The sequence below is a fragment of the Microbulbifer aggregans genome (assembly GCF_020524005.1).
In the GTDB taxonomy this organism is placed as follows: Bacteria; Pseudomonadota; Gammaproteobacteria; order Pseudomonadales; family Cellvibrionaceae; genus Microbulbifer; species Microbulbifer aggregans_A.
In genome coordinates this window covers 634,386-688,739 of the sequence record NZ_JAIVKK010000004.1, presented here as the reverse complement: position 1 = coordinate 688,739, position 54,354 = coordinate 634,386, and the positions used below count along the sequence as shown (strand labels likewise).

The following is a 54,354-nucleotide window of genomic DNA, read 5'->3' as shown; positions in this document are numbered from 1 at the left end:
AATATATGCGCTACTACAACACTCAGAGATCGCATTCTTCAATTGGGTACGTTTCGCCTCAAGAATTTGAGTGTAAAATCAATTGCTAACAACTAGGTGTGTGCAAAAGCGGGTTAAGTTCCAAGCAGCTACGCTACGCGGGTGTTTAGGGCGTTATGTATCTATATGAAGAAGTCGCCGAGTAAATGTAAGAAAAATAAGCGTAGAAAACGTACTAATTCCAGTGATGCTGTACCGCGTACAAGATTGAGTGGTTTCATTACGGATATCGCTTCAAATTATAAGCAGAATTGGCTTTGGCTATTTATTAGCATTTTCTTTTTCATCTGGCTTGGCAGCCACCTAGCAGAAGCATTCACGACTTTTTCTATACAAAATCTTAGGACTCCAGGCTTAGTGCCGTTCGACAAATATCCTATTTTGTTTTTATTTGTTACGTTTCTTAAATTGTTTTTTTGGTCCGGTTCAGGCATCTATATATGGTTTTTTATTAAAGACATAGTCGGTAAACAATAATGCATAACAAATTAATGCACCTGACACATACTGCTACGCTCGTTTTTGTATGTGTCGTTTGCGCTCCATTTTCATACAAAAACGCTCTCCGCAGCATGTGCAGGTGAGCAAGGCGTTAGTGTACGTTCATCAATGAAATATTTAGTTCCATTTTTCGCAGCTGTATTTCCCGTAGATTCGTGGGGATGCTCATTTCCTAGGACATACGAAATATTCCAGGCGGCACCACCAATAGGTTTGACTACGGTTAAGGTTCCAAAACCCGAAATAGCCATCGGTGAAATTTCGAGAGGCAGGGATGGAGTTGGTAGTATGTGCGCTGACGCCGGGACCATAGAGGTAGCAATCACCAATCATCGCAGGTTAACTGGTTATAAGTTTACCGTTGTAGATGGTGAAGGTCCCGAAGGGGTATTCCCTAAGGAACTCATCACTCCTATTCCCGGCAGGAAAAGTGTTCGTTTTGTTTGGCTTGATGGTGCATCAGACATTCAGGAGCCTATCAACCTCAAAGTAAAGGTGATCGCAGTTAATTCGTTTGGAGTTGAGAGCAAGCCTATAGAAGTACTGGTGACCCACAGTGGCACATCGCACTAGCATGGTGCGGCAGCCGACGTCTTACTTTGTGCGTTTTTTTCACAGTTGATCTTCCCCGGCTTTAACGGACACCAAAGTCAAACAGACGAGGTGTCTAATGCCGAAGTACAACAACCCTAGGAAGACCTGACAGTATTCAGATGAGCTCAAGCTAAAGGCAGTGATGCTGAGCTTAATTGAGGGGGGTCGAGTTAAAGAGGTTGCTGCTACGCTCGACATCCATCCCTTCATGCTGTCACGATGGCGAAAAGAGTATCGAGAAGGGAAGATTGTGGCTGACAAGAGAAAGAAGCTCACCGGGGTGGTTTCGAAGCAATAGAAAGAGCTTTCCAAGATAAAGCGTCTTGAGGCAGAAAATCGAAAGCTCAAGCAGGAGGTTGACCTGCTAAAAAAGTGGCAACGGTTTCTTACGGAGGAACATCAGCAAGATATCGATTCATCCAGAGATTCGGACAAGAACTAGGCGTCAGCCGAATCAGTGAACGGTTGGGAGTGTCACGTAGTGGGTATTATGACGGGCTAAAGAGACCACCATCAGATAGAGAATACCAGGACAAAGAACTGAAAGCACAGATTCAGAAGATTTCAGATGAATCAGCCGGACGCTATGGTAGTCCGAGAATCTGGAAATCCCTGCAGAATAGGGGGTATGAGGTCAGCCGCAAGCGTGTAGCCCGGTTGATGCAAGAGATGGGGCTTATCGGTAGGGTTGCCAGAGTGACGCGTAGGGCGCCAGGTTTAAAGCGTTTCCTAGCCTCCGGGGAGAACCTGAGAGCTGACGGAGCAGTGCCCAGTGGTAAGAACCAAGTTTGGGTTGCTGATGTGACTTATCTTAAGGTTCAGGGCCAATGGCAGTACCTTTCAGTGGTAATGGACTTGCATTCCCGTCGAATCATGAGTTGGAGCTTGGATGCGAAAAGAACAACAGACGTCACCAGAAGAACATTGGCAAATGCCGTAAGGAAAAGAAGTCCGCAACCTGGACAGATGCTGCATACGGATAGGGGTGTTGAGTACAGAGGATCTGAGTACCAAAAAGACCTGAATCGGTATCGTATTCAACATAGTTTGAGTCGGCCAGGGAAATGTACAGACAATGCTCACATGGAATCGTTCTTTCATAGTTTGAAAGCTGAGCTTATTCGAGGGACAAGCTTTCAGACAGTGAGCGATCTGAAGTATGCTCTGGCTCGATATATTAATGATATTTACAATCGTAAACGGCTGCATTCTGCGCTGAATTCTCAATCGCCAATGGAATACGAGAGAATGGCCGCATAAAAAGTGATGTGTCCGTTTTATCGGGGCAAGATCACCTTCGGGGCTGGGACGGCCTTTCCGCTGCTTCGTAACTCCAAGCCCGCCCCAAACCCGGGCGTTATATTTTTATCATACAAGGAGAAGTTATGAGTATTAAAGTTTTAAAGGATGTACTTATAGAAAAAGGAAGATTGGAACGATATTTTGAAGGATCCGTTCCAAAAGATTTATGGCGTGCTTTAAATAGGAAGCAAGGCGGGTCTCCATTCGACTTTGTTGAAAAGGCGTATAAATTATCCAATGGTCGACCACGTCCGGCAGATATTAAAATTGAGCATCAAAATGGAGAGCCGTGGGTATTTATCAAAGATAGACCACGTGGGTTAAGTACATTTGACAAGAAAGGTGTTCCAACAGGAAAAGATTGGGAGTATTTTAAAATTCCAGGAGGAACGGATCTTCCAGAGGGCTTGGCTATTGTAGAGGATGAGTATAACGAAAGGTTTAAAGCTACACATTTTACCATTGCTCCAGCCTATGATATGCCGCTGGCTCAATTTAAGAACAAGCTAAAACTACTTGCAAATAAGCTTATAAAAGAGGCTGTTTAATGGAAATTCCAAATGCTTGGGCTCCGCTTCTTGTATCCGCTGTTAGGGATGCGGTGCTATATCAAGAGAATCTATTAAAAAGTGAAACTTTAAAAAATAGAAGTGACTATGAAGAGCATCATCTGCAGCTAACTCAATTTTTAGAATTTTTAAAAGACGAATATAAAACTATTGAAGTAGAGGCAGGGATATCCCTCGACGAACTGTTGTAAAAAATACAACAAGGCTGTCATTGGGACATTTTTTTGCTACGTTCCGTTTTGGGGTGGCTTCGCCACTTTACCCCAAAACTACACTACACAAAAAATGCCCCATACAGCGGCGTTAGGACCTAAAAGTCAAAAATACGAATCTACAGGAAGAGATCCCATGTATGTAGTACTGCTCAAGTTTTCAGAAAATAAAAGCAAGGCACCAGAGTTTATGGATGGCCATAACCAATGGATAAAGCGTGGTTTTGATGACGGAGTATTTTTGTTAGTCGGTAGTTTGCAACCGGGGCTGGGTGGATCTGTTATTGCTCATAATGTATCTGCAACTGATCTTCAAAAAATAGTTAACGAAGATCCATTTGTAGTTGAAAACATCGTTAACGCAGAAATACTTGAAATTGATCCCAAAAAAGCCGATCCACGTTTACAGTTTCTTGTTTCACAATAATGAAGGGGGGAACAAAGTGAGTTCTACGGTAAATGGGCGCGATGGAAAATCTCGTTGCAGTTGGTGCTCTGCTGCCTCGGAGTTTTTTGATTACCATGATAAAGAATGGGGATACCCTGTAAGCAATGATATCCGGTTATTTGAAAAATTATGCCTTGAGAGTTTCCAGTCAGGACTGAGTTGGCGAACGATACTTGCTAAGAGAGATAATTTCCGTTCAGCATTCCACGGCTTTGATTTCAATAAAGTCGCCCTTTTTAAAGAAAAAGATATTGAGCGCTTATTAGCAGATGCAGGCATTGTCCGTCACCGAGGAAAAATAGAGGCGGTTATTAACAATGCTAAGTGTGCAAAAGAAATGGTTACCGAAACAGGGTCGCTTGCTGCATTTTTCTGGAGTTATGAGCCCGACGAAGAAGACTTAGCTAAACCTCAGACAGCTTCAACATCAGAAGCTTCAAAGACTCTGTCAAAAGATTTAAAGAAGAAAGGCTGGAAGTTTGTTGGCCCTACGACCGTATACGCTTTTATGCAGGCTATGGGGCTTATTAACGATCATGCAGAAGGGTGTGTATTTAGGACCGAGGCTAAAAAAGCACGCGAACGTTTCATTAAGCCAAAAATGCCCTAGCAAGGCCGCCAACACGGACGAACTTTTCGTTCGCTGCGCTCACTACAAATGCGCCGGTTACGGCAGGCGTTAAATTTCTGGAGAGTAATGATGCAAGAGTTTCAGTCTAAAGTAGATACATGGCTGGCCGTGATCATATGGGGGGCTGCCGTATTTAGCATGATCATTGCCATCTATTTATTGATAGCCCAACCAATCTCGAAAGTAAACATAGCGATAGTTGCAACTACCTCTACGCTTGGAGTAATTCTTCCGGTCTGGATAATGCTCGCCACAAACTATATCGTTTCAAATGGATTGCTAAAGATCCACTGTGGGCCTTTTTCATGGTCAGTTCCAATAGATGAAATATCTTCTGTAACCGCTACACGTGATACGTTGTCGAGCCCCGCTTTGTCATTAGACCGACTGCGAATCACTTACTCTAGCGGTAAGTCGATCATGATATCACCACAAGGAAAAAGCGAATTCCTAAGCGCAATAGGCAGGAAAATTTAACAAGCGCAGTATGATAAAGCCCAAATAGCGGACGAAAAGTGAAGCATAAAAATGGAGATCTATGTGAAAAAGTTAATTTATTTGGTATGCATATATTTTGTTTCCATCCATCTTAATGCGGAAGAATCAAAAGTTGATTTAGAAGAATTCGCTCAAACATACTTTGAAAAAATGATTGCTACACAAGCTCCAGATGCTACCAAAGAAGATCTGGAAAGCTATCTTGGGCTATTGACTGATGATATAGGGCACACTCATCTTCCCTGGGAAACGGACGATTCACGTACTCCTGAAGGAAAAGAGGCAATGCGTAAAGGCATGACTTTCTATCTAGGGGCGCATACTGAATACAATGCCGAGCTTATAGATGTATTCGTATTCAATAACTCTGCCGTTGCTATTAGATACAAGAACCATGCAAAGGGTATCCATCCAGAAAACAACCAAGAAATTGAATATAGTCAAACCATGATGGAAGTTTTAGAAATTGAGCATGGCAAAGTAGCAGTAATCCGAAAATATCACGAGTAGTACCCATACAATAATACCGATCAAGATACTCTGAGCCTTCGGACTTCCATGGGACGACAGCATTAAGCCCTATGAGCACACCATGAAAAAATTACTATTCTTCGCACTCTTCTTGCCTTCAATAGCGATTGCCTGCTTACCTTGTGACGAGCGAGACATTGAGATCATAAAACACCCGGTTTTTCTTTTTGAAGATACCAGTAAGTTTGACGTCAAAGAAGTAGACGGTATGGCTCGGCTTGAAATTGGAAAAGATGGAAGTGTTAAGTCAGCTGAAATTGTAAGTAAGAACTCAAAAACAGTTCCAGACTCTGTTCTTGTAAAAGTTATTTCCAAAGCAGAATTTTTACCAAAAATCGAAAATTGCGATTTCGTGGAGGTAAAGAACTATGAGTTCCAATTCTCAATCGAGGTCTAGCGGGATTAACAAGCGGCCATTATCAGCAGTGCGGGACCTAGGATAGCCTTCCGCTGCGTCGAAGATCTAAGTCCATCCCAAAGCCGGGCATTAACTATCGCGAGTATAGAAAGGCAATGTCGAATCAGTCCATTTTGATAAGTCTATTGGCAGAGATTGATGAGTTTGAGAAAATGTAGTCACTTACGATACATTCGCGCAGAAATTTCGCGAATCTATAGAAGCACTAGAGTGTATACCCTACTCCGTCGTCGAGGAATGTAGCGACTGGGCATATAGAATGGAGATAGGAGTTTACTATGAAAAAGAAGGTTTCGAATCTGAAATCTATCAAGTAATTCCTGCTATGAAGGAGTGGATAAACGCCCTTACACTGACACACAGTTAATAAGGCCACACACTTTTTCCCAGTCTGCAGCGTTGTTCCCCTCATTTAGCACCCATTAAGGAAATCAAATTGAGACTTTATAGATACATCTTTCCTTTGCTTACTGTATTTTTTTTAGCATCGTGCTCAAATATCGTTGAGTTACCCATGTACCCAGTAGAGAGTGAAGCTCTAACTCAGAAATCACCAGTTAAACTTTTCATATCAATGGATGATGATCTGAAATCACAGCATTATTCGACATCTCAGCTGACCTCTACCTGGATTTATCCCTTAGGGCGTGTAATTCCAGAAATGGCGCTACTCTCGTTATCTAATTTTTTTGAAATTGTTGACACACCCACTCATAAAAGCCAACAAAACTACGACTATTCAGTTTCAGTGAGATTGCTTAGCTTCACCGCCGAAGTTCCATCAACAATATTTTCACCAACTGCCACATCGATAGAGCTCGAATACACTTTGCGAAAAGTCTCTTCCGGCGAAACATATGTGTTAAAAACAGAATCAGATGAAAATGTGGCCTCAGCGGTCGACCAACTTGTATATGAGAGGCTCACAGAACAAGTTGAAGGGTTGAATGCGTATACATCAGGGGTTTTCATTACTGCGCCAAAATATGAGCATCTAGCCGCTAGAGATGGAATGCTGGCTATACATAAATGTACGTATGAATTGGCCGAGCAAGTAAACAATTTGGTTTCCGGAGCCAATATTACAAACAAAGAGGAAGAACCGTTAACGCCTCCGTCTCTTTAGAAGTTATATTCAATTATGAAAAAAGTACTATCTGTAATTTTTCCGGCGGTTGTCGCTCTAATATTGTTAGCTCAAATTGATGATAACTTGAGCGTTCATGCTACTGACCTTATTGACAGACTAGAAGATCGGGATGAAAGCGAATCATACCTTTACCTTCTAGGTTTTTTCGCGAAGGAAAGTGAAGACCCAAGACTTGTCGGCAAAAAACTACTGACGGAGTATCAGAAGTCCATATCTGACGATTCCTATGAGTTTATCCAATATCCAGACGCTGAGAAGTTACCGTTACCCACTGGTGAAGCATTCTGCAGTTCTTGGGAAGATGATTGCTTGGCGTATTTATTCTCGCCTGAAGTAAATACAGAATCCATATCAACTACACACAAGACATTGGTTTATCGCTCCAGAAAGTTTCTGGAATTCAACGAATATACGACGCTGTCAGAACCAACACTCAGAGAAACATACCCGCCCTACCAATACCTTGCTGCCGCCGAGCGTATTAAAGTACTCGAGGCAATATCGGCCTATCGTGCCGGAGATGCTAGATCGGCAATTGATTCACTCTCAGAGCAATTCTCAACATTGAGGAAGGCAATGGAATTACAGGATAACCTAATTGGGAAATTGGTTATTCTCATGAAGTTATCAGAAATCATTGATGTTACGAGTGTTATTTTATCGAATGAAAATCTAGAAGGGGAGATCATTCCCGGGTTGAGCCAATCAGAGAAGGGGTTTTCCATGATAGCTGCCCGAGAATTTGGAATGTCTTACCACACTTTCAAAAACCTGGATAAGAATCCGGAATTTTTTGAAATGGGTGGCAACTTTCCTGGATGGATAACGCGAATGGTGTATAAGCCAAACATGACAGTTAATGCAATAGCGCCAGTTTACTACCAGCTTGAAAATCTAGCACGAATGGCTCCGGATGATTTTGCGAAGCATATCGAAGAAGAACAAAGCTCGCCCCCTTCAACCTCCAAGCTAAGAAACTACATCGGTGATGTACTCATCTCCATTTCACCGGAATACGATCAATATGTCGCCAAGTTTTATGACATGGATGCAAAAATAGAACTTTTCAATCAGGTTCATTATTTCAAAAAGAACCTTGAGAATATGGACAATCCATATTATGGAAGTGAAATACCCCAAGAAACTGATGGTAGCTTATGCTTCACAGGCCCTCTGGAAGACAAAAGATCTCTCAGATGCCTGAGAGTAAAAATATAATAGATACGTCAATCACGGGGGGGCGCAGTTCGAGACTTTTAGACGGGTATACGGGCACCAGATGAATAGGATATTTCCCTGCCGTTAAGACTTTTAAGCATCATAGCGGCCGTTTTTACAATCTCCGTATGCACATCCGGAGAGCTGTATTTAACAGAAACATCCGGCAAGTCAACATTAGGCTACGAAGCGGAATTCGCTGGCTTACCAAGCGTAAAAAAATTTTCCGTCGATTACGTTTTGAGCTTTATGGCCGCGCCTTCCGGGACCTCGATGGATACATCTGGGAGATTATGTGGATGGATGCCTCCGCGGTGTGACCATTTAAAGACCTCTCAAGTTGGCGGCGACGGGGTCGCCGCCAGAGCAAATCAGGCGTTTTCCGCGATCGCATCATCCTTTGCCATCGCGGAGCGGTGCGCTTCGCGTGCGGTAACCCGATTTGCGTAATCGATAAATTCAATGCGTTTTTCAATGGTACCGAATTCCAGCCCCCAGGCAATCTGCGCCCCCACAAAGACATCGGCAGCGGTAAAGCGGTCGCCGGTTACATAGCGGTGTTCCCGAAACCAGCCCGAAAGGGTATCGAGCACGGCCCTGTAGCTGCCGTAACCCACCATCACCTGCTTTTCTGCATCAGGCTCTACACCAAACACTTTGAAGTCGGTAATGGCTGCCTCAAGAGGCCCGGCGGCAAACACTAGCCATCGGTAATAACTTCCCCGCTCTTCCGGCTGTGGCGCCAGCCCGGCTTGCGGGAAGGCGTCTGCCAGATAGGCACAGATCGCTGCGCTTTCGGTTACGACCTGATTACGGTGCACGATGGCGGGCACTTTGCCCATGGGGTTGATTTTGAGATAGGCCGGCGACTTGATACTGCCACCGTATTCGAGCACCTCAGTGCGGTAAGGCGCAGCCAATTCTTCCAACATCCAGCGCACGGTACGGCCGCGGGATTGGGGGTTGGTATACAGGATGACTTCATCGTTCATAGCAGCTCTCCGTTGCTGTTCTGTTTTGTTCGGCACCCTGCGGTTGCAGGGGGTCGAGATAGGAACGGGAGCACTCTAACTGTTATATAGGTTATATTCCGTCCTAATAAATTGAGCAGGATGCGAATTGATGTCGAATCCAACGACACGGGTACTGGCACTCCTGGAGCTTCTTCAGATCCACGGGAATGCCAGTGGCAGCAAACTGGCCGAGATGCTGGGCGTGGATAGGCGCACACTGCGCCGTTATATCGCCACACTTGAAGAGATTGGCATTCCATTGACGGCGGAGCGCGGGCGCCACGGCGGTTACCGGCTGGTCTCCGGCTACAAGCTGCCGCCAATGATGTTCACCAACGAGGAGACGCTGGCAATCTCTCTCGGTCTGCTGGCGGCGCGCAGTCTCAGCGTGGGTGAAGTATCCACCGCCGTCGCCAGTGCCCAGGCCAAGCTGGAGCGGGTGATGCCGCAGAAACTGAAAGAGCAACTGCGCGCGCTCGATGACAGCGTGACCCTGGAGCTGGTGCCGAATGCCGCAGCGGACAGCGTAACGCTGGCAGCGCTGGCGGCCGCCACCCAGCATCGGTACCGCACGGAATTCGACTACACCAGCGGCAACAATACCGGTGTAACGCGACGTGCGTTCGACCCATATGGGCTGGTATTCCGCTACGGCCGCTGGTACGCGGTGGGCCATTGCCACCTGCGCACAGAACTCCGCACCTTTCGCCTCGACCGCATGCAGCAGCTGCGGCGGCTTGATATCCCCTTCCAGCGGCCAATGGATTTTGATGCAGCAGCCTATCTCACCAGCAGTTTTTCCAGTATGGAAACCGGTATCGATGTGGAGCTACTGCTGCATACGGATCTTGCGAATGCCAGTGCGGTGCTCGGCGATGAACTGGGCCTGCTGACGCCCAAAGGAGATGCGGTGTTGTGGCGTGCACACACCGGCTGCCTGAACTGGTTTTCTTCACAGCTGGTGCGGTTGCCGTTTACTTTTGAGATTCTCGCACCATCGGACTTGCGGGTGGCGTTGCGTCAGCAGGCCGAGAGGCTTATGAGTTTGGCGACGATTTAATTTCAGGGTCGATTCTGTATATTTTTGACAAAATTGCCCATACAACACTGAAAGGATGTTTGACCCTCTACGGCCATCAATAGGTCCGCGTACTGACAGGGAACACGAATTGACCGCGCGCTTTCTCCAGGAAGGATTAAAATGCTATAAACGCACGTTCACGTCACAGTTTCCTCTGGCAGCAACATTCGACATGGAGTTCCAATGGCCAGTTACCATCTTGCACAAGTGAACATCGCATACGGCATTGAAACTCTGGACCATCCCGTGATGGCCGGGTTTGTTGCAGAGCTGGATCGCTTAAATGCTCTAGCGGATATCAGTGAAGGTTTTATCTGGAGACTTCAGTCCGATGAAGGAGATGCGACCGCATTTAAACTATATGACGATGAAAAGATAATTTTAAATATGTCGGTTTGGGAAAGTATTGAGACGCTTAAATCTTATGTGTATTCCGGGGAACACCTGGAAATCTTAAAGCAAAAAAAGCAATGGTTTGAAAAAACCAAGTCGGCGCACCTGGTGCTATGGTGGGTTCCCGCCGGAGAAATTCCAAGTATTGAGGATGTAAAGAGCAAACTAAGCTTGATCCAGAAGCTTGGACCGAGCGAGCAGGCATTCAACTTCGCCAGAGCCTACCCTGCTCCTGACTCGATATGCATCGAATCAGAACGCGCGTGACAGTACAGGCGAGTAATTTGTGTACACTAAAACACAAATCAGTTCGCGTCCCCTACTCTCTTAATCGGAACCTCACGCAATATCCACTTGTACCTTTCAGACCGGCTAACGTCGTTATGCTGGCGCTCCCAATTATTTTTTACACTCGGCAATGCAGCTGGAAAGAAGCTACACAATTCAAATACGGGCCCAGTACGTAAGGCCTCATATTGGAAATCAATACAATGGAAACTATCAGGCTTTGCCGGGAAGACGACCTTCTGGGATTGCTCAAACTCTATAGCGAGTTACGTCCTCACGACCCGCTCGTTGATCCGGACGAAGCAAGCAAATGCTGGGAAGCGCTATTGAGCAGCCCGAGCGCCAAGTTGTTCGTAGCAGAAATTGATGGCGAACTGGCGTCCACCTGCCAGCTGGGCATTGTGCCAACGATCACAAACGGCGCCCGTCCATTCGGGATCATTGAGCACGTTGTGACCGCGGAACAATTCAAGCGCAGGGGCCTGAGCCAGATGGTAATGGAAAAAGCGCTGGAAGAGGCCTGGGAGTCAGGTTGCTACAAAGTCATGCTACTGTCTGGCGAAAGCCGTGCAGCGGCACATAAACTGTATGAAAAATTGGGTTTCAAGTCAGGCGTCGAAAGAGGCTTTGTGATCAAGCCAGATAGCAATGAATAGTGATTCCGATTCCGCAAGTAAAGTTGTACTCGGACTGCAGCAAGCCTTAGAAACTTCCACGCCAAAACCACGGTACACATACGGCAACAACTCAATCAGGAATAGGTAGTCATTCGTTTGTATATATATCGGGAAGCACTACGGCCCCGGGGCTCAAAGACTGCCACTCATTCTGGACTTTACTGTTACCATGCCGCACTGAAACCTGCCGCCGATCCATTGTCGGCCAATACCCGATTAGAGACTCCAGATGACATTTCGCACCCTGGGATTGAGTGACCCGATCCTACAGGCCCTTGAAGACAAGGGCTATTCGACCCCAACCGACATCCAGCGCAAAGCGATTCCCGCCATTCTGGAGGGGCGGGATCTTATTGCGACCGCACAGACAGGTACCGGCAAAACCGCCGCTTTTGTGCTGCCGATGCTCGAAGCGCTTCGTGGTGAGCGCAAACGTCGCGCCAAGCGCTTCCGTGCACTGATTCTTGTACCTACCCGCGAGCTGGCGATACAGGTACAGGACAATATCCAGCTGTACAGCAAACATTTATCCGTTGTCTCTATGACGATGGTGGGCGGTGTTGATCTGGAGCCACAGAAGCAGCAGCTGATTGACGGCGTGGATATTGTGGTCGCCACGCCGGGGCGGCTGCTGGATCTGGCACACCAGCGCGCGCTCTATTTTGATGAACTGGAAATACTGGTGCTGGATGAAGCCGACCGAATGCTGGACATGGGTTTTATCGATGACCTCGACAAAATCATTGCGCGCCTGCCTTCACAACGCCAGAGCCTGCTGTTTTCCGCAACCTTGTCGAGCCAGGTAAAGTCCCTTGCCAAGAGTGTGGTCGACAATCCGCTTGAAATATCTATCGCCAGTAACCAGAAAACCACGCCGAAAATTTCCCAGTGGCTGATCGCGGTCGACAAACACAACAAGTCGGCGCTGCTCAGCCATCTTGTAAAAGAGCGCGACTGGAACCAGGCGTTGATTTTTATTCGCACCCAGCACGGTGCCGCGAAGCTGGTCAGTCAGCTGGAAAAGCGCGGCATCAAGGCGGAAGCGATTCACGGCGGTAAGAGCCAGGCGTCGCGCTCGAAGATCCTCGCCGATTTCAAATCCGGTGATCTTAATATTCTGATAGCCACCGGTGTGGCCGCCCGTGGCATTGATATCAATGAGCTTGAGCGGGTAGTCAACTACGACATGCCGGACGACGCGGATGAATATATCCACCGCATCGGGCGCACCGGCCGCGCCGGTTCCGCTGGCGAAGCTGTGTCGCTGGTATCCAAGGACGATTTCAAAAGGCTGTGTGCCGTTGAGCGGCGGCTTGGAAAAATTATCGACCGGGTAATCATTGATGAATTTCCGGTCGTCAAAGACCTACCGGCGTCAAATCTGAACTTTTCCGTTAAGATCGCCAAGAAAAACAAGCCGGTGAAAAAACCCGGACAACCGTCAAAATCCGCCCAGCCTGCGACCAAAAAGCCCGAAGCCAAAACCCCATGGGGATCGATAAAGAAATGACCGGGCTCAACCAGAGCCTGAATGGAACCCTGTGAACCGGCCATTTTTATTAACCGTCTACCGCCGCAATGCCCTCAGCAATCCGCATTGGTGCGGTGGGACGGGCGTACATGGATTTGAGGTATTCCTGCAATCGCGGTGTGCCCCCAAGTAATTCGTATTCATTGACCCAATCCAGTGTGTAAGCCGCATTAAAGTCGGCTACGGTGGGTCGGTCACCGACAATAAACTCACGCCCCTGCATATGCTGCTCCAACACCGCCAGCATCTGTTTGCAGTCGCTCTTCGCAAGCTCAATATCCTGCGACAATCGCTTATCTTTCGGGTAGATGAATGTATGTTTGGCGATGCGCCACAGGGGCTGCTCGATCTCGGTGACGAGGAAAAACATCCAGCGGTACATTTGCGCCCTTTCTTCGATAGAGCCCGGAATCAATCCCGCTTCGGGGTGCTTTTCGGCCAGGTAGAGTTGGATCGCGGCGGACTCCGACAATACGAGGTCACCATCCACCAGTACCGGGACTTTGGCGGCGGGATTTAGGGCAAGGAAGTCTTTGTGATAAGCCTCGCCCTTCATGAGGTCGACCGGGTGTAGTTCGTACTCCAACCCCAGCTCATTCAGCATCCACATTACGCGCAGTACCCGGGTTGGTGGTGTTCCGTAGAGTTTAATCATCGCCAGCTCCGCCTCTTTTCATGGAAAATTTTATGTGGCCGGACAAGGGCTTGCCCGGCCCCTGGGGTTACATCGTGGGGATCGGCATACACTCCATCACTTCCACGCCATCACCAGGAAAGATACTGAAGCTCGGGTGACCTTCAAAGAGTTTGGCCGCCGCTTCATGGGATTCGGCTTTGACAATGACGTAGCCGGTCAGGTTGTTACGGGTATCGGCAATGCCCTCCGAATCAATTCGCTTGGTCTTACCTAGCGGACCACCTTCAGCCACCAGAATATCCTGATGCTGTTCCATCCAGCCGTTCCAGGCGGCCATACCCTCTTGCATTCGCTGCTGCTGTTCGGCTTCGGACAGGTGTTCCCACTTCTGCATAGTTTCCGGGGAGCCAAGATAAATGGCGAGAAAGTTTTTCACGGTTTTTCCTTGTGTTGGTTACTTCAGTTGTTTTTCTACCGTCGGTAGTACTTGATTTCCGATTTTCTTATCCGGCATTGCCGCCGGCCTCATTGCCTGTTGCCATCAATTCCCGCGCTGGGCGAACTTCCACCGAGCCGTAGCGGGCCGGTGGGATTTTTCCGGCCAGCGAGATAGCCTGGTTGAGATCTTTCGCTTCCAGCATGTAAAAGCCGGCGAGCTGTTCTTTGGTCTCGGCAAACGGGCCATCGGTGACGGTCACCCGGCTGTCGCGCACCCGGACAGTTGTTGCCGAGCTGGTGGGCAGTAGCGGGCTGCCGGTGATGTAATGTCCGCTTCTGTTCAGGTCTTCGACACACGCGATGCATTCCTGATTGAGCGTATCCCACTCCTCCTGGGATTTTGTCTCCATGAGCTTCTCATCGTAATAGACCAGTGCGAGGTACTTCATACTGTGTTCCTTTTGCTTGTGTATCGAATGCGCTTGAACCGGTTTATTGCTCGCCGGGTGCATCGGTGTTCACCATCCATGCGATTCCGAAGCGATCTGTCACCATGCCAAAGCCTTTGGACCAGAATGTCTCGTCGAATGGCATGCTGATGGCACCCTGGTCCGCAAGGCCGCAAAACGCGGCGCGAGCACGCTCCACTTCCGGATAGCTGATCTGTACATCGATTCCCTGTGGCTTGTGATAGTGACCGGGAGGCACATCACACCCCATCAGCCTGAGTTTGCCGATGGCGATACAACCGTGAATGACTTTATCCTGCCATGCTTCGCCGAGGTCACTTGCCATCGGAGAATCGCGGTAGCTCATCATCATCTGAATTTCCCCACCCAGCACCTGGGCGTAGAACTCCAGCGCCTCTGCGCAATTGCCGTCGAAGTTGAGGTGCGGGCAAACGCTTGCGGGCTGGCGCTGCATACGGTCGTCCATATCTTTGTGCACATCGAGCCCTTCACCGGGTTCAAAATCAGCCATCTCGAATAGTTGCCGCAATTCCAGTGATACATTGCCGTTCCCATCCATCTGCGGCCACTGCTTGACCCGCTCGATGGCTTCGGCTTTTGAAGCGGCTTCGAACAGGGTAAATCCGGCAATCAGCTCTTTGGTTTCGGCAAATGGGCCATCGGTCACAACGGGTTTGCCGTCACGAAAATCGATACGGGCACCGTAGCTACTTGGCCTTAAACCCATACCATCAATAAACACACCGTCGTTAAGCATCTGCTCGTTGTAATGCCCCATGGCCTCCAACTCGGCCTGAGTGGGCATCACTTCCGCTTCGGTGTTGGCATCCGCTTTGCGAATAATCATGAATCTCACGGTAACGCACTCCTGGGTAAGTTGGCCTCGCGGGCAATGATTTGCTGGTGGTTTCAATAACTAGTCGAACGGGGGTGGAGAAAATCGACAGTGGGATGAATTTTTTTTAAAAAAATTCCCAGGAGCCTCAGCTGGCCCCCATTTCCGCCAGGCGACGGGCGAGAAAGCGCTGCTCCGGGCCCTGTTGCGCCAATTCCAGAGCGCGTCGATAGGCCGCCCGCGCGGCATCTTTTTGACCCAGGCGGCGGTACAGGTCTGCTCGGGCAGCATGGGCCAGGTGGTATTCGGTAAGTACGCCACGGTCGAGCAGGGCATCGATCAGTGGTAGACCCGCTTCAGGGCCATCCCGCATGGCCACGGCAACTGCACGGTTTAGCTCAATCACTGGTGATGGAGCCAGCGCCAGCAGGGCATCGTAAAGGCCGACGATCTGTGGCCAGTCAGTGGCCTCCATGGACGCGGCTTCAGCGTGCACCGCGGCGATCGCCGCTTGCAGGGTATAGACGCCAAAACGGCGGCTCGCCAGTGCACCAAGTACCAGATTACATCCCTCGTTGATTTGATGCCGGTCCCACAGCGACCGGTCCTGCTGCTCCAGCAGAATCAGATCACCATCGGCAGAGACCCGCGCAGCGCGGCGCGCATCCTGAAGGAGTAACAGGGCCAGCAGGCCAACGGCCTCGGGCTCCGGTAACAACTCGCACAGCAGGCGCCCGAGTCGAATGCCTTCCGCCGTGAGGTCCTGGCGTATCAGGCTGTCGCCGGCAGAGGCGGAGTAACCCTCATTGAAGATCAGGTAGATAACCTGCAGCACACTCTCGAGACGCTCGGGTAACTGGTTTAAATCCGGGATTTCATAGGGGATGTTGGCGTCACGAATTTTTGCCTTGGCGCGCACAATACGCTGCGCCAGCGTAGGTGTGGATGTCAGGAAGGCACGGGCAATTTCTTCGGTAGTAAGGCCACACACTTCGCGCAGAGTCAGTGCCAGTTGCGCCTCCCGGGCCAGACTCGGGTGGCAGCAGGTGAAAATCAAGCGCAGACGGTCATCCTCGATACCAAGCGCTTCCGGCTCCTCTGCTGTCAGCTCGGTTTGCAGCCGCTCGGCGACGTCCTCGTACGACACGTCAAAGCGCGCCTTGCGGCGCAGCTGATCGATTGCCTTAAAGCGCCCGGCGGAAACCAGCCAGGCACAAGGGTTATCCGGGATGCCGTCGACCGGCCATTGTGTGAGCGCGGCCGCAAAAGCCTCATGCATGGCTTCTTCGGCGAGGTCAAAATCTCCCAGCAGGCGAATCAACGTTGCGAGCACGCGGCGTGATTCGGTTTGGTAAAGCTGGTCGAGCCGGGCTTGGTGTGCGAGGTTCATAGGTGCAATCGCTTATGGCCAAATCCTGGTCTGGGTTGTGTTTTATAGCATTATTATGCAAATGTAATCTTCGGTAATATATTAGGGTCAGAGTGGAATTTATATTTCGCCTTACCAAAAAATTACGAACAACCAATACAAACGGCTAGGAATCCAATGATCGATTTTAATAATAAAAGCCTCTTCAAACTCAAACAAAACCCAGACTACGCACAAAAAGTTGCCCCGCTGCTACTCGACGGTGAGGAAATCCTGGACTCCTTCAAATCCATGCGCGATGGGGTGGTATTTACCAGCAAGCGCATAATTGCAGTCAATATTCAGGGAATTACCGGCAGCAAAAAGGATTTCACCTCGCTGCCCTACAAGAATATCGTCGCGTATTCGGTAGAGACCTCCGGAACCTTTGATATCGATAGCGAGCTGGAGCTCTATTTCTCAGCACTGGGCAAGGTACGCTTTGAGTTCAGCGGTAAATCGCGGCTTATGGATATCGCACACTATATTGCGCGTTACGCCCTATAAATCGAGCCGAGGAAAGTTGAGCACTACTGATACTGGATATCGAACATGTCGATGCCAGAAGAACCGAAATGGGCCTGGAGCCCATCGCGGACTACGCCAAGCGCTTTGGCATTCCAGGCCCGCTGAAACAGGAAAATGGGGATCCTAAGTAGCTCCAGTATACCGCTAGCCTCGGCGGGCCAACTCGACGATAAGCCCTAGCACACCATCAAGTCCCTATCGATGAATCTCAATTTGCATTCGAGATCCCCCATGAGTGCCGCATCTTTTATCAGGATGCGGCACTAACTCTCACTTAGTGCCACCAGGCATACCAGCTCGCGGGATTCGGGACTGGAAAAATCCGGATCACTATTCGCAAAGGTGGTGTTTTTCAGCCCCATTTTCTCCAGATCTTTTGAACCGTAAGTCCAACCTGCCGTTCCAGAGTTTTTCTGACAGTTATATTGCTCCTGCTGTCCGTAAATCGTTATTTTCTGGTCAACGTTAATGCGTTGGAAAAACTGGGTTTCCATCTTTAGCCATTCATCCAGATCGCGCTGAATTGCCTGATCTACTTTCTTCCAGCGCCACGGTGTCAGGTATGTTGTCCAGCCGTAACTGATCGCTGGCTTTTCCAGAGCGCCACCGTGCCAACCGACAATTCCGCCGGAGTCGATGTGGCGACTTTTCGCTGCCGTAAACAGGTAATTTGCACAGGAAGAAAAACAGAGCCTTTTTACCACCAGATCAATTTTGTTACGGTGTATCCAGTATCCGAAATCCATAGCCGCATATACATCTCCACCACCGCTGCTTACTGCAAGGGTATGGATTTCAGCCTTACTGCTCTCCACCAGCGCGATGGCTTCAGATACACTTGATTTGGTCAGTGCACCCTCAAAAATAAGACGGTTACCGCTTATCTGAATCTTTGCCAAATCGGCACGCGCTGAACTCTCTGACTCAATACCGGTACAGCCGGCAACAAAGATCACCGTCATAGCGCCGAAGGCAAGACCTATGGCTTTATTTTTGTTATTCAAACTATCCACGCACTTGGTACCCTCGCCCTAAATGCCCCCCCAAAGATGCCAGTATTGGCGATGCCCAGTTGCGATGCAACTGCGCGAAATTTACTCTTTCTCTCGAAAAAATTTCAGAAAGCCTTGAATCAATCAATGCCGCCGCCATAAAGCCTGGACGCTCATGCGTACTATTCCCAATGAGAGATCAAAATGGCAAACCAAGAAATTTCTGAGATCCTGCGCATCTTCAATTCGCGGCTGGATGTACTTGAGGGCATTCTTTCTATCGGCGAGGAGCATGTTTCCGATACACCTGCGCTGATGCAGGAACGTCTGGCGGAGGACATGCATCCGTTCGGCGCCCAAGTGGCACTGGTGTGCAACCAACCCCGCGGCTTCGCCCAGTGGTGTGCGAACCAGCCGATTGAAAACCTGAGCACCGAAGTGACTTCACTGGAGCAAGCGCGCACGATTATTGCCGATACCAGGAATCAGCTTGCGGGTATTAACGTGGACGACAGCAAGCTGGATGAAATAAAGCACCTAGGTCTCGGCCCGGGACGCTTTGCGGACCTGCCGGCACGCCAGTACGTCAACGACTTCGTCATGCCGAATTTGTATTTCCATATCTCCATGGCCTACGCGATTCTGCGCAAGCTCGGTGCGCCGGTCGGCAAGGCTAACTATATGACTTTCCTTCTGCCTCACGTTCAGGAAGAGGCCTAATAAGAAGGCCGGGTTCAACTGAGCATCGCGTTAAGTGCAGTGAACCCGGCCTTTCAGGTCCTCCCCTGGAATTTTGAGCGAGGCTGTGGCGGGTAGTTTTCGAGACATGACCGGTATCAGACTACCGCGTCCTGAACTGACGCCAAATCACTCTACTGACGTACTGCAAAACGTCATAAATTGGGCCAGACTTGCTGTAAACACTGGTTTTCAGCATGATTCTCACAGGCCCTTTCAACCAGCTTTCCCTGCCTCTGTTCGGCGCATTTTCCATTCTGCTGGTTCTCGTTTCCATGGCGCTGGGCAACCTCTTCGGTTTACACAGCGCACGTAAAGGCACGATAAGCGATGCTTCCATTGGCAGCGCGGTAGCGGCAATCCTGGGGTTGCTCGCGTTTCTACTGGCTTTTACCTTCAACTCAACCGCCGAGCGCTTTTTACAGCGCAAGGCATTGCTCCTGGACGAAGTAAATGCCATATCCACAACCTACCTGCGAGCAGACCTGCTCCCGCCAGAATATCAACGTCGGTCACGGGTACTTCTAGCGGAATATACATCGCTGCGCGATTTCGATCCGAAAGACATAGATGTAAAAGAGTTTGAGCAGCGTTTGCGGCGCAGTAAGGCCATCCAGGACGCGCTCTGGAAAATAGTCTCTGAGCTGAGCAATAAAAATTACGATGGGGTCCGGCTTGGTAAGTATCTCGACTCACTCAACCAGGTGATCGATTTCAATACTTCCCGAATCCACGTGGGTACTCGCTACCGAATCCCCCCCCCCATCTGGGCAGCACTGGCGCTTGTCACTGCACTGGCCATGTTTGGCATCGGTTTTCAGCTTGGCGCCGGGCGGCGTGGCTCGCCACAAATTACCGTCGCACTGGCGCTGTCTTTCTCGGTGGTCATCCTGCTTATTGCAGACCTTGATCGCTCGGGGGAGGGCTGGCTGGTCGTCGATCAGGAACCAATGTCTGAGTTGAACAAGGAGCTACAAGCTGCGGAAAGCAATGAATTGGATAACGGAATGCACTAGTCCGGGGCCGAAAGATCCAAACCTGGCGGCACTTTTTTCCAAGGGTCATCGTGTAAAGCCATTCGATAGCCGAGATCGAACAGGTGCCGCATATAGATTGGATCAAACCGCTCTGTGGGCGCCACACCAAAATTTGAGGGAATATACGCAAGATTGAAATCATTCCCATCCCGCATACAAAGGGTATAGATCTGGAAAAGATCACCGATACCCTGAGTTCGGATGAGAGAGCCTATCGAGCGTGAGGCGATGGGTAATATATGGCGCTTAACAGCGTTGTTTTCAGCCCGCAGCATCGAATTACGTATTACAAAGACTTGCGGCTGGCCCTGTACGTTTAGCTTGCTGTTAATCTGCCGCCAGTCCACTGCGGCAGGATAGACAAACACTTGCGAACCACTGCCTCCATCGACATGCATTTCTTCATACTCGGCGCCACCGGCAACGACGGGAATCATCACTGGCGGAAAGGCGGCTGGGATCGAAGCCGAGGCAAGTAGCACTTCTTGGATAAGCCGTTTTTTCCGGGGGTAATGGCTGTTGGCAATAGCACCGATATTCCAGATGACCGAGCGACCTGCATCCAGATTGAATGTACCAATAAAAAGACGCCGCCCCGTGCGATGCTCACGCGCTATCTCATCAATCAGTTTGGCATCGACGTTTTCGGCAATCAGTGCCTTCAGGGGGCTGGTATCAAAAGCCGATTCCCCTAGCACGGTGCTGATGATGCCACGTTTTTTTGCAATATCCTGGGTACTAATGCTGGTATACAGCATTTCCAACTGGCGGTCGTAAGCCGGACCGAGGAAGGCAAAGGGTGCCGTTAGCGCGCCGGTGCTGATCCCTGTGACCATGGTAAATTCTGGCCTTGTGCCAGACGCCGACCATCCCACCAGTAAACCAGCACCAAATGCGCCATTGGCACCACCACCGGATATTGCCAGGTAGTCGTGTGGCCTACCGTAGATTCCCGGGTTTTCTTCACGCAGTTGCTCGGCCGTGTGATTTGCATACATTGACATGGAAAACTTCGGCCACTCATCCCCCCAGAAACGGGCATTGGTAATACCAGCTACTTGCGCGATTTCGGTCAGGGTCGCAGGCACAGGATTGCGCTCAGCCAAGCCTGAGCAGCCCGCCATAATCACCAGGAAAATGCCTATGGATCTCTGAACTGCGCTTCGGGCTGGGGGGAATGTTTTCACGGTGGAAGGCATGGCTTAGCGGAACATCAACTCCGGGTTCACCATGGATTTCATTTCCAGGACATTGCCGTTCGGGTCCGTGATAAAGAAGGTTTCCTGCTCGTACTCATCACCAACAAAGCGGCGGTAGGGCTTGTCCAGGTATTCCAGCCCGGCAGCTTCGATACGCTTCTTTAAAGCCTGAAACTCATCATTGGGTAGATGCGCGCCGAAATGCGGTACCGCCACTGCGCCCATGTCTACATCGTGGCGGACATTGGGCAGCTGCTCCGTGCTCTGGTGCAGGGTGAGTTCATTACCCCAGAAGTCGATATCTACCCAATGCGCTTCTTCACTGTTTCCAGCCTTGCAACCCAGTACGTCGCAATAGAATATTTTGGCGACCTCCAAGTCTCCGGCGGGAATGGCGAGGTGCATACAGTTTGATTTCATACCTCCTCCAGGGGGCACGGGGAACCGGGCTTCCCATAGTTGAATTCCCTTAGGGGGCTATTTCGCAGTCTAGTAAAGGAGACTTATGTAAGGAGGAAATAAGTTGCAGAGCGTTGCCCGGAAGGTGCGCATGGCGTCTATTACTTCTGAACCGAAGCTTCAGTGACACCGCTTCAGCTGTTAAATTAGCGGGTGCCATAACCCAAAGAATGAGAAAAGGAATGAGAATATGAAAATAATAATGTCTCTCCTCTCCCTGATTTTGTCATTGTTATGTTTCCCATCACTTGCAGCCGAACCACCGGTTTACGGCCAGTCACGCGTTATTTCATCGCAGGAATTGGGCCAGGATAAGTGGCTCGATATCTATGTACCGACGGATGGCGGTCACCCTGATCAGGAGTTTCCCGTACTCTACCTGCTGCACAGCCAATGGGACATGCTGCCCGCGATCGCAACGCTGGACATGATTGCAAACACGGTGCCGGATTTCATCGTGGTGGGTATCGAAAGCCAGGGCCGGGAACTCGATGTACAGGAAGGCGAGGAACAGTTCACACAATTTCTGGAGAAGGAGTTGTTCCCCTTTATCGAACGCGAGTACCCAGCGGCCGACTTCCGAATCCTGTCCGGGCACTCTCACGCCGGGAAATACGTCATGCAGCAGTGGCTGTCGAACACCCTCCCCGTCTCACAATATTTCGCGTTCAGTCCCTCCCTGGATGACGGCGATATTCTTCACAAGGTGGAGTCGATGCCGAGGCAGGCCCTCGCCGAGCAGAAACCACTGGTACTGACCATGGCCGATGAGGGCGAACATATGCACACGCCCTATACCCGGATCAATGCTATCCTCAGTTCGACCAGCAAGTTTCCCTATGCATCACATCATTTTCCGAATGAAACCCATCGCAGTACCAAGCACCCATCCATGAAATTCGCGCTGCAGTCCGTGTTCCCTGAGTGGGCTCCGTCAGCCGATATAAAAATGGCGGGGGCTCCCAGCCTCAAACAGCACTACGATGACTTGTCCACACGCTATGGACTGGCCGCAATGCCTTCTGTGGAAATGCTCCAGCAGATCACTGCCCGGCATTCCGTCGGCAGCACCGCGGCGTCCTGGGCAAAACTGCAGCCGCTATTCGACTATGCAATCCACGACTTACATGTCCAGCCATCCCGCTTTATCGAGATAGTGGATTACTTGACGGACAGCGGCTACAACGAGGCAAGCCAGCGTTACCTGGAGGCCCTGTGTGGGACGGATGCAACCCCCATGCGATGCAGCACGATAGCCGTGGCCGGACAAAAATACTGACGACCGCGGTCTAATGCGGCGAATCGACTTGGGCGAACCTCTATACAGCGGTTCGCCTCAACAAAAATACTTTCCGCTGTTTAGCCGTCATTCCAACAGTTTCCGGGACTACCCCATCACGGGCATCGCGATACACCGTATACTGCTGCTCGATAGCGACTCCTGCATAAATGCCTAAAGTTGCATCCGCTTTGCACACATGCACCTTTTCACCCGCCTGCCAACTACATCAGAGCAAGTCAGCCATGTCCCTATTATTTGAAGAGATCGACAGCCAAGCCTCCCCCCTGGGAGAAATCTCTTTGCGCAGGCGGCGCATTCCCGCACTGGGCGACAGGGATATCTACGAAGTGAAGCTGGGCGATGAATTCTTGATGTCGAGCATGTTTGTGGAGGCAGAAGAGGCGCTGTCTACCCTGGGACTGGCTCAGGTACAGGGCGAGCAGCTCGATGTGGTCGTGGGAGGCCTGGGGCTCGGTTATACCGCGGTGGCCGCATTAAAAGACCAGCGTATTGCAGAACTGCTGGTGATTGATGCACTGGATACGGTGATCGGCTGGCACAAAGACGAACTGGTACCTCTTGGCAAGATACTGAATGCGGATACCAGAAGCCGTTATGTACATGGCAGTTTTTTTGATCTGGCCACAAGCCCGGAGACCGGCTTTGACCCGGATGCCGCGGGCAGGAAGTTCGATGCCATCCTGCTGGACATTGACCACTCGCCTACCGAGTATCTGAATGCAGCCAATGCAAGCTTTTACACCACCGAAAACCTGGCGCTTATGGCCGAACAGCTGAAGCCCAATGGGGTATTCGCCATGTGGTCACAGAACCTGCCGGAAGAGCACTTCGAGTCTTTATTGAAAACAGTATTTCCAGCGGTCAGGTCCCATGTGGTCTCTTTTTATAACCCGTTTATGAATGGCGATTCCACCAACTCCGTTTATGTGTGCGTGAAATGAGATAGCTGACCAGCCGGTTCAACCGGCTCTGGCCAGGCCCTGATTCACCCGGGCGACATCAGTCTGGTTTTCACCTCAACCTGTACACTTTTTGCACGCATCTCTCGACACTACGTCTGCCAGCCCTTATAGTGCGCGGCCCGCCGCATGCTTCCGTGTTGGCGAATTTCATCAATGATTCTTTCATAGTCGCCCACCTCAATGCCCTCGGGAATACGCTCTTGATCACCACCGCCAATATCACCATGCAGTTTGGTGCCCAGCCGCTGTTTGAAAATATCTCTGCCAAGTTCGGCAACGGTAACCGCTACGGCCTGATCGGGGCCAATGGCTGCGGCAAGTCCACCTTTATGAAGATCCTGAGCGGTGCACTCGCACCCTCCGCCGGTAATGTATCCATAGCTCCCGGCTGCACATTGGGTATCCTGAGCCAGGACCAGTTTGCATTCGAGGAGTACACCGTGGTGGACGCGGTGATCATGGGCGATACGCGCCTGTGGGAGATCAAGCAGGAGCGTGACCGCATCTACTCGCTGCCGGAAATGAGCGAGGAAGATGGCATGCGCGTGGCGGATCTGGAAGTCCAGTTCGCCGAGCTGGACGGCTACAGCGCCGAGAGCCGCGCAGGCGAGATCCTGCTGGAGGCGGGCATCGAGGAATCCCTGCACTTCGGCCTGATGAAGCAGGTAGCTCCAGGCTGGAAACTGCGGGTGCTGCTGGCGCAGGCCCTGTTTGCGGATCCGGACATCCTGCTGTTGGACGAACCGACCAACAACCTGGATATCCACACCATCCACTGGCTGGCGGAAGTGCTGAACCAGCGCCGCAGCACCATGATCATCATTTCGCATGACCGTCACTTCCTGAACCAGGTGTGCACCCATATGGCGGATATCGATTATGGCGAGCTGCGAATCTTCCCCGGTAATTACGAGGACTTTGTGGCCGCCTCCACCCTGATCCAGGAACAGCTGCACGCGGAGAACGCGAAGAAGAGCGCCGAGCTGGAAGAACTGCAATCCTTCGTAAACCGCTTCTCTGCCAATGCGTCCAAAGCCAAACAGGCCAGCTCGCGCGCGAAGAAGATGGAGAAGATCAAGCTGGAGGAAATCAAGCCGTCCAGCCGGGTGAAGCCCTATATCACCTTCCAGCAGAGCAAGAAGCTGCACCGGCAGGCACTGACTCTGGAAGATTTGTCTCACGGCTTCGATGGCGAGCAGCTGTTTGCCGGTGGCGAGTTGATACTGGAGGCTGGTGCACGCCTGGCCGTAATCGGCGAGAACGGTGTGGGTAAGACCACCTTCCTGCGCTGCCTGATAGACGAGCTGCAGGCCAACAGCGGCGTGGTCAAATGGTCCGAGAACGCAGCCATTGGCTACTGCCCGCAGGACAGCAGCGCAGACTTTGACAACGACCTGACCATCTTTGAGTGGATGTCCCAATGGCGCACGCCCAAGCACGATGACCTGACCGTACGCGGCATGCTCGGCCGTCTGTTATTCACAGCCGACGACGCCAACAAGAAAGCGCGCGTGTGCTCCGGTGGTGAGAAGAACCGCCTGCTGTTCGGCAAACTGATGATGATGGACACCAACGTGCTGATCATGGACGAGCCTACCAACCACCTGGATATGGAATCCATCGAGGCACTCAACAAGGCCCTGTCCCACTACGAAGGCACCCTGATCTTCGTCAGCCACGACCGCCAGTTTGTATCGTCACTGGCCACACGTGTTCTGGAGATCAAGGACCACAAGATGATCGACTTCCAGGGTACCTACGATGAGTACCTGGCAGACCGGGCGCGACAGGAAGCCCAGGCGGCCTGACTCTCCTGAAGCACAAAAGGACTGATTGGTCACCGGACACATAAATGCCTTCCAAAAAGCCGACGTGAATGCCTATTTCGCGTCGGCTTTTTTGTCGGCCCCAAATTCCCTTGCACTCATTTATCGCCTTGTCATCGCGACGACTGCCCAAGTTACCACTTCAAACGGTCCATCCATTTTTCCCTCAAGATTTCCCCTTTAATATTTGCGCCCAAAGAACAGCCTGACAGCAGAGCAGACTCCTACCAAAGCGGGATATTGAATGTTATAAAACACGTCATGCGTTGCGAGCAACAGTGCTGATCCGGCAACCCACCCAGCCTTGGGCAGGTGCCCCCCTTCCACGCAAGACCAATAAAAACAACACAAAAAGAGTGAAAGATAATGAATAAATGCCTGATGGCGTTCCTCGGAATGGCATTCCTGCAGAGCTGTGCTGTACTGCTGCCGCCAAACACGCCTGATGAGTTTGCCGATCAGTTGAGTGACTCGGCTTTTGGCAGGGTATACACCACATCACCGGCGATAGGCTACCAGGACTCCATACGCAGCCTGCAGACCAATATGGATGCCTGTGTTGAGGGGTCGAAGCAGGGCGCGGCTATCCGCTCTGGCATCCCTGTGCTCGGCAGTGGCTCGGGGATCTGGCACTACGCGGTCACCGCGGAGTCCGACAGCCTGACCCAGTTCACCATCCGAAGAGAGGCCCTGGGCCTGTCGGGCCCACAGCATGAGGGTGGCAATATCGTGGCGGTGATTAATGTGGAGCCGCAACAGGATACCGGCGTATCCATTACCGGTTATTCCCCGTGGGGTTCAGACTGGTTTATGGAATCGGTGATGGCCTGGGGCGAGGGACAGAACGTCGCCTGCCCGATTGGCTGAAACTACCGTTCAGCGTTTGCAAAGCCGGCGGTTACCTCCGTGATCGCCGCCGTATTCCAGGGCATGCACATACCCATCGGCTCCGTGACAGGTTTCAGTGTTGATATTCCTGAAACTGAAGCTCTGCCAGCCGCTTGTATAGAGGCGAAGACTGCACGAGCTCCGTATGACTGCCCTCCGCCACTACGCACCCATGATCCAGTACCGCGATGCGATCCGCATGCAGAATAGTCGCCAACCGGTGCGCAATGATGATGGTAGTGCGGCCTTGCATTAGCGCTTCCAATGCTTGCTGCACGTGATACTCGCTCTCCGCATCCAGCGCGCTGGTGGCTTCATCCAGCAGTAAAATCTTTGGATCTTTTAAAATAGCGCGCGCAATGGCCAGACGCTGTTTCTGCCCTCCGGACAAGCGCGTACCCTGCTCGCCCAAATGGCTGTTGTAGCCATCGGGCAATTGCTCGATAAACTCGTGTGCATGTGCGGCCCTTGCCGCGGCAATCACTTCTTCGTCACTCGCGTCGGGCTTGCCGTAGCGGATGTTGTACCAGACATCGGCGGTAAACAGGGCAGGCTGTTGCGGCACAACGGCTATTTGCCGGCGCAGGGTGCCGGTATCCATATCCCGGATATCCACACCATCCAGGGTGATACGTCCTCCAAGCGGATCGTAAAAGCGCAGGAGAAGTTCCAGTAGTGTGGATTTGCCGGCGCCAGACGGCCCCACGAGGGCCAGACTTTTACCCGCTGCGACATGCAGGCTCAATCCACTAATTGCAGGCTGGTCGGGCCGTGAGGGATAACTGAACTCCACCGTGTCGAACACCACCTCAGCAGTATCACAGCCTGTCGATAATTCCGGGGAGGAATCTGCGCTGCTCGCAGGGATCTCCGACTCGACACTGAGTAGATCCATAAGCCGCTCCGTGGCGCCGGTGGCCCGCTGTAGCTCGCCGTAAACTTCAGAAATGGTCGCCACCGCTGATCCCATCATCATGGCGTAGAACACAAATGCGGCCAGATCGCCGCTGCTCATACGACCTGCAATCATGTCGTTGCCGCCTATCCACAGCAGGGTACTGACCGCACCGAACATCAACAGGATCACGACCGCTATCAACAGTGAACGCTGACGCACACGCCGCCTGGCGACATCGAATGCTGCCTCCACTTCACGGGCGAATGCCTTCTGTTCATCCTGCTCGCGGGTGTAACTCTGCACGGTTTTTATATGCTGGATAATTTCACCGGCATAGCTGCCCACATCGGCAATGGAATCCTGGCTGGCCTTGGACAGCTTTCGTACCCGGCGGCCGTAGAGCACGATGGGCAACAGCACCAGTGGCACGCCCACGAGTACCATCAGGCTGAGCTTGAGGTTAGTAAACAGCAACAGGGCCAGCGCGCCCACAAACATCAGGGTGCTGCGCAGGGCCATGGAGAATGAGGTACCGATGATATGTTGCAGCAGGGTGGTGTCGGTGGTGAGGCGGGACATGATCTCGCCACTGCGGTTGGTCTCGAAGTAGCTCGGATGCAGGGTCACGATATGGTCAAACACCGCCTTGCGCAGATCGGCCACTACCCGCTCGCCCAGCCAGGACACCAGATAATGGCGAGCATAGGTGCCGATGGCCATAAGACACGCCAATACCAGCAGCACCTGCACGGCATGAGCCAGCGCCTCGCTGGAGTCGCCGGTGAGGCCGTTGTCCACCAGCAGGCGTACTCCCTGACCAATAGACAGCGTAATTGCGGCGGTAAAAACCAGCGCCACGGCCGCACCGAACAACACCTTTCGGTAGGGCCGCACAAACTGCCAGAGTGCGATCATCATTTCTCGCGCACTCATGTTTGAGGCGTTGCCAGAGGCGGGTTTCGGGGTATCTGTCATAAAACGTTACTGATCAAAAAAATTCTGAAATTCGCCGGGCAGCTGGACATCTCTGACAAATATGTGGTTTCAGAGCTTCAGCGAGCGGGTTAATCTCGGGCGCATTGAAATTAGCACGTCCGACAACGGACTTTACCAATAAATACCCGCTTGCATGTAAACGGAGTTGCCTTGTACCCGGCACCGGTAACCTGAACAGGCGTTAATTTCCCGGCAGTAGAAACAATTCAGCCCAAAAATGACTTTTCGCATATGTATTCCATAGCCCATCACTAGACTTGGCGCTTCGCGGGGTTATTTATTGGTTTGCGATTGTGAATTTTAGGAGGCCTGGCCATGAGTACTGAAGACTTGGAGTGGGACATCTTCGCCGAGGAAGCCCTGAAAATGGCGCCGGTTTTTGTTCGCTCGAAAATTAAAAAGCGGGTCGAAGAGGTGGCGAGGGAGCGCGGCATTACGCTGATTACCTGTGACTTCATGACTGAACTTCAGCAACAGGAGCAGGGTAAAACCTGAGGAGCGCGGCAACGGATCCGCACTATACGACAAAGGCTAACTGCCTTTATGTAAGGCAAAAAAAACCGGTGCAAATCCCAGACACTGCACCGGTTTTTTTATTGTTTCTTGTATTATTTCTTGTATTGTTTCTTGCAGATTTTTTTCAGATCAGAACTTGTAGCCAACGGCAAATGAAATGATATCCGGGTCGACATCCACACTGATGGAGCGCTCCACATCGCCTATACCGGGCGTGCTTGTGGTGACTTTGGCATCCGCGGTGATCCAATGGCGCGCGTAGGCTACATCAACCATCCAGTTGTCATTCACTGCATAGCTGCCGCCGATTTTAAATACGCCGCCAACAGAGTCTTCGATCTTGCCCTCACTTTCGCCACCAAAGGCGGTCTCGTAGCTGTCGTAGATTTTCGAATCGACAAACTTGGTGTAGTTGACCCCGGCACCGATGTAGGCACTGAACTTATTGGACAGGTCGATGTTATAGAGAGCGATGACCGCGGGAAACATGGCCTTGGCTTCGCCAACCTGCCCGAGATCCGCACCGGTACCGGCAGCGGATAACTTCACCGTGGGCGGCAGACCCGCTGCCAGCTGGACAGACCAGTTATCAGTAACGAAGTAATCGTACATAAAGGCGGCGACGTTGTGATCTTCCGCGACTGCGGTGACGCCGGGAGGGGTGAAGTCCCCGCTCAGCTCGGTGGAATTGTTGTTGTAGCTGACACTGGCCGTGCCAAGTTTGACGACACTGGTACCGGCCTCTCCAGCCACGCCCGTGGTACCGCAAAGGGCTGTGAACAGTACTACTGCACCGGTAAGTTTTTTCATTGGGTAACTCTCAACTGCTTTTATCGCTATTTTCACGTTTGCTGGCGCCCCGGCAGATCGCACTTATTTCTATCTGTCTGGCACGCAAACCAACATTGCGCAAAATATCACCACATCGCCTAATGCTTGCAACCCCGGAAGCTGACTGCACCAATAAGGCCCGTCATCTTTTGCCCGATAGCGCCACTCGAGAGAACTGGAGCCCCCGATCTGGCTCGCTTTCGCACCCCATCGTGCGAAAAAGGGAAATGCCAAAAGATTTCTGACTTAAAGTCAGCTTTCCGGTCACTCCTGCGTCATCATCCACTCACGCGGATGCGGGTTTTGTGCCCCGGTTGGTTTAACTCCCTCTGCTGCGCCGGTATCCTTGCCGGCTTGCAATAGATCCAGGGACTGTTGACGCCATTGCCAGCAGTTCATTTCTTGTTGGCAAAGCTGGCCGTTATGACGCACCCCCAACTACACATACCCGGTTACACTGTTCACGGCCCTATCGGCCAGGGCGGTATGGCATCTGTTTACCTGGCCACTCAGGAATCACTGAACCGCAAGGTAGCCATCAAGGTGCTGCGCAACACCAACGAAGCGCAACTGAATGAGCGCTTTATCAACGAAGCGCACTTTATTGCCAGTCTCAACAATCCCCACATCATCACTATCTACGATATTTCCACCCTGCCCGGTGGCGACCACTACATCGCGATGGAATTTGTCGGGGGCGGCGACCTAGACGAAAATCGGGAACGTTTCCGCGAGCCAGCCCCGGTTCTACGCCTGATACGCGAGATTGCCGAAGGGCTTGCCGTAGTCCATGCAAAAGGCATCATCCACCGCGACGTGAAACCGGCAAATATCCTGTTTCGTGAAGACGGCACCGCAGTGCTCACTGACTTTGGTATCGCCAAGGATGTAGACAACAACTCAGATCTCACCCAGGCGGGCTTCAGTCTCGGTAGCCCGTCTTACAGCAGCCCTGAACAAGCCCAGGGCCAGCCGCTGGATATCACCACGGATATCTATGGCCTCGGTGTGATCCTGCTGGAATTGTTGTTGGGCCATAACCCGTTCAAAGGCGATAGCCACACCAGTACCGCCATCAACCATATCCAGCTGCCACTGCCGGAATTACCAGCGAAGTACGCCGACCTTTCCCCGCTGCTGTCGCGCATGCTGGCCAAGCGGCCCGCCGCGCGCTTCCAGAGCTGTGAAGAACTGGTGTCGGCAATTGATCTCCTGGCCGGAGAGAGGCCCGCTGTTACCAATGGCAGCCCTGCTGGCGGATTCGATATTCAACGCTGGCTGGCGGGAAAACCACGCGTTCTGCTGCCGGTAACCGGTGTAATCAGCGCGCTCCTGCTGCTGTTTGCCCTCACCTACAAAACCGAAACTGATCGCGAGGTTGACCGTCTGTTGCAGCAGGCAGAGCTGGGGATGGAGGAAGCACGCTACATATTCCCGGAGCAGGACAATGCCCGTTATTACTTCCGCCAGGTACTGCTGCTGGACGAAAACAATGACGAGGCACTCGACGGGCTGGAACAGGTTACAGAGCGGCTCGTACAGGATTATGTTGCCCGCGGCGCCGAAGCCCTGGAGCGCGGCGCGCTGAACCGCCCACACGAGAATAACGCGCTGCATTTCTACCGCGAGGCACTGGCGCTGGATACCGACAACCCGCAGGCATTGGCCGGCATCCAGTCAGTCGTCGACGAATACACCCGCCGCGCCCGCGCCAGCCTTCTTGAGGGCGATCTCAAAACGGCAGACCGCAACGTGAAGCGCGGTCTCAACATCGAGCCAGAAGATGAGGCGCTCCTGGCACTGCGCGCGGAAATCAACGAGAAGACACCCGCCGCAAAGCGGCTGATCCGCGATGTCTTCGGCAAGCTGCGGGAGAAAATCGAAGATAATGGCTAACCCACTGGCCGCTCATTGGGCGCAAGGACACGCACCGGTGACTAAAGTGACTTAACAGCCATTTTCCAGACCAATTACGCAAGACCCTGAACATTTTGTAGACAGCCCGCTCACTTACCTATAGAGTGGTGTCCTGCTAGAAAGAAAGCCTTACAGTTACAATCTACATTTCGCTGTTTTACTCGTAATACCTCGTCCTGTGTTTGAAGTCTCGGCTTATTTTCCAAGCAACACCCGCCTCGTGTAGGCAATATTATTCCGATTCAATACCAGGATTTATCAATGTCCAATACCGTGACTGGAACCGTAAAGTGGTTCGACGAAACCAAAGGCTTTGGCTTTATTGAGCAGCAGTCTGGCCCAGACGTATTTGCGCACTTCAGCGCGATCGCCAGCACCGGCTTCCGTACCCTGACTGAAGGTCAGGCCGTTGAGTTCACTGTAACTCAAGGCGCCAAAGGCCTGCAGGCAGAGAATATCGTAGTACTGTAATTAGTACTGGATATCTAAAAACGGGCCCAACGGGCCCGTTTTTTATTTGTGCATTCATCTTTCCTCGACAACGCCACTATGTTTCCTGCACGGAGCAATATCGTCCGCCTTTGATAGTCAGTGAGTGTCTTTATCACACGCCGTGAACCGGGAATTCCAGACCTCACGAGCGGATACCTACTGAAACACAGCCCCCGCCAATAACTTTTCTGGAAAACATAATCCCCGAAATCAGCCTTTCAAAAGTAAAAGGCTTCCAGAGCGCGTACAGGAATCAGACAGCAGTCCTGCAAGCGAAGTAGAAAACCACCCCGAATTCCGGTAGATTCCGCGTTCATTTTTTAACCAACTATTGACTATAGAGTCTTCTATAGTCGTAGCGGGACGGACTCCGCCAGCTGAATTCGAGGTATTTAATGAAGCTGACCCAGTCCCCGTTCCTGTTTGTTGCCGGATTATTCTCAGTCTCCAGCTACGCCGAAGTCTTCTGGCAAGACAACAGTCTGACTGCACTGCGTGGCAATGACTACAAGGTGCACTACAGCCTGGATAGCGACGATTCCAGCCGCACGGTGATGACCTTCGAACACGCCAGCGGCCACAGCTGGGGTGACCTGTTCCTGTTCAGCGACTACCTGGTCTCGGATGACAACTCAACCGAGTGGTACACCGAAATTTCCCCGCGCCTGAGCCTGGGCAAACTGAGCGGCAAAGAACTGGCGTATGGCCCGGTAAAAGATGTGCTGCTGGCCGGACAGCTGGAACTGGGCAATATGGACGATCCGGACCACCTTACCGCCACCGGCCCGCACTTTATGAACACCCTGACGGGCGTGGGTTTTGATCTGGACGTACCGGGCTTTACTTTCTTCCAGGCGAACCTGTACCAGCGCAACAACGAAGACAAAGCCGACAACGAGCAGCTGACCCTGGCCTGGGGCCTGCCGTTTACACTGGGTAGCGAAGAATTCCTCTACGACGGTTTTCTGGACTGGGCCAGCGCTTCCGCCGATGCGCATTCAACCATGAACTTCACCTCACAGCTGAAGTGGGATATCGGCGCGCGCGCCGGCAAGCCGAAAAAGCTCTATGCCGGTGTGGAGTATGTGCACTGGAATGACAAATTTGGCATCAAGGACGGTACCTTTGGCATCGACTCCAACGAGCGCAACATCAACCTGCTGGTGAAATATCACTTTTAAGCGAGAGCGCCGCCGTTAACGCAAAGCGGCACTACACTCACCGGGCACAGCGGGCCGTGTTTGCCTCTTGCCCGGTTTTGGCGGACAGGTAGCCGAGAGCCACTCGTAACCAACTCCGCTCCCCCACCCTAACTTGATACCACGCACTATCGCGGTATCATCTCTTGCATCACCCTGTTTACTCTTAGCCTCTCACAAACGCCAGATATCGGGTGCTTAACCCTCGGGGCAGTCACTAAACTTGTGGTTCGTTAAAACGGATTTGACGGATATATCGCATCATGGATCAAGCATCTCCCCCTCCACGCCCGGCGCACATACCCCTATGGCTGGCTGTGTTACCTCACCCTCGCTGTGTGCCTGGCACTTTCAGGCTACGCAACCACACCAGCATTTCCTACTGAACCAATTCACGTCGAATCATGCTTCCCTACCGCTTTCTCCAGCTGCAACTGAAATATCACGGAAATACCGCAACGTTCATGGCCGGCGCGCAAAGCTTCCGCACGCAGTTGCATTCCGCGTTTATCAATCTCGCCGCCAAAAACTCCAACACCCGGGCAACCCTGCTGGTTCACCACCCCCTGCACGGCTGGCTGCAAGTCTGCGACCAGGAAAACCGCTACCCGATTATCCACAACCCCCTGCTGCTGGACTGTGGACAACTTTGGCAATCTGTTATCCACACCCTGGCCGAAGCGGACACCTGGCCTACAGATGAAGAAAAGCGACGCAGGAAACTTGAACGGGAAATGAAGCGACGTGAAGAAAAAGCCAAAGCCCTGCGGCGATTTTTTCATATTGTAAAAAATAGCGAGCACTAAGGCGTTATGACGCAAGCCCTCAACGGTGTGTATCCGCCAGGCACTCCCACAGCGTTTTTACAATCCTCGACGGCCTGGGCGATTGCCGCTGAATAGCGACAAAGTCGCACTCGTACTGGTAGCGCTGTGGACAGATCGCACGGATTTCGCCTTTTTTTAAGAAGGTTTCCGCATAGTGATCCGGCAGGTAGCCGATATAGCGCCCGGACTGCAGGCAGTGAACGATGGCCTCCTGGTCGTTGACCGTAATATCCCGCTCCAGCCCCAAACGATTACCGACTTCCATATTCGGTGAGTGGTAGCCAAGACCAGCGTACTTACTCCGGCGGATCGCGTCGTCATCAATCGAGATATCCGCCGTATCGAACAGAGGATGGCGGTAACCGCAGTAGAGGTACATCTGCTCGTAGAACAAATGCTGGTATTCGAGGCTGGGGGATGCGCGGTGGGCGGGTATCACCCCCAGCTGAAAGCGTCCCTCCATCACTCCGCGCTCGATTTCGTTGATCGGCTCAATGTGGATATCCAGGCTCACTTCCGGTGCCAGATCGTCGAAGTGGCGCAAGGCCTCGCCGATACGGGCCGCCGGGTTGGTGACCATCTTGTCGAACAGGGCAATGGATATATGGCCGGTCATGCGCTTGTGCACATCGGCCACCTCGCCGCGAAAGGTATCCAGGGAGGCCAATAAGCGCAGAGTCGCCTGGTAGATCTGGCGCCCCTCGTCAGTAAGTGCAAACCCACCGCGTCCACGCCGGCACAGGCTGACGCCCAAGCGCACCTCCAGATCCTTGATATGACGGCTGATGGTGGAACGTCCCACATTGAGTTCCAGCTCCGCTGCGGTAAAGCCGCCCGCCTCCGCCACTGCGCGGAATACCCGCAGCAATCGCAGGTCGATGTCACTGAGCTGCCCGAGGAGGGCCGTTTGGGTGCGAGCCATGTCTTCTAATCTCTCTCCACAACGCCCCCGTAGGAGCCTGCTTGCAGGCGAACCTTCACGGCAGCAATGGCCACCACCAGCGTTGTTCACCTGCAAGCAGGCTCCTACAGGTGGGGCGCAGCATTTAGTTTCAAGCATATGAAACTAAAGATCGATAAATTGCAATTTATGAAACTTTAACTCTCTTCTAAATTTGCCGTAACCCAACGGTCAAATGCGCCGGAAATAACAAGAATGGAGAGTAGCGTGAGCGATAAGTTTGCCGGGCTGAGCCAGGCTCAACTGAATGCCCATTGGATGCCCTATACGGGCAACCGCCAGTTCAAGCAGGATCCGCGGATCATCACCGGCGCGGAAGGCTGTTACTACTTCACCGCCGATGGCCGCCGCGTGTTCGATGGCCTGTCTGGCCTGTGGACCTGCGGCGCCGGGCACAACCGCGTGGAGATTGCCGATGCCGTAAGCGAGCAGCTGCGTACCCTGGACTACTCGCCCGCCTTCCAGTTCGGCCACCCCAAGGCCTTTGAACTGGCCGAACGCATCACCCAGTTCATGCCAGAAGGCCTGAACCGCGTGTTTTTCACCGGCTCCGGTTCCGAATCTGCCGAAACCTCCCTGAAGATTGCCCGCGCTTACTGGCGCAAGAAAGGCATGCCCAGCAAGACCAAGCTGATCGGCCGCGCCAAGGGTTACCACGGCGTAAACTTTGGCGGCATCAGTGTCGGCGGTATCGGTGCCAATCGCGCCCTCTACGGCCCCGCCGTGGATGCCGACCACCTGCCCCACACCGTGCTGCCGCAGAACAAGTTCTGCAAGGGTATGCCGGAAGACGGCGCCCACCTGGCCGACGAACTGCTGGAAATGATCGCCCTGCACGACGCCTCCAATATCGCCGCGGTCATCGTGGAGCCCATGGCCGGTTCCGCGGGCGTGTTGCCGCCGCCCGTAGGCTATCTGCAGCGCCTCCGGGAGATCTGCGACCAGCACAACATCCTGCTGATCTTCGACGAGGTCATTACCGCCTTTGGCCGCATGGGCGCCGCCACCGGTGCCGAGGCCTTCGGTGTAACCCCGGACATCATCAATACTGCCAAGCAGCTCACCAATGGTGCGGTGCCCATGGGTGCAGTGATCGCCAAACAGGAGATCTACGACACCTTTATGGAACAGGGCGGCCCTGATTATCTGTTGGAACTCCCCCACGGCTATACCTATTCCGCCCACCCGGTGGCCTGTGCCGCGGGCCTTGCGGCGCTGGATATCCTGGAGAAAGAAAACCTGATCACGCGCGCGGCTGAGCTCACTACAGTGCTCGAAGAGCGGGTACATCAGCTCAAGGGCACTCCGCTGATCACCGACATCCGCAACTGCGGCGTGGCCGCCGGACTGACCATCGAGGCGGCACCGGGTGAGCCACTGCTGCGCCCCTACCAGATCGCAATGAAGATGTGGGAAAAAGGTTTTTACGTGCGCTACGGTGGCGACACCATTCAGCTGGGCCTGCCATTTGTGGCGCAGCCCGAAGAGGTCGATACGCTGGTGAGCGCGCTTGGCGATGCAATTACCGAAGTAGCGGCAGGTTAACCTGCCCGGTCATTCCGGCGTATGCCGGAATCCAACGCTCCGAAGCTGGATGCCGGATCAAGTCCGGCATGACACTAAGAAAACGACGAATACAGAATTGAAAGAGAGGAAAAACATGAGCATTGTGGGCCACTTTATCAACGGCCAGGTCGTTGAAGCCGCCGAGCGCACCCAGGACGTTTTCAACCCGGCCACGGGCGAGGTCACCAAGCAGGTGGCCATCGCGGCCAAGAGCACCGTCGAGGAAGCCATCGCTTCCGCCCAGACGGCCTATCCCGAATGGCGCAACACCCCGCCGGCCAAGCGCGCCAAGATCATGTTCAAGTTCAAGCAGCTGCTGGAAGACAACGCCGAGCAGATCTGCGCACTGATCGGTGAAGAGCACGGCAAGATTTCCCACGACGCTATGGGCGAACTCACCCGCGGCATCGAGAATGTGGAATTTGCCTGCTATGCACCCCAGATGCTGAAAGGCGAACACAGCCGCAACGTGGGCCCCAACATTGATTCCTGGAGCGAGATGCAGCCACTGGGCGTGGTCGCCGGCATCACCCCGTTCAACTTCCCGGCGATGGTACCGCTGTGGATGTTCCCGCTGGCCATCGTGTGCGGTAATACCTTTGTACTGAAACCGTCAGAGCGTGATCCATCCTGCTCCCTGCTGCTCGCACAACTGATGCAGGAAGCCGGTCTGCCGGATGGTGTTCTGAATGTGGTGAACGGCGATAAAGTCGCGGTGGACACCCTGCTGACCGACCCGCAGGTTCAGGCAGTGAGCTTTGTCGGGTCTACCCCGATCGCCGAATACGTCTACGCCACCGCCAGCGCCCACGGCAAACGCTGCCAGGCACTGGGCGGAGCCAAGAACCACGCGATCATCATGCCCGACGCGGACATGGATAACGCCGTAGCAGCCCTGACCGGCGCCGCCTTCGGCTCTTCCGGCGAGCGTTGCATGGCCCTGTCTGTTGCCGTGTGTGTCGGCGATGCGGCAGCCGATGCGCTGATCGAGAAAATGTCTGCAGAAATGCAGAAGCTGAAAGTCGGTGCCTACACCGACAGCAGCAACGACTTCGGTCCGGTAATTACCGAAGCCCACATGAACAAGGTGAACGGCTACATCACCAGTGCCGAACAGCAGGGCGCAACGGTAGTGGTGGACGGCCGCAACCCGAAAGTGGCCAGTTACGAGAACGGTTTCTTTGTCGGCGGCACCCTGATCGACAACGTGAAGCCGGGCATGACCTGCTACGAAGAGGAAATCTTCGGCCCAGTATTGTTGGTGGTACGCGCTGAATCCATGCAACAAGCCATGCAGATGATCAACGATCACGAGTACGGCAACGGTACCTGCATTTTCACCCGTGACGGCGAAGCCGCTCGTTACTTCAGCGACAACGTTCTCGTGGGTATGGTGGGCATCAACGTACCGCTGCCAGTACCGGTTTCCTACCACAGTTTCGGCGGCTGGAAGCGCTCCCTGTTCGGCAGCCTCGGCGCTTATGGCCCGGACGGTGTGCGCTTCTACACCAACCGCAAAACCATCACCCAGCGCTGGCCCTCCAGCGGTGTACGCGAAGGTGCACAGTTCTCTTTCCCGAGTAACTGATCCTTGCGGGAAGTCTGGCAAACCGTCGCACCTGACGGCGGTTTGCCAGGTTCCAAAACAACCACGTCGACCATTCCCAAGGCATTCCTCGCCCAAAGCGCTCCCACCAACAGGAATCTTCCGAGCGAAACCTGTATCCGCGACAAACCGTGTCTTGAACGGGGTGAGCCGCCTTCGTGGCGCCTTTAGCGCCATGCTATAAGTGGTGCCGTTAATGCAGTAATGCACACCAATAAATCTAATGCACCCTATGGGGATCCTATGATCAGAACCGGAAAATTTGCCGTTGGCCTGCTGTGCAGCGGTATCCTCGCCGCTTGCAGCCTCGAGCCAAACCAGCTGCAATCCACCAGCACTGCCCACGCACTGATCGATCAAGTGATCGAGCGCGAAAATGTGCCGGGCCTGTCAGAACAATACGCACAGCTGCGCAAGCAGCAGATCGCGCAGGTGGACTACAAGCTGTCCATTACCATCGACAAGACCGGCGAAGCCTTTTCCGGCCGCGTGATCGCAGACACAAAATTCCGTCGCAATCTGCTGCAACCCCTGACCGTCGACTTCGCCGGCGGTGAAGTGGCTGGCGTTCAGGTGGACGGCAATACCGTTCCTTTTGAATACAACGGCCAGTTCATCACCATCGAGCCTAAGTATCTGGAAGGCCGCAAGCATGCGATTGCGATCGACTATACACACGCGTACTCCAACAACGGTTCCGGCCTGCACCGCTTTGAAGATCCGGTGGATGGCGAAGTGTACATGTACACCGACTTCGAACCCTACGATGCCAACCGCCTGTTCCCGCACTTCGACCAGCCAAACCTGAAAGCCCACTACACCCTGGACGTGACCGCGCCGAAAGACTGGAGCGTGATTTCCTCCGTGCGAGAGGAAAGCGTGAAGGCGAACGGCGACGTCAACCACTGGGTATTCCCGCAGTCGAAGAAATTTTCTTCTTACATTTTCTCCCTGCACGCCGGTCCTTTCACCGTGTGGGAAGACGATGCCGACGGCATCCCGCTGCGCCTGTTCGCGCGCAAGACCCTGGCGGAGTACGTGAAACCGGCCGACTGGTTCAAGTTCACCCAGGAGTCCTTCGCGTTCTTCCAGAAATACTTTGAAGTGGACTACCCATTCGTAAAATACGACCAGGTGATCGTGCCCGACTTCAATGCCGGTGCGATGGAAAACGTGGCCGCGGTGACTTTCAACGAAGGCTATGTGTCCCGCGGCGAGAAAACCCAGGCCCAGCGCATGCGCCTGGCCAACGTGATCGCCCACGAAATGGCGCATATGTGGTTCGGCGACCTGGTTACCATGAACTGGTGGGACGACCTGTGGCTGAACGAAAGCTTCGCCACCTACATGGCCAACCTGTCGCTGGCGGAAAACAGCGAGTTTGACGATGCCTGGGAAAACTTCTACCTGGGCACCAAGCAGTGGGCCTACGACGCAGACCAGCTGCCGACCACCCACGCAATCCAGCTGCCGGTGAAAAACACCGATGAGGCGTTTGCCAACTTCGATGGCATCACCTACGGCAAGGGCGGTTCCATCCTGAAACAGCTGCCCTACTACCTGGGCAAGGAAGAATTCCGCAAAGGGGTTTCCAACTACCTGAAGGATCTCTCCTACAAGAACTCCACCCTGAACGACTTCATGGGTCACCTGGGCAAAGCCGCCGGCAAGGATCTGGGCGAGTGGCAGCAGCAGTGGCTGTACCAGGCCGGCCTGAACAGTATCCACGCCAGCTTCCAGTGCGAGGGCGGCAAGATTGCCAGCCTGACCATCGAGCAGAGCGCGCCTGCAGACTACCCGGCCCTGCGTGAACAGCGCACCCAGGTTGGCCTGTACAACATGCAGGGCGACGAAATGGTACTGAGCAAGGCCATTCCGGTGACCTACAGCGGTGCCAGCACCGAAGTCACCGCCGCCAAAGGCGAAGCCTGCCCGCAGATCGTGTACCCGAACGAAGGTGACTGGGCCTTTGCCAAGGTCACCCTGGATCAGGTCTCCGTCGACAACATGTCCAAGCACATCAATGACATCGAGAGCCCGTTCACCCGTCTGATGATGTGGCAGAGCCTCGAAGACAGCGTGCTGGATGCGAAACTGCCGATGGATGAATACGTTCGTTTCGCTCTCGCCAATGGCGGTGCCGAGCAGAACATCAACGTCATCCGTATGATCTCCCGTCACCTCACCGGCCACTTTATGGTGATGAGCCAGATCGACATGGACGCCAGCGAGCGCAAAGCACTGCAACAGGCGATTGAAACCTTCGCCTGGAACCAGCTGAACAGCGCCGCCGCTGGCAGCGATGCCCAGAAAGTCTGGTTCGGCACCTTCACCAGTGTTGCCCACAGCAAGCAGGCTCTGGCCAACGCCGAGAAACTGCTCAACGGCAAGCTCACCATCAAAGGCCTGAGCCTGGATCCGGACAAGCGCTGGAACCTGATCGCCCTGCAGAACGAGCACCTGTTCGGCGACTACGAAAAAGCGATCAAAGACGAGCTGGCCAAAGACAGCTCCGACCGTTCACAGCTGAATGCCATCGCTGCCGAAGCCCTGCGCCCGCAACAGGCGGTCAAGGCCAAGTGGCTGGGCAATATCCTTGAGAACCGCGACCAGTTCAAACTGGCGCAGCTCAAGTATGCAGCCAGCGCCCTGTTCCCCACCGGACAGCAGGACCTGTACGTTGCCAACGTTGATCGCATCGTTGCCGCGCTGGACGAAGTGAATAGCAGCGACGCACCGGAGCTGGTGGGCACTTACGCACGCCTGTTCCCGCTCAACTGCAGCAAGGAAGGAGTCGAGCAGGTAGAAGGTATCCTCAACAGCGGCAAGCAATTGAACCCGCTGCTGGAGAAAGCCCTGAAAAATCGCCGTTTCAGAAACCAGCGCTGCCTGGACATGGCCGCAGCCATGAACGGTAACGCCGGTTAATCAGGCACACATCGGCAACGCCGATACAGGAAAGGCCCTTCGGGGCCTTTTTTGTAACAGGAACGCATATTAAGGCTCCATTTGCACATTCCCAGGGCGCGCACTTCAGGTCCAGCCACGCTCTCACATAAGCCCCACGTACAATTACATCCCCTTACATACGATCGAATTATCGGAACTGGAGTGATATAACTATCGGCTTCAGCGAAGCAGCCTTTAACGGCGAACAAGGAAAGCCCATGAAGCACTTTTTGATCTCCATCGCAGCCATTCTCATCACTCCTCTGGCACTGGCTACAGCGCCCAGCGATGACTCCATCCGCCAGCTCATGGAGGTCAGTGATACCCGAAAGCTGCTCGAAGGTAGCCTGGCGCAAGCCGACCAGATCATGCAGGCCTCAATGCAGCAGGCCTTGTCCGGTGAGGAGATTTCTGCGGAAGATCAGGAAGTCATCGATGAAATGCGCCAGCAGATGCTGACGCTGATGAAAGCAGAGCTCAGCTGGCAGGTTCTGGAGCCAATGTTTATCGAGGTTTACCAGAAATCCCTGAACCAGGCCGAAGTGGATGGCATGCTGGAATTTTATAAGTCTGATGCCGGTAAAGCGGTGGTAGCAAAAATGCCTCAGATCATGCAGCACACCATGGTATTGATGCAGCAGCGCATGGCCAGCATGGGCCCCAAAATTCAGGAAATCCAGTTGGCAGCCATGAATAAACTGAAAGAGAACAAGCAGCAGTAAGTTTTACAATCGGCACTGCCTTCGATACAAAAATGGGCGCACTTTTCAGTGCGCCCATTTTTTTTGACTGATCCATAATACCTAATGCTGGTTACCGCACGCATTAGCAGCCTCCAATTCGCGCAGCAACTATCGCGATATGTGGGTAAGCGTGATATAACCTCACGCCATAGAATTGTGCGGTAAGTCACACATTTTTGTTCATTTGTTCGACAGTTTTTATCTAGAGCGCCTGTCGCCGGCACCCATAGAACGCCGGATTCTTGTGCGCTATGCAAGATTAGGAGGTATGTATGGCGTTCGATTACGGATCGATTGACCTGGGACTAAAGAATCCATTTAAGGCCGAAGGTGCGGTTAATGCCGTACGCGGTGGTTTACAGACAATTGCAGGCCTGGTTCTGCTCATTTCCGCCGCAGGCACGGTCAAGGAAAATGCCGGCTCCGGCTGGATCCTGATGGCGTTCGGCCTGTTGCTACTCGGCGGCGGCATCAGGGTGCTTGCCGGTGGTATCTACGCGACCCTGCGCTACTTTGTAGGCCGAAACCACCCCACCTCTCTCGCCGAGAACCGCAGCAAGTCTGAGAGCAGCACCGCGCAGGAAGAGTCCGCCTATGTGGCCTATACCGCGAAGCAGCTCGAAGAAATGCTGATCGGCCGCAAGAATGCGACCTTTACTGAACCCCAGGGTTTTCTCGCACGCCTGCTGCACACCTTTGTGCCCAAGCTGCTGTTTATGCCCTACCCGATCCGCAACTTCGCCCAGCGCTTATTTGGTGCCTGGATCAGCACCGTTGTGGGACTGATCGCCTACGGCCTGGTGGCCTTCGTATCTCTGGCGGGCTTTGCCGGTACGGCCGGTGAGCTACTGTTCCCTGTGTACTCCATCCTGTTGATGGTGTACCTGCTGTTGGTTTGGCGCCGGGCAGGCAAGCCGATCAACCGCAAAGCCGAGCGCAATATCGAATCCCTCGGCGGCAGCGCGCTGACCAAAACTATCGGCCTGGCACTGATCGTGCCGGTGATTGCCGGCTTGGTCGCGTCGTGGATACTGGTCAAGAGCCGGATATCCCCTGAGCAACTGGATATTTTTACTGCGGAAATCCCGGCCCTGAACCCCGGCCTGTACATTTTTTCCGTACTGCTTCTGGGCGCAGCGAGTGCCGCACTGGTATTTGCGCTGATGCGCAAGCGCCTGTCGGCCACGACTCCGGTTGCCGAAGTTTCCGAGTTGCGGGAAAACTGGCAGGAGTCTGTGCACCCCAATGAAATCTTCATCAACCTCGACAATCTGGTGATGGCGAACCGCCGTTACAAGGAAGTGCCCAACCGGGTTTACCGCGAGCTGGATCCGCAGCTGCGAGAGCAAACCGACGGCAAGGGTGGCTTCCGCGGTGAGATGATTCAGGAAGTACAGCCCAAGGTAAAACCCCTGGACCTGGGTGAAGGCTTCAAGAAAGTCCGCCTGGCCACCCTGATCAGCGGCAATGTGTTGAGTGCCATTGCGGTACTGTTCACCTTGATGCTGGCTTACAAGGCCGTGGATATCTACAGCTTTGTCGCTGCGCCGGAAACCGGCTCGCTCAAGCAGATCCTGAACAGCGAACTGATCTTCCCCCTGCTCGGTCTGGGCATGGGTGCACTGCACCTGCTGCTGGTCGGCTTCCTGCTGAAGTCGTTCGGCCAGCTACTGAGCAATGCTGCGCATATCTACTTTGCGGAAATCCAGTTTGAATCGCTGTTGGTGTACTTCAAATGTGAAGGCACTTTTACCGAGTCCAAGATTTCTACTGGTACCGGTATCCACGACAGCACCCGTTCGGAGAACACGCTGGTGCGCAGCAGCATCACCCCCTGGGTAGTGGTGTCGCGTATTGTTTCCACCACCTTTGCTTCCACCGGCATGCAGAACCTGGAGCACCCGCGCCATATCCTGGAGATGCATCGCGATGACCGCGAGCTGCAAAGCATCAAGACAGACGTGGTCAATTTCCTCAAGGATCGCGAGTCCATCGCCACGATTACCAGCGCGCGCGACCTCGGCAACGCTTCACAGCTTCACCAGCTCAACCAGCAAACCCGCGCCATGCCGGCAAGCCAGAGCCTGGAGCAGGATTCTGAGCACGCTGGCTACCTGCGCCGCGAGGAAGAAATCCGCCTGGAAAATCAGGACAAGTAATCCCTATTACCGCACCTTGTGTGCGGCCAGCCCCGGACGATGTCCGGGGCGCTCTTTCTCCAGTATTTTTTACGCCCAAAATCCACACCGGAAACCCATTCCAGGAATTCAAAAAGGGCACGGCCCGGCCATCCGTGGCACACAACCCCTTCCCCGCCATCAAGTTCCAAAACCGTTCACCCGCGGCTAGCATCCTTTCATCGCGCAACTCAGTTCGGTCGATTCACTTCATCGATTGATTCCGGGCATTCACCGTTACCCGTCATCCATTTTCCAGTTTCAGTACATCTTAAAAGCACTGACACGGAGGACTGGACTATGCGCTGGATTGCGATTTTGATCACTATTTTTCATGTGGGCTGTGCCGCCCATATTCCCGACATCAAGGCACACTACTCACCGGAGAATACCCAACATCTACTCGAGCAAACCCATATTACCGCGAGTGACGCTGGATCAGAAAAAACAGCAGACTTACTCGCTATTAGCCCGGAAATGCGGGAATTTATCGATTCGATAGATCCCACGCTCCACCCCAGTCGACGATTCCGGAAAATACTCCGCACGCTCAAGCTCGATGGATTTCAGCTCGAATACGACTTGAACCGCACGACCAATGCGGCAGAAGCCTTCGCTGAACGACGCGGCAATTGCATTTCTTTCGCAGCCTTAATCGTTGCACTGGCCCGAGACGTCGGTTTGGAGGCAAGTTTCAATCGCGTCGATGCGCCGCTTGGCCGCGCGAAAATACGCAATGCGAATGGCCGGCAGGTAATACAGAATATTTTGCATATCAACGCGGAAGTATCCTACGGCTGGTCGTCGCAAGTGATTGAGATTAACTTCAAGCCCCGTTCGCAATTCCCGCATATCCCACTGGAAGACGAGGAGGTGGCGTCGATGTATCTGAACAACCTGGCGCTAGAGGCTTCTAATAATGGCGATCTGCCGCTGGCGTTTTCACTCATCCATAACGCGCTGACATTACACCAGCAATCCGCGATGACATGGACAACGCTCGGTTACCTTTATCGCCAGCGTGGCACTCTGGATTTGGCAGAAATGAGTTACAACCAGGCGCTTTACCTGGATGGGGACAACAGCTCAGCGCAGGCCAATTTGCGTAACATCTATCAGCTGAGGGATCAGGGCGTACTTTCCAGCAGGAACTACGGTGCCAAAAACGCTGCGCCAGAAGCGTGAAAATATTCGGACTTGAGTCAGGCTGTAAAAATCAGAGCCTTATTGATCACCCAATACTTTCCGCAGTATCTATGCTTGTTCCCGAAAAACGCACAATCCTGGGAACACAGAAATGGACGCAAGCAAAAAACTGTACTGGTTGAAAATTTTGCTGGTCGTAATCGGCCTGTTTTTCATCTTCGGCATTTATCCAATGATGATGTGGGTCTGGCCCAATGGCTGGGGCTGGACACCGCGACAGCCGGAATACGAACAAATGATTATGGGGATCTACGCAACGCTGGGCGTATTTCTGGTTTTGTCCGCCCGCGATCCTTTGGCAAATCGCAGCCTGATCTGGTTTACGATCTGGTCGAGTATCGTGCACGGCGCGATTATGCTGGTGCAGGCTCTGGTGGATAACACAGAGCGGGCCAACCTGCTGGGGGACATACCCGCGCTTTTTCTGGTGGCGGCCCTGCTCTGGTACTTTATGCCTAGAAAATCGGCGCGCTAAAGCCAAACGCGAGCGTCAGGCTGTGGGCCGACTCCCAGTCGGCACTGTCAGAACCCAGCTGGAAATGCCAGAAACCGCGATCATCGCCGAGCTGCAACAACCACTGCCCATCGACCACTTCATATCCCAGGTAGGGATTGCCCGGCAATTGGTCCCAGCGCAGTCCTGGACGGTAGCGAAGATCGCCATCGAACAGCTCGAGATCCAGCGCCCAGTCAACGGATGCCCGATGTTCTGCGTAGTGCGCCGTGGCATAGACCGGCATGCGCTGGCGGTAGTCTTCCAGCAAACGCTTGCCGGTAAACAAGGGGTTAAGCTGCACGGCATGTGCGACTTCACGGTCGACCGAATCAAACGCGCCAAAGGTATGCGGTGCCTGCTCCCACTCGATGGCGCTGTACAGATCCTGAACTACCAGGCTGGCAGATCGGTGTGTACCGGCATAACCGATATTGAAATCCAGAGCTATACCCCGGCCTTCGGGCGGTTCGAACTGATGCTCCAGTAGTAGGTCCTCACTGTAGCGGTAGTCGAGCCTGGCACTACCGGAAAAAAACTCGTTATCGCTCCCCAGTTCCCCGGCAAGAATCCCATCCTGAAAATCACTGGCGCTCAACAGTGATAAATCTGCTTGTGCAAAAAAGCCGGACGACCACTGCCAGCGACGTTTGAGCTTTATGCCCTGCGCCCGCAGTTGGGAAATCTCCAGCAACACCGGTACCCGCCCTGTGGGTGGGTCAAGGTCATTTTCGTCCCGGTAGTAAAGATCCGTGGTGGCCTCGTTGTAGCGCAGCTGGTAATCGAAGCGCTGGGTATAACCAAAGCCCCAGTCTTCATACCAGACGCCCTGATCGAAGCGGTTGCGGGTCCAGGTACTGTCACCCTTGCCCGGTGGCGTTCGCCATTCATCAGCAAACTCTTTGATGGGCAGCGCTTCACTCACCGTGCGCGAGGTGAAACTCAGCTGTATCCCGTTATTTTCCAGTGCGACTGACTCTTGCGGCACATTCACCAGTGCCAGAAACAGAAAAGGCCACCAAAGGTGACCTTTTCTACTCCTGTGAGAGTCACACTGCTTAGAGCAGTGTTTCAATACCATTGTCGATCCAGGTAATCACATAAGCGTTATTTTCTTCTGCCAGGGTACCGTAAACGGTGCCGTCTTTGGTGATGACACCAGTAACGGTCTCGCCATCGGTAGCCAGCTCGAGGCTGAACTCAGCACCCTTGCCGTCGGACAGGATGATAGTGTTACTGCCTTCACTGCTAACAGGATATTCAACCCGCAGGCTGTCATTACCCCAAGCCAGGCTCAGAATCACTTCCGCCACTTCATAGCCAGTACGCTTCGCCACCAGCTCGACATCCATTGCCGGCAGGTTTGCGGACAGATTGCCGTGGGCGCTTACGCGGAAGGTCGCTTTCAGGTAACGGTCTTCGGCATCAAAATTGATGTCGGATTCCACCAGTTCTGCTGCGATGGTGCCGCTAGTGCCAGAGAAAACGGACTTGCCCACATAGTTCGGCCACCACTCGCTCGGGCCTGCACGGTACCAACCTTCACCCGCTACACCAGCGTACAGGCCGTCCAGCATGTAGCTGTATTCTGCGGTGAACGCAACGCGCAGGTCCTGCATAACATTGCTGTTTTCCGGGCTTACCCAGATGTAGCAATTGCTGGATTCCCACTCCCAGTAGCCGTTGTAATACTCACTCTCACACTCCAGCTGGGTGAGATCGGAACGAACGTCGTTGAGCCCCCAGAAGTAGTATTCCTGCTGCGCCGGGCAGCTGGCATCCCCTACAACCTCGTTGCAGGAAACAGTGACGTAGAAGTCACTGTAGTACTCGTCGTATACCACTTCGGAGAGCGCGTAAGTCGCAATCGCATAGTTGTTTTCCTCACCAATCTTAACGGTCACGGTGTTATCCGCGGCGTTGTAGCTGTAGCTGGTCAGGTCATCGCGCTCGAAGCCTTCCAACACATACAGGAAGTCATCGGCGTTATCGATAGTTACAACTACAGCGGCCTCCAGGGATTTCGCAGTAGCCAGTTCTTCGAACACACCGGAGAGCGCAAGCTTTTCAGGCAACAGCGCGTGTGCGGATTTGTCGTTCATCGCCGGGTCGAAGGAGTCGTACATCGCTTCGGACTTCTCACCGGTGATTTCCACTGAGCCGTTGAAGCGGTGGGTGGCATTGATGATTTCCGCATCCAGGTTGAGCGCGAGGTTTTCAATCTGCGGCTCGCCCAGCGGGTCTTCACCTTCGCCGGTGCCCACGTCGATGTCGATCAGTTCCTCAGACAGTTCCAGCGAGAAGCCGGAACCTTCGTTGATCTTGAAGCTGCTGTCACCCAGGGTTGCCATACCACTGATTGCCAGTACATGCGCACCAGCGTCAACGTACAGACGCTCTTCACCTTCGAATACCTTGGACTGGATCTCAGGCATGCCGATGGTCAGGTCAATGGCCACCTGATCTTCGGTGGTGGCAGTATTGCCATCCGCATCGAACAGGGCATCTGCCACGCTCCAGGCCTGGCCTTCCTGCACGATGCTACCAGTCGCAAACTGAGCCACGTACGCCGCTTTTTCTGCTTCGTACTCGGCCAGGCACTGTTCCTGGTATTCAGTGGCGACCCACTCGCAGTGCTCGGCATCACCATAGGCCGCCGCCGCAGCCGCGCTCAGGCTGGTGAACACTTGCTCACCTTCGATATCGCGGAAAATCTGCTCAGCCAGCAGGCCTGCTACTTCGGCAATCGCACCAATGTTGTCGCGGTTGTCGTCAGTCAAAACCTGCGCGGCGCTATCCATCTGCACAACCAGGTTGTCCTGGTTGTAGCCTACAGAAGTCTCGTCCAATTCGGACTTGATCGCTTCCAGGGCTTCGACAGATACCTTGCGCACAGTGGCGACCAGCGCCTTGGCCTGCTCAAGGTTGCTGGCCAGATCACCAGTCACTTCTACCTCGGGGGTACAGGTTCCATTGGCACAGTTCTCGGCAATCGCGTCACCCGTTGCTTTTACTGCACCGGCAGCCGCATCGGCCACACCGGCGAGCTCGTTATTGCCTTCGCTGGTCGCGGTGGCAACACTGTCGATGGCTGCATTCACGCTTTCCAGTACAGCAGCATCCACGGTGTTGGCTGCGAAGCCTGCGCTCAGGCTTTCCAGCTGCGCTGCAACGTCGCCACCTTCTGCGGCCGCTTCGATTGCCGCATTGATCAATGCGAAGCGCAGATCCTGTTCGCCAGCCGACGTGGCGCTGGTGAGGTCAACCGGTGCTACGGTGCTCGGGTCCGCATCCAGGCCAAAAGTATCTTTAACAAAAGTATTCGCAGCGCTGATAGACGCTTGATCCGGGGTAGCGCCTGCTTTTTCTGCAACCAGAGTGGTCAGGGCGGTAATACTGGACGTGAGTGCGGTCGCGGATTCTTCGACGAAAACCACGGAACTCAGCGTGTAATCCAGGGCGTATTGTTCCGCGAACGTAATCACACCATCGGCATTGCTGTCCTGGTCATTCTCGCCTGCGGTACGGCACTGCGCGGTATCACAGGTTACTAATGCGATGCCACTCTCAGGCGCACTCAGCTCCAGGCGAACGGCACCGGAATAACCATCCAGCTCGATAGAATAGGAGCCATCCTCTGCGGTCACCGCACTGCCAAGCACTTCACCCGCATCGCTCTTCGCAACCACTTGCGCACCCGAAATGATTCCCTTGGCGGCAGTACCACCTACCGGTATCGGGTTGTCAGTGCCGGTGCCTGTACCGCCGTTATTATTACCACCGTTATTACCGCCACCCGTATCCGGCGAGCTACTGCCACCACCGCCACCACAGGCGGCGAGTGCTGTGACCGCCAGGGCCAAAGCAAGCTTTTTATACATTCTTGTATTCCCCAATTCTTTCAACATGAGAGTCTTCCTGATACATCCCTCTCAGGCCCCAACACCTGAACAGGGACGTAAGATCCCTTAAATGGCGCCTGCGATTTACCCCCAGCAAACGCTATTTTGAGACACTTGTCACACTAAAAATGTGAACTGCGAATAATGCCGCTCGTAGCCCGGCGCCTCAATAGTCCTTTTGGGCTATTTTGCGCCAAGCCATTACAGACCTAACGATCAAGCCCAAATTGTGGCCAGAACCAGAATTGATAAGCCGTGCGAATATCAAATGGAGCAAATGGCCGAATGACTATGTCGGCCAGGGAGAAGAGAACTTAACGATAGAGCGCCTTGAAAATGGCCACATCACAATCGAAAAAGGTAAAAAAACCATCGTCTTTTAATAAGCGCAGCAAAAGGAAACCCTCATATCACTTCCAATATTGACGTGCGTAGCGGTCCCGTAGAAGTAGCGAAATTCAACACAAACTGCTCCCCTCACATCAATATTGAATTGACAGAAAGGGGCTTACAGCAAAATTCTTCTGGTACGCACAAAGCTGTAAGCAGGGAATTTTTTCCGAAATTATCCTGGGCATTAATCAGCAATCTCTGCGATAGGAATAACTCGCCCGATAACAATGAACAAAGCGATCTGGTTCAATGTGTATGACGACACCTGAGTACAGTTCAAAACTCTGTACGAGCATTGCGTGAAGACACAGAACACGCCATGATCGCGCCTCCAGAATTTATGCTCCCACGGAGGGCACCCAATGAGCAGAAGGCTTATTTCCAGCGGATCGGAGTTTGAAACCAAGATCGGCTATTCCCGCGCAGTCGTTGATGGTGACTACGTATTTGTATCCGGCACCACCGGCTACAACTATGCCACCAGCTCCATCAGTAGCGATGCAGCCGAACAGGCCGACCAGTGCTTTGCGAATATCGAGCAGGCGCTAAAGGAAGCCGGTTCCTCGATTGGTGAGATCGTACGGGTCACCTATATCCTGCCCAACCGCGATGACTTCCAGCCCTGCTGGCCCGTGCTACAGAAGTGGCTGGGAGAGGTACGCCCGGCGGCCACCGTATTCGAAGCCCGGCTGCTGGACGACGCTATGAAGATCGAGATCCAGGTGACCGCCCGGGTCGCGCGCTGAGGCCTGAAAAAACGCTTCAACAGGCGCAAAATTGCTTGACGACGGAGGCCCGCTGCCGGTAAAAACGCGCATCTCAACTTGCGTGTGTTTTAACCAGTGGCGTGGGTCTCTTTTGACGTTTTCAGAACTCTCGGCTTCGCAGATACCCTGCAGCTAAAGCCCGAGGAAGTCTTCAAATACAAGGCGGAAATTGCCGAGGCGGAATGGGTACTATTCCCCGAATACTGGCAGCTGAACGCCCTAAGTTACAGCCTCAATGCGCGCGTCTTCCCCAGCGAGTCGAGCTATCGCCTGGGCCACAACAAGATCGAAATGAGCCGTGCATTCGAGCTGGTCGCCCCCTCCAATACCCCGCATACCCGAATCCTGGCCAATACCCCGGAAAACGCCGCCGCCCTGTGGGAGAAGATAGATCACCCGTTCGTGGCGAAGCTGCCCAAGGCCGCCCGGGGTTGCGGTGTCTGGCTGATCGAAGAGCGGGAAGACTGGAAAGCCTACCTGAAAAAGACGGATGTGCTGTACGTGCAGGAATGGCTACCCATAGACCGCGATATCCGTATCGTAATCGTGGGTGATGAAGTAGTAACAGCCTACTGGCGACTGCAAAGCGCACAGGGGTTTTACAACAACGTTTCCAAGGGGGGGAGCGTGGACCACAGTCCGGTGCCCCAGGCCGCCATCGACCTGGCGCTCCATCTGGCGCGCACGCTGGGCATCAATCACGCCGGCTGGGATATCGCCATGGTCGGGGACCACCCCTACGTAATCGAATTCAATCGCCTGTTTGGCAACCAAGGCGTTGAAGGTGGTGCGGCAAGGTTGCAGGATGCGATTCTGCAATACCTATTCAATAGCTCCGTACCTACAGGCCCCAACTACCCTACGCGACCCAGCGCTCCGCGACGCCGACGTCTGAGACAAGTGGCCTGATCTGCTACGACAGAGGACCGTTAATAAAAAAGGGCGAATAAATTCGCCCTTTTTTATTTGTTCGCCACTTCGACACAGCAACTACTTTGCCATGCTGAAACTGATTTTCATCTCGCGACCTGGTGTATCTACCGGCTCGCCCGCCTCAAACCGCGGCGCATAGCGCAGGCCCTTTATGAAATCCTCTGCTGCCTTGCCAAAACTCTTGGACCCACTGGTCTCAACGGCTTTGATATCGGTCGGAATGCCACTATCTGAAATCGTAAAATTGACGATGGCATACCCTTCACGACCACTCTGCAAGGCGGCACGCGGGTACTCGGGCAATCTGCGGAAAAGAGGTTTCGGCTCCTGGTCCATATCGAACGGGACCATTTTACCAATGGCGCGGCACTGTATTGCGGATAACTCCGGCTCACCCAATGACTCATAGATATCAACAAGAAATGCCCTGGCTGTCATTTCAAGCGCACTGTCCGGCCCGGCCTCTTGCTCTACAACCCCCAGGGCAGCCTCCAGGTAAGAACGCGCGTCCGCCCGGCTCCCCCTGGCCATATGGAATTTCCCCAGATAGAAATTCGCCAGGAAGTTATTCAGGAGATACTTGCTAAAAGGACCGGAGAAGGCCTCCTGAGCATCCTTTAGATATATACCGGCCTGAGGGGAGTGATCATAGTCCAGGGCGATTCGTCCAACCTCCAGCGAGACCACCGCATAAAGATAAGAGTCTTTCCCCTCTGCCCGCTTGGCAACACTTAGCGCTTTCCTGGTATAGCGTTTATACGTTGCCCGGTGACCGGATGATTCCCGGAGGTTGCCCACTGTAGTCCGGGCCAGCTCCAGATATGGGTCCACCAGTTCAATGGCGTCCTCACCGTACGCCACCTCATAAAGTGCAACAGCCTCTCCGGAAACAGACTCTGCGCGCATATATTCCCGCGCTCCGAACAGCGCCTTACTGTAATTCAGCGTCGCAGCTGCGCGGCTTTTGCTGCTCTCTGGTAGTGATGCTTTTGCTTCGTCATAGACAGCGGCCGCAGCCTCCACAATAACATCCCGATCCCCGCCATTTACCGCCGCCTGATAGCTGGAAAATAGCGCTCCCAATTCAGCGGCAGTGACATTCTCCCCAGGTACTGCACTCAAAATAACGAGCGCAAATGAAACCAAACTGAACTTTGAATACAAATTGCGTATCAACATTACACATCCAAGTTATTATTTTTGTTTATACATAAACCATTTGCAGCGAACATCTACGTTCCCCACAACTGAAAACGGCGAACAATCATGTTCGCCGTTTTTGCAACCGATGTAAAACGCCCAGCCCGATCAGTCCAGTTTTTCAACAATCGGCTTGTGTAGTTTGACGGTGGTTGCCTGCTTCTTACGCAAGCGGATATTGAGCATTTCCACCGCGACAGAGAAGGCCATCGCAAAATAGATATACCCCTTCGGTACATGTACATCGAAGCCTTCAATAATCAGAGTAACCCCCACCAGTATCAGGAAGGAAAGTGCCAGCATCTTGATGGTCGGATGACGGTCAACAAAGTCCCCTATAGGCTTGGCTGCAAACAGCATGACGGCAACGGCGAGGATAATGGCAATGGCCATAATGGAAACATGATCCACAAGGCCTACCGCGGTGATTACCGAGTCGAGGGAAAACACGATATCCAGAATGGCAATCTGTACCAGCACCATGCCAAAACTGGCGGTGGCCGCACTGGTCGTTTCGCCGTCCACACCTTCGAGACTGTTGTGAATTTCATGGGTTGCCTTGGCTAACAGGAACAGGCCCCCGCCAATCAAGATCACATCCCGCCCGGAAATCTCTTCACCAAAGAGCGTAAACCAGGGTTCCGTAAGTCCCATAATCCAGGCTATCGAAAACAGTAACCCCAACCGGGTGACCATGGCCAGCGCCAGACCAATGAGACGTGCAGGCTCACGCTGCTTGTCGGGCAGGCGACCGACGAGAATCGAAATAAAGATGATGTTGTCGATACCCAGGACAATTTCCAGGGCAGCCAGGGTGGCAAGGGCAATCCAGGCCTCCGGGCTCGCAATCCATTCGAACATGCGCGTCCCCCACGTAGACGTAACTGTGTTTATTTTTTGGAAATATGGAAACGGCCCCAGCCCTCAGGTAAGAGATAGAGCTATTCAGGAAGTATTGAGGGTAGAGT

The 54,354-nt window shown here is 53.2% G+C and carries 52 protein-coding genes and 1 pseudogene; 37 read left to right on the top strand and 16 right to left on the bottom strand.

Annotation, left to right across the window (positions count from 1 at the left end; translation table 11 throughout):
* Nucleotides 1-5: 5 nt before the first annotated feature.
* From LC093_RS20550 to LC093_RS10500, 12 genes and pseudogenes are all read left to right on the top strand, one after another.
* The gene (locus tag LC093_RS20550) at nt 6-89 is read left to right on the top strand and encodes a hypothetical protein (protein ID WP_413231504.1); all 84 of its coding nucleotides are present in this window, start codon (nt 6-8) and stop codon (nt 87-89) included.
* Between the two features lie 559 nt (nt 90-648).
* Complete coding sequence (locus LC093_RS10550; protein WP_226664740.1) at nt 649-1,113, top strand: hypothetical protein; 465 nt, start codon at nt 649-651, stop codon at nt 1,111-1,113.
* Between the two features lie 97 nt (nt 1,114-1,210).
* A pseudogene (locus LC093_RS10545) lies at nt 1,211-2,394 on the top strand (IS3 family transposase).
* Nucleotides 2,395-2,519: 125 nt separating this feature from the next.
* On the top strand, nt 2,520-2,984 hold the full coding sequence (locus LC093_RS10540) for a hypothetical protein (protein ID WP_226664739.1): 465 nt from the start codon (nt 2,520-2,522) through the stop codon (nt 2,982-2,984).
* On the top strand, nt 2,984-3,196 hold the full coding sequence (locus LC093_RS10535) for a hypothetical protein (protein WP_226664738.1): 213 nt from the start codon (nt 2,984-2,986) through the stop codon (nt 3,194-3,196). The genes LC093_RS10540 and LC093_RS10535 overlap by 1 nt, the downstream gene beginning before the upstream one ends.
* 157 nt (nt 3,197-3,353) lie before the next feature.
* Nucleotides 3,354-3,644 carry a YciI family protein gene (locus tag LC093_RS10530; protein ID WP_226664737.1) on the top strand — a complete coding sequence of 97 codons (291 nt, stop codon included), beginning with the start codon at nt 3,354-3,356 and terminating at the stop codon, nt 3,642-3,644.
* Nucleotides 3,645-3,660: 16 nt separating this feature from the next.
* A complete protein-coding gene (locus LC093_RS10525; protein WP_226664736.1) occupies nt 3,661-4,275 on the top strand; it encodes a DNA-3-methyladenine glycosylase I in 615 nt (204 codons plus the stop codon).
* A 48-nt stretch (nt 4,276-4,323) separates the two neighbouring features.
* Nucleotides 4,324-4,773, top strand: a complete 450-nt coding sequence (locus tag LC093_RS20545; RefSeq protein ID WP_413231499.1) for a PH domain-containing protein — start codon at nt 4,324-4,326, stop codon at nt 4,771-4,773.
* A gap of 63 nt (nt 4,774-4,836) precedes the next feature.
* Complete coding sequence (locus LC093_RS10515) at nt 4,837-5,304, top strand: nuclear transport factor 2 family protein (protein ID WP_226664735.1); 468 nt, start codon at nt 4,837-4,839, stop codon at nt 5,302-5,304.
* 82 nt (nt 5,305-5,386) lie between these two features.
* The gene (locus LC093_RS10510; protein WP_226664734.1) at nt 5,387-5,722 is read left to right on the top strand and encodes a hypothetical protein; all 336 of its coding nucleotides are present in this window, start codon (nt 5,387-5,389) and stop codon (nt 5,720-5,722) included.
* 535 nt (nt 5,723-6,257) lie between these two features.
* Nucleotides 6,258-6,869 carry a hypothetical protein gene (locus LC093_RS10505; RefSeq protein ID WP_226664733.1) on the top strand — a complete coding sequence of 204 codons (612 nt, stop codon included), beginning with the start codon at nt 6,258-6,260 and terminating at the stop codon, nt 6,867-6,869.
* Between the two features lie 15 nt (nt 6,870-6,884).
* Nucleotides 6,885-8,111, top strand: a complete 1,227-nt coding sequence (locus LC093_RS10500; RefSeq protein WP_226664732.1) for a hypothetical protein — start codon at nt 6,885-6,887, stop codon at nt 8,109-8,111.
* A 371-nt stretch (nt 8,112-8,482) separates the two neighbouring features.
* Here the strand turns inward: LC093_RS10500 and LC093_RS10495 are convergent, their stop codons facing one another.
* Nucleotides 8,483-9,103, bottom strand: coding sequence for a glutathione S-transferase family protein (locus tag LC093_RS10495; RefSeq protein ID WP_226664731.1), 621 nt, complete (start codon nt 9,101-9,103; stop codon nt 8,483-8,485).
* A 130-nt stretch (nt 9,104-9,233) separates the two neighbouring features.
* Between LC093_RS10495 and LC093_RS10490 the strand changes: the two genes are divergently transcribed.
* From LC093_RS10490 to LC093_RS10475, 4 genes are all read left to right on the top strand, one after another.
* Entirely contained in the window at nt 9,234-10,184 is a 951-nt protein-coding gene (locus LC093_RS10490) for a helix-turn-helix transcriptional regulator (RefSeq protein WP_226664730.1), read from the top strand.
* A 204-nt stretch (nt 10,185-10,388) separates the two neighbouring features.
* Nucleotides 10,389-10,865 (top strand): DUF3291 domain-containing protein, encoded by a 477-nt coding sequence (locus tag LC093_RS10485; protein WP_226664729.1) that lies wholly within the window; start codon nt 10,389-10,391, stop codon nt 10,863-10,865.
* Between the two features lie 224 nt (nt 10,866-11,089).
* Nucleotides 11,090-11,542 (top strand): GNAT family N-acetyltransferase, encoded by a 453-nt coding sequence (locus LC093_RS10480; RefSeq protein ID WP_226664728.1) that lies wholly within the window; start codon nt 11,090-11,092, stop codon nt 11,540-11,542.
* A 250-nt stretch (nt 11,543-11,792) separates the two neighbouring features.
* Nucleotides 11,793-13,073 (top strand): DEAD/DEAH box helicase, encoded by a 1,281-nt coding sequence (locus LC093_RS10475; protein WP_226664727.1) that lies wholly within the window; start codon nt 11,793-11,795, stop codon nt 13,071-13,073.
* A 49-nt stretch (nt 13,074-13,122) separates the two neighbouring features.
* On the opposite strand, the gene LC093_RS10470 is transcribed toward LC093_RS10475, so the two are convergent.
* The 5 genes from LC093_RS10470 to LC093_RS10450 all read right to left on the bottom strand — a co-directional run bounded on the left by LC093_RS10470 (nt 13,123) and on the right by LC093_RS10450 (nt 16,864).
* The gene (locus tag LC093_RS10470) at nt 13,123-13,749 is read right to left on the bottom strand and encodes a glutathione S-transferase family protein (protein WP_226664726.1); all 627 of its coding nucleotides are present in this window, start codon (nt 13,747-13,749) and stop codon (nt 13,123-13,125) included.
* A gap of 67 nt (nt 13,750-13,816) precedes the next feature.
* Complete coding sequence (locus tag LC093_RS10465; protein ID WP_226664725.1) at nt 13,817-14,167, bottom strand: YciI family protein; 351 nt, start codon at nt 14,165-14,167, stop codon at nt 13,817-13,819.
* A 67-nt stretch (nt 14,168-14,234) separates the two neighbouring features.
* Nucleotides 14,235-14,618 carry a YciI family protein gene (locus LC093_RS10460; protein ID WP_226664724.1) on the bottom strand — a complete coding sequence of 128 codons (384 nt, stop codon included), beginning with the start codon at nt 14,616-14,618 and terminating at the stop codon, nt 14,235-14,237.
* Between the two features lie 43 nt (nt 14,619-14,661).
* Complete coding sequence (locus tag LC093_RS10455) at nt 14,662-15,486, bottom strand: YciI family protein (protein ID WP_226664753.1); 825 nt, start codon at nt 15,484-15,486, stop codon at nt 14,662-14,664.
* A 136-nt stretch (nt 15,487-15,622) separates the two neighbouring features.
* Nucleotides 15,623-16,864: an RNA polymerase sigma factor gene (locus LC093_RS10450; protein ID WP_226664723.1), complete on the bottom strand. Its 1,242-nt coding sequence runs from the start codon at nt 16,862-16,864 to the stop codon at nt 15,623-15,625.
* Nucleotides 16,865-17,020: 156 nt separating this feature from the next.
* Here LC093_RS10450 and LC093_RS10445 point away from each other — a divergent pair, with 156 nt between their 5' ends.
* Nucleotides 17,021-17,389, top strand: coding sequence for a PH domain-containing protein (locus tag LC093_RS10445; RefSeq protein ID WP_226664722.1), 369 nt, complete (start codon nt 17,021-17,023; stop codon nt 17,387-17,389).
* A gap of 284 nt (nt 17,390-17,673) precedes the next feature.
* Here the strand turns inward: LC093_RS10445 and LC093_RS10440 are convergent, their stop codons facing one another.
* Nucleotides 17,674-18,414 (bottom strand): hypothetical protein, encoded by a 741-nt coding sequence (locus tag LC093_RS10440; protein ID WP_226664721.1) that lies wholly within the window; start codon nt 18,412-18,414, stop codon nt 17,674-17,676.
* Nucleotides 18,415-18,606: 192 nt separating this feature from the next.
* Between LC093_RS10440 and LC093_RS10435 the strand changes: the two genes are divergently transcribed.
* On the top strand, nt 18,607-19,122 hold the full coding sequence (locus tag LC093_RS10435; protein WP_226664720.1) for a DUF1993 domain-containing protein: 516 nt from the start codon (nt 18,607-18,609) through the stop codon (nt 19,120-19,122).
* 215 nt (nt 19,123-19,337) lie between these two features.
* A complete protein-coding gene (locus LC093_RS10430) occupies nt 19,338-20,156 on the top strand; it encodes a hypothetical protein (protein ID WP_226664719.1) in 819 nt (272 codons plus the stop codon).
* Here the strand turns inward: LC093_RS10430 and LC093_RS10425 are convergent.
* Together LC093_RS10425 and LC093_RS10420 are read right to left on the bottom strand one after the other, a co-directional pair.
* Complete coding sequence (locus LC093_RS10425; protein WP_226664752.1) at nt 20,153-21,301, bottom strand: patatin-like phospholipase family protein; 1,149 nt, start codon at nt 21,299-21,301, stop codon at nt 20,153-20,155. The two genes, LC093_RS10430 and LC093_RS10425, sit on opposite strands and share 4 nt — an antisense overlap.
* Before the next feature lie 78 nt (nt 21,302-21,379).
* A complete protein-coding gene (locus LC093_RS10420; protein ID WP_226664718.1) occupies nt 21,380-21,796 on the bottom strand; it encodes a VOC family protein in 417 nt (138 codons plus the stop codon).
* 229 nt (nt 21,797-22,025) lie between these two features.
* Between LC093_RS10420 and LC093_RS10415 the strand changes: the two genes are divergently transcribed.
* The 4 genes from LC093_RS10415 (at nt 22,026) to LC093_RS10400 (ending at nt 26,793) form a co-directional block, all read left to right on the top strand.
* Nucleotides 22,026-23,114: an alpha/beta hydrolase gene (locus LC093_RS10415; protein WP_226664717.1), complete on the top strand. Its 1,089-nt coding sequence runs from the start codon at nt 22,026-22,028 to the stop codon at nt 23,112-23,114.
* A 245-nt stretch (nt 23,115-23,359) separates the two neighbouring features.
* Entirely contained in the window at nt 23,360-24,079 is a 720-nt protein-coding gene (locus LC093_RS10410) for a spermidine synthase (protein ID WP_226664716.1), read from the top strand.
* Nucleotides 24,080-24,300: 221 nt separating this feature from the next.
* Nucleotides 24,301-25,908: an ABC-F family ATPase gene (locus LC093_RS10405; RefSeq protein ID WP_226664715.1), complete on the top strand. Its 1,608-nt coding sequence runs from the start codon at nt 24,301-24,303 to the stop codon at nt 25,906-25,908.
* A 384-nt stretch (nt 25,909-26,292) separates the two neighbouring features.
* Nucleotides 26,293-26,793: a hypothetical protein gene (locus tag LC093_RS10400; RefSeq protein WP_226664714.1), complete on the top strand. Its 501-nt coding sequence runs from the start codon at nt 26,293-26,295 to the stop codon at nt 26,791-26,793.
* Between the two features lie 94 nt (nt 26,794-26,887).
* Here LC093_RS10400 and LC093_RS10395 read toward each other — a convergent pair whose 3' ends face one another.
* Nucleotides 26,888-28,687 (bottom strand): ABC transporter transmembrane domain-containing protein, encoded by a 1,800-nt coding sequence (locus LC093_RS10395; protein ID WP_226664713.1) that lies wholly within the window; start codon nt 28,685-28,687, stop codon nt 26,888-26,890.
* 336 nt (nt 28,688-29,023) lie between these two features.
* On the opposite strand from LC093_RS10395, the gene LC093_RS10390 reads away from it, so the two are divergent.
* Entirely contained in the window at nt 29,024-29,203 is a 180-nt protein-coding gene (locus LC093_RS10390) for a PCP reductase family protein (protein ID WP_226664712.1), read from the top strand.
* Nucleotides 29,204-29,353: 150 nt separating this feature from the next.
* Here LC093_RS10390 and LC093_RS10385 read toward each other — a convergent pair whose 3' ends face one another.
* Nucleotides 29,354-30,034 (bottom strand): OmpW/AlkL family protein, encoded by a 681-nt coding sequence (locus LC093_RS10385; protein WP_226664711.1) that lies wholly within the window; start codon nt 30,032-30,034, stop codon nt 29,354-29,356.
* Nucleotides 30,035-30,478: 444 nt separating this feature from the next.
* On the opposite strand from LC093_RS10385, the gene LC093_RS10380 reads away from it, so the two are divergent.
* The 4 genes from LC093_RS10380 (at nt 30,479) to LC093_RS10365 (ending at nt 34,469) form a co-directional block, all read left to right on the top strand.
* Complete coding sequence (locus LC093_RS10380; protein ID WP_226664710.1) at nt 30,479-31,951, top strand: serine/threonine-protein kinase; 1,473 nt, start codon at nt 30,479-30,481, stop codon at nt 31,949-31,951.
* 282 nt (nt 31,952-32,233) lie between these two features.
* Nucleotides 32,234-32,443 (top strand): cold-shock protein, encoded by a 210-nt coding sequence (locus LC093_RS10375; protein ID WP_226664709.1) that lies wholly within the window; start codon nt 32,234-32,236, stop codon nt 32,441-32,443.
* 416 nt (nt 32,444-32,859) lie between these two features.
* Nucleotides 32,860-33,645, top strand: a complete 786-nt coding sequence (locus tag LC093_RS10370; protein WP_226664708.1) for an outer membrane protein OmpK — start codon at nt 32,860-32,862, stop codon at nt 33,643-33,645.
* 422 nt (nt 33,646-34,067) lie between these two features.
* Complete coding sequence (locus tag LC093_RS10365; RefSeq protein ID WP_226664707.1) at nt 34,068-34,469, top strand: hypothetical protein; 402 nt, start codon at nt 34,068-34,070, stop codon at nt 34,467-34,469.
* Nucleotides 34,470-34,488: 19 nt separating this feature from the next.
* On the opposite strand, the gene LC093_RS10360 is transcribed toward LC093_RS10365, so the two are convergent.
* Nucleotides 34,489-35,412, bottom strand: a complete 924-nt coding sequence (locus tag LC093_RS10360) for a LysR family transcriptional regulator (RefSeq protein ID WP_226664706.1) — start codon at nt 35,410-35,412, stop codon at nt 34,489-34,491.
* 234 nt (nt 35,413-35,646) lie between these two features.
* Between LC093_RS10360 and LC093_RS10355 the strand changes: the two genes are divergently transcribed.
* The 7 genes from LC093_RS10355 (at nt 35,647) to LC093_RS10325 (ending at nt 46,173) form a co-directional block, all read left to right on the top strand.
* The gene (locus LC093_RS10355) at nt 35,647-36,996 is read left to right on the top strand and encodes an aspartate aminotransferase family protein (RefSeq protein ID WP_226664705.1); all 1,350 of its coding nucleotides are present in this window, start codon (nt 35,647-35,649) and stop codon (nt 36,994-36,996) included.
* A gap of 115 nt (nt 36,997-37,111) precedes the next feature.
* Nucleotides 37,112-38,605: a CoA-acylating methylmalonate-semialdehyde dehydrogenase gene (locus LC093_RS10350; RefSeq protein ID WP_226664704.1), complete on the top strand. Its 1,494-nt coding sequence runs from the start codon at nt 37,112-37,114 to the stop codon at nt 38,603-38,605.
* Between the two features lie 261 nt (nt 38,606-38,866).
* The gene (gene pepN / locus LC093_RS10345) at nt 38,867-41,551 is read left to right on the top strand and encodes an aminopeptidase N (protein ID WP_226664703.1); all 2,685 of its coding nucleotides are present in this window, start codon (nt 38,867-38,869) and stop codon (nt 41,549-41,551) included.
* 239 nt (nt 41,552-41,790) lie between these two features.
* Complete coding sequence (locus LC093_RS10340) at nt 41,791-42,294, top strand: DUF2059 domain-containing protein (RefSeq protein ID WP_226664702.1); 504 nt, start codon at nt 41,791-41,793, stop codon at nt 42,292-42,294.
* A gap of 293 nt (nt 42,295-42,587) precedes the next feature.
* The gene (locus LC093_RS10335) at nt 42,588-44,474 is read left to right on the top strand and encodes a hypothetical protein (protein WP_226664701.1); all 1,887 of its coding nucleotides are present in this window, start codon (nt 42,588-42,590) and stop codon (nt 44,472-44,474) included.
* A gap of 318 nt (nt 44,475-44,792) precedes the next feature.
* Nucleotides 44,793-45,677, top strand: coding sequence for a transglutaminase domain-containing protein (locus LC093_RS10330; protein WP_226664700.1), 885 nt, complete (start codon nt 44,793-44,795; stop codon nt 45,675-45,677).
* 112 nt (nt 45,678-45,789) lie between these two features.
* Nucleotides 45,790-46,173: a DUF6632 domain-containing protein gene (locus LC093_RS10325; RefSeq protein ID WP_226664699.1), complete on the top strand. Its 384-nt coding sequence runs from the start codon at nt 45,790-45,792 to the stop codon at nt 46,171-46,173.
* On the opposite strand, the gene LC093_RS10320 is transcribed toward LC093_RS10325, so the two are convergent.
* Together LC093_RS10320 and LC093_RS10315 are read right to left on the bottom strand one after the other, a co-directional pair.
* A complete protein-coding gene (locus LC093_RS10320) occupies nt 46,154-47,179 on the bottom strand; it encodes a hypothetical protein (RefSeq protein WP_226664698.1) in 1,026 nt (341 codons plus the stop codon). The genes LC093_RS10325 and LC093_RS10320 overlap by 20 nt on opposite strands.
* A 70-nt stretch (nt 47,180-47,249) precedes the next feature.
* Nucleotides 47,250-50,072, bottom strand: a complete 2,823-nt coding sequence (locus LC093_RS10315; protein WP_226664697.1) for a hypothetical protein — start codon at nt 50,070-50,072, stop codon at nt 47,250-47,252.
* A 776-nt stretch (nt 50,073-50,848) separates the two neighbouring features.
* Here LC093_RS10315 and LC093_RS10310 point away from each other — a divergent pair.
* Nucleotides 50,849-51,232: a RidA family protein gene (locus LC093_RS10310; RefSeq protein ID WP_226664696.1), complete on the top strand. Its 384-nt coding sequence runs from the start codon at nt 50,849-50,851 to the stop codon at nt 51,230-51,232.
* Between the two features lie 96 nt (nt 51,233-51,328).
* Complete coding sequence (locus tag LC093_RS10305) at nt 51,329-52,162, top strand: ATP-grasp domain-containing protein (RefSeq protein ID WP_226664695.1); 834 nt, start codon at nt 51,329-51,331, stop codon at nt 52,160-52,162.
* Between the two features lie 81 nt (nt 52,163-52,243).
* Here LC093_RS10305 and LC093_RS10300 read toward each other — a convergent pair whose 3' ends face one another.
* Both LC093_RS10300 and LC093_RS10295 read right to left on the bottom strand, forming a co-directional pair.
* The gene (locus tag LC093_RS10300) at nt 52,244-53,365 is read right to left on the bottom strand and encodes an energy transducer TonB (protein WP_226664694.1); all 1,122 of its coding nucleotides are present in this window, start codon (nt 53,363-53,365) and stop codon (nt 52,244-52,246) included.
* Nucleotides 53,366-53,494: 129 nt separating this feature from the next.
* Nucleotides 53,495-54,247, bottom strand: coding sequence for a TerC family protein (locus LC093_RS10295; protein WP_226664693.1), 753 nt, complete (start codon nt 54,245-54,247; stop codon nt 53,495-53,497).
* Nucleotides 54,248-54,354 lie beyond the last annotated feature (107 nt).

Excerpts from the sequence above, each read along its gene's own strand:
- LC093_RS10295 (WP_226664693.1), bottom strand. The coding sequence starts at position 54,247 with ATGTTCGAATGGATTGCGAGCCCGGAGGCCTGGATTGCCCTTGCCACC.
- LC093_RS20545 (WP_413231499.1), top strand. The coding sequence starts at position 4,324 with ATGCGCCGGTTACGGCAGGCGTTAAATTTCTGGAGAGTAATGATGCAA.
- LC093_RS10495 (WP_226664731.1), bottom strand. The coding sequence starts at position 9,103 with ATGAACGATGAAGTCATCCTGTATACCAACCCCCAATCCCGCGGCCGT.
- LC093_RS10450 (WP_226664723.1), bottom strand. The coding sequence starts at position 16,864 with ATGAACCTCGCACACCAAGCCCGGCTCGACCAGCTTTACCAAACCGAA.
- LC093_RS10535 (WP_226664738.1), top strand. The coding sequence starts at position 2,984 with ATGGAAATTCCAAATGCTTGGGCTCCGCTTCTTGTATCCGCTGTTAGG.
- LC093_RS10350 (WP_226664704.1), top strand. The coding sequence starts at position 37,112 with ATGAGCATTGTGGGCCACTTTATCAACGGCCAGGTCGTTGAAGCCGCC.
- LC093_RS10530 (WP_226664737.1), top strand. The coding sequence starts at position 3,354 with ATGTATGTAGTACTGCTCAAGTTTTCAGAAAATAAAAGCAAGGCACCA.
- LC093_RS10375 (WP_226664709.1), top strand. The coding sequence starts at position 32,234 with ATGTCCAATACCGTGACTGGAACCGTAAAGTGGTTCGACGAAACCAAA.
- LC093_RS10490 (WP_226664730.1), top strand. The coding sequence starts at position 9,234 with ATGTCGAATCCAACGACACGGGTACTGGCACTCCTGGAGCTTCTTCAG.
- LC093_RS10550 (WP_226664740.1), top strand. The coding sequence starts at position 649 with ATGAAATATTTAGTTCCATTTTTCGCAGCTGTATTTCCCGTAGATTCG.
- LC093_RS10300 (WP_226664694.1), bottom strand. The coding sequence starts at position 53,365 with ATGTTGATACGCAATTTGTATTCAAAGTTCAGTTTGGTTTCATTTGCG.
- LC093_RS10505 (WP_226664733.1), top strand. The coding sequence starts at position 6,258 with ATGTACCCAGTAGAGAGTGAAGCTCTAACTCAGAAATCACCAGTTAAA.
- LC093_RS10315 (WP_226664697.1), bottom strand. The coding sequence starts at position 50,072 with ATGTATAAAAAGCTTGCTTTGGCCCTGGCGGTCACAGCACTCGCCGCC.
- LC093_RS10360 (WP_226664706.1), bottom strand. The coding sequence starts at position 35,412 with ATGGCTCGCACCCAAACGGCCCTCCTCGGGCAGCTCAGTGACATCGAC.
- LC093_RS10415 (WP_226664717.1), top strand. The coding sequence starts at position 22,026 with ATGAAAATAATAATGTCTCTCCTCTCCCTGATTTTGTCATTGTTATGT.
- LC093_RS10380 (WP_226664710.1), top strand. The coding sequence starts at position 30,479 with ATGACGCACCCCCAACTACACATACCCGGTTACACTGTTCACGGCCCT.
- LC093_RS10330 (WP_226664700.1), top strand. The coding sequence starts at position 44,793 with ATGCGCTGGATTGCGATTTTGATCACTATTTTTCATGTGGGCTGTGCC.
- LC093_RS10455 (WP_226664753.1), bottom strand. The coding sequence starts at position 15,486 with ATGATTATTCGCAAAGCGGATGCCAACACCGAAGCGGAAGTGATGCCC.
- LC093_RS10385 (WP_226664711.1), bottom strand. The coding sequence starts at position 30,034 with ATGAAAAAACTTACCGGTGCAGTAGTACTGTTCACAGCCCTTTGCGGT.
- LC093_RS10500 (WP_226664732.1), top strand. The coding sequence starts at position 6,885 with ATGAAAAAAGTACTATCTGTAATTTTTCCGGCGGTTGTCGCTCTAATA.
- pepN (WP_226664703.1), top strand. The coding sequence starts at position 38,867 with ATGATCAGAACCGGAAAATTTGCCGTTGGCCTGCTGTGCAGCGGTATC.
- LC093_RS10540 (WP_226664739.1), top strand. The coding sequence starts at position 2,520 with ATGAGTATTAAAGTTTTAAAGGATGTACTTATAGAAAAAGGAAGATTG.
- LC093_RS10460 (WP_226664724.1), bottom strand. The coding sequence starts at position 14,618 with ATGAAGTACCTCGCACTGGTCTATTACGATGAGAAGCTCATGGAGACA.
- LC093_RS10325 (WP_226664699.1), top strand. The coding sequence starts at position 45,790 with ATGGACGCAAGCAAAAAACTGTACTGGTTGAAAATTTTGCTGGTCGTA.
- LC093_RS10310 (WP_226664696.1), top strand. The coding sequence starts at position 50,849 with ATGAGCAGAAGGCTTATTTCCAGCGGATCGGAGTTTGAAACCAAGATC.
- LC093_RS10445 (WP_226664722.1), top strand. The coding sequence starts at position 17,021 with ATGATCGATTTTAATAATAAAAGCCTCTTCAAACTCAAACAAAACCCA.
- LC093_RS10485 (WP_226664729.1), top strand. The coding sequence starts at position 10,389 with ATGGCCAGTTACCATCTTGCACAAGTGAACATCGCATACGGCATTGAA.
- LC093_RS10510 (WP_226664734.1), top strand. The coding sequence starts at position 5,387 with ATGAAAAAATTACTATTCTTCGCACTCTTCTTGCCTTCAATAGCGATT.
- LC093_RS10390 (WP_226664712.1), top strand. The coding sequence starts at position 29,024 with ATGAGTACTGAAGACTTGGAGTGGGACATCTTCGCCGAGGAAGCCCTG.
- LC093_RS20550 (WP_413231504.1), top strand. The coding sequence starts at position 6 with ATGCGCTACTACAACACTCAGAGATCGCATTCTTCAATTGGGTACGTT.
- LC093_RS10475 (WP_226664727.1), top strand. The coding sequence starts at position 11,793 with ATGACATTTCGCACCCTGGGATTGAGTGACCCGATCCTACAGGCCCTT.
- LC093_RS10430 (WP_226664719.1), top strand. The coding sequence starts at position 19,338 with ATGATTCTCACAGGCCCTTTCAACCAGCTTTCCCTGCCTCTGTTCGGC.
- LC093_RS10400 (WP_226664714.1), top strand. The coding sequence starts at position 26,293 with ATGAATAAATGCCTGATGGCGTTCCTCGGAATGGCATTCCTGCAGAGC.
- LC093_RS10340 (WP_226664702.1), top strand. The coding sequence starts at position 41,791 with ATGAAGCACTTTTTGATCTCCATCGCAGCCATTCTCATCACTCCTCTG.
- LC093_RS10365 (WP_226664707.1), top strand. The coding sequence starts at position 34,068 with ATGCTTCCCTACCGCTTTCTCCAGCTGCAACTGAAATATCACGGAAAT.
- LC093_RS10335 (WP_226664701.1), top strand. The coding sequence starts at position 42,588 with ATGGCGTTCGATTACGGATCGATTGACCTGGGACTAAAGAATCCATTT.
- LC093_RS10370 (WP_226664708.1), top strand. The coding sequence starts at position 32,860 with ATGAAGCTGACCCAGTCCCCGTTCCTGTTTGTTGCCGGATTATTCTCA.
- LC093_RS10410 (WP_226664716.1), top strand. The coding sequence starts at position 23,360 with ATGTCCCTATTATTTGAAGAGATCGACAGCCAAGCCTCCCCCCTGGGA.
- LC093_RS10355 (WP_226664705.1), top strand. The coding sequence starts at position 35,647 with ATGGAGAGTAGCGTGAGCGATAAGTTTGCCGGGCTGAGCCAGGCTCAA.
- LC093_RS10470 (WP_226664726.1), bottom strand. The coding sequence starts at position 13,749 with ATGATTAAACTCTACGGAACACCACCAACCCGGGTACTGCGCGTAATG.
- LC093_RS10435 (WP_226664720.1), top strand. The coding sequence starts at position 18,607 with ATGGCAAACCAAGAAATTTCTGAGATCCTGCGCATCTTCAATTCGCGG.
- LC093_RS10425 (WP_226664752.1), bottom strand. The coding sequence starts at position 21,301 with ATGGCGGGCTGCTCAGGCTTGGCTGAGCGCAATCCTGTGCCTGCGACC.
- LC093_RS10480 (WP_226664728.1), top strand. The coding sequence starts at position 11,090 with ATGGAAACTATCAGGCTTTGCCGGGAAGACGACCTTCTGGGATTGCTC.
- LC093_RS10420 (WP_226664718.1), bottom strand. The coding sequence starts at position 21,796 with ATGAAATCAAACTGTATGCACCTCGCCATTCCCGCCGGAGACTTGGAG.
- LC093_RS10395 (WP_226664713.1), bottom strand. The coding sequence starts at position 28,687 with ATGACAGATACCCCGAAACCCGCCTCTGGCAACGCCTCAAACATGAGT.